The following is a 57,671-nucleotide window of genomic DNA, read 5'->3' as shown; positions in this document are numbered from 1 at the left end:
GCACATTGATTCTAATACAGAAAATCAATTAGAAGACGAAAAAGACCAAAAAAAATGGTTAAAATGTAGTTACTCACATATATCCGATAATGATTTAAAATTGGAAATAGAAAAGTTTTTAATCGATGCAGAGGATAAAAAAGATTTTGATTATTTACGGGCAAAAGTTATCGCAAACACAACTTCCGCTTCAGTTAAATTAAATAATGAAGAAAAAAATAAATTATGGAACTTCACTTTGCTCGATGCATCAACTAATAGGAGCTATGGCAATGATATTTTTCCTATGAAACGCATTGTTATTATTGGCAAGGATCAAGGTAAAAAGATCACTATCAATGATGACGTTGCTGATTTTGAAATACATCAAATACCAGGTGAAATTGCATTTATTCCCCCTTGCACGAAAAATGTTTTTCTAAAATACTACAGTCCAAATACTGATAATTTAAGAGAATGGGACAAATCTGACGCCAATACATATTTAAAGAACATAGAAACAGTCTTAGAAAAATTTTTAAAAGATGAGTAAAGACAATATTACACAACAAACAACATTTTGGACATTTCTTAAATCTCAGAAAATTGAAATTCCAATTATTCAGCGAGATTATGCACAGGGGCGATCTGGAAATGAAAAATTACGCGAAAAATTCCTTAAAGATTTAAAAGAATCATTAGATAAAAATACGGTTTTAAAACTTGATTTTGTTTATGGAAGCCTTGAAAACGGTAGTCTCAATCCTCTTGACGGACAGCAAAGATTAACTACACTCTGGCTACTGCATTGGTATATTGCATTCAGAGCAGGAGAATTATCTAAAAACAAACATGTTTTTGAAAGATTTTCGTACGAAACAAGAGTTTCATCCCGTGAATTTTGCAAGCAACTATCTAGTTTAGAAATAACTGCCGAAAATGGAATTTTGCAGTTGATTCAAAATCAAACTTGGTTTCAGTCTCTCTGGAAGCAAGATCCAACAGTAAGCGCAATGCTTAATATGCTTGGAGGAACATCCGAAAAAGATGAAAAAGGAGAAGAAATATTTGATGGTATAGAAGAGGTCTTTTTCGATAAAACAAAATTTGAAGAGTATTGGATAAAGCTGACTTCGGAAAATTGCCCTATCAAATTTTATTATCTTCCTCTTGCTGAATTGTCGTTGTCTGATGATTTGTACATCAAAATGAATGCCAGAGGGAAGGCGCTAACTTCTTTTGAAAATTTTAAAGCAGACTTAGTAGGATATATTGATAAAAAGGAATGGGATAAAGACAAAACTGAGGCAAATAAAATTTCTCACAAATTAGATACTTCGTGGACCGATATATTTTGGAAGAATAAATCTGAGGAACATAAAATTGATAATATTTATTTTTCATTTATTAATAGTTACTTTCTAAATAGTTTAATAACAGCAAAAAATGATAAAGAAATAGATTTATATACCCAAGAAGCAATTCTAAATAACAAATTATATAAATATTTATCAGATAACTCATCGCTTAAATACAATGGATTTGAAATTTACAAATCTGAAGAAAACGTATTTGATAAACTGTGTTTTGAACGTCTGACTATGATTCTTGATAAGTTTCATTTAACTTTCAAATCTTTTACAAAAGAAGATATAGACAAACTATTCTTCCCATCTTGGGACGATCACTCTGATTTTAGATTTATACCTGTTTATAAAACAGAGGGAGAGGAATACATAACTTCTACACCAACAGATCGACAAAGAGTAGTTTTTTACGCGATATGTTGTTATTTTGAAAATAATGAATATGAAGAGAAAGCATTAAAAGATTGGATGCGTTTCGTGTGGAATATAGTAATCGACCCAAATCTTGCAATGATTGGTGCAATGAGATTTATAAAAGAAATAGCTAAACATTCTGGTGACATAATTACTTTTTTATGCGACAATAACGAAGAAGTTAAGATATCTAAAACCCAATTTGAAGAAGAATCAATAAAGGCAAAGCTAATTAAATCTGTCAAAGATGATAGTTATGAAAAAGCAATCATAAAAGCAGAATCTCATAAATTATTCAAAGGAAATATTCAATTTTTACTTAGTAAAGGTATAAACACTACTATCGAAGATTTTAATACTGAAAGAGATATTGCGTTTCTTATTACTCAAAATACGGGAGATTATTTATGGATTAGATCAATACTAGCCAACGCTGGCAGACTTCCTACTACCATAACTCTATCGAATATAAATGATAATTGGAGGTACTTAATTAATTCATCTCTTATGGAAGCATTTCGTAATCTAATTTCAAATTTCAAAAATATTGATTATCAAGCACAGTCTGCACAGACCATTATGAAAAATATTTGTGCAAATTATAAACGTAAGGAAGAACTGCTTTGGGTTTATCCATTAGTTCATTGGGTAGGTGAAAAAGGAGAAACGTTGCTTGATAACTATTCTGATACTAAACGAATTGTAAATTATTACAATCAAGGAAGTATTTATTTATATAATAAAACTAATTGGACAGAAGGAAATATACTATTATCAAATTATCGTAACGAGATTATTCAAGAGTTACTTAAAGACAAAGAAATAATTTATAATAGTCCTGATTGGTCTAATATCGATAACAAGTACTTTAGAGGTTGGAATATAAAACTTATACGCAAAACACGTCTTCAAAATCAAGATGTAGAAATTGAATATCTTTTTGATAGACAATATCTAAGTATTGGAATTAAAGAAACTACTGAATTGCAACTTTCGTTTTCACTTCATCAGTTTTCTGAACCAGCAAAATTTGGTTTTGATGAAAATGAAGAAGGTTGGTTGTGTCAAAAAAAATATGATTATCTGAAAATCGTCAAAAACGAATATGACATTAATAGCTTTTTAAAGGAGGTTGAAGAGGGATTTCAATTTCTGATCTCAAAGTTAAATCAAGAGATTGAATAACTACTTTATGGCTTAATATATAATACCTGCAACTTATTATTAAAACGACATTCCCACTAGAGTGTCGTTTTTTAGTTATAAATAAATTACTCTGTCGCCCTTTGACCTTCTCCATACCTAATTTCGCATGTAGGGGAAGCAGAAAACCAATTAGAGTAAGCAAAACAAAAAATAAAATATTATGTCTCAAATGATTTTAAAAGGAAAAGAAATGATTAGAATTAATCCAACAATCAAAACAAAAATTGAATATTCAACCAACCAAGGAAGAAGTTGGATTTCACGGTATAATTCTAGCAGCTGCGGCGATTTTACCGATTTAACCGATAGCGGCAGGGAAATCTTAGGAATGACTTCTAAAGGCCTCTATTATTCGACCAATGAAGGTAGAAGCTGGATTAAAAGAGGTTAAAACAAAATTTTAAAATAGTTGGCAAAACTTAAACCGTCACCATATGGCATTGTGGCGGTTTATTTTTGGTCTGTAATAATCAAAACACTAAGAAATCATGGAAGAAAACCACCTTATTTTATCATTAGAAACTATTCACAAAACCTCTAAAAACTCACAACTAAAACTGTCAGCATTCGACAGTATTTCAGTTGAAATAAAGCTAATTAGTAATTATTTTGAAATCAATAGCATAGAAGCTGTACTGCTAGCAAGTTGTTTTATACAATCCTGTTTTGATACGGTAGAACTGCCAGAAATCATTAAACACTTTGGTTTAGAAAAACATAGCTTTCTAAAATATATAGAAAATTTCAATTTACTAATTGCCAAATCTATAGTAGTTAAAACAGAAAATCGCCGCTCAGAAAATAATTATAAACTGTCCCAACATATTTATGATTATATATCAACCCAAAAATCAATTCCAAAAGGACTATTAGCAATTAAAGTAAAAGAAAATACTTTTTGTGAATTTTTATCAGATTTGGATATTTTAAGTAACCTGAAAGATGACGACAAAATCAATTACTTTTATTTCGTCCAAAAGTTCGGTGATCTATTACAAGCCAATAAGCAATTCAAATTGATCGCTTTCGCAATCAAAAATCTTGAATTAGTAGATTCGTTTGTTTTTTTTGATACAATTCTAGACGCTATGAACTTAGGAGAGAATAATTTCAACACGGTATTACAGACCACAGTTGAAGATTTTTATGACCGAAAAAGAGATTCATTCAAATACATTAATGATTTCCTAGATGACAAGACAGCATTAAATCTACACGAATTAATAGAAAAAGACACTACTACATTTTCCAACAGACACCGCATTCAATTGACTCAAAAAGCCATTTCTATGTTGAAAGAATTAGAAGGGATTTCATTAACGGCTGCAGAAAAGAAAGACGAACGATTAATTTATGCTAAGCAAATCCAGAAGAAAAACTTGTTTTATAATAGCGGAGAAAAACTCCAATTAGACCCTATTACAAAAAGTCTTTCAAACACTTCATATGTGAAATTACAAAGCAGATTAAAATCAAAAAACATGAGTACGGGTATCACTGCGCTTCTGTACGGAGCTCCAGGAACTGGAAAGACCGAAACTGTTTATCAATTAGCAAAGAAGCACAATCGTCCTGTTTTCAAAGTAGAAATTTCAGAAACAAAATCCATGTGGTTTGGCGAAAGTCAGAAGTTAGTTAAAAAAATTTTCACCGATTACTATAATTTCAAAAAGACATTAAAAGTATGCCCTATTCTTTTATTTAACGAAGCCGATGCCATTATAGGCAAGAGAAAAAGTGCTGGTTCATCTTCAGTTGCCGACACAGAAAATGCCATACAAAATGTATTACTGGAAGAACTAGAAAATTTCGACGGAATTCTATTTGCTACATCCAACTTGGTAACCAATTTAGATCCCGCATTTGAACGTCGTTTTCTATTCAAAGTAAAATATGAAAACCCAACCATAGAAAACGCTACCAAAATATGGAAAAACAAATTACCTTTTCTTTCTGAAGAGGAAGCTTTAAAACTAGCTTCTCAATTTTCCTGTTCTGGCGGGGCAATGGAAAATATTGCCCGAAAATCTATTATGGAAGAAATTGTTTTTGGTACAAAACCCAACTTCGAAAAAGTCCTTTCTTTTTGCGAAAATGAAAAATGGAGCAATAAAATTAGTAAAATGAAAATAGGGTTTTAATATTAATTAATTTTCATTAATTTAGCTTAAAATATTAATTATTAACGTGCACGAATCCGTACACGATTTCTATAATTTTAAGCACAATAAGAGTATATATTTCAGGGGATTGTTGGAATTTTTGACCGAATTCATAACCCTGAGGTCACGAGTTCAAATCTCGTCCTCGCTACAAACTTAAAGTCATGTAAATCACGGATTAGTGCCAACTAATCCGTTTTTTTATGCCTAAACTTTTAGTACTTTTACAGAACGTGCACGATTTACCTATAAAATCAATCTAATCATTACCAAATACATAAGCTAGAAATATCGATATAAAGACAAGGTGTAAACTTTCCAAATCACAAAAGAATAGTATGTTTTTTATTCTGTCTTGCCCTGAAATAACTTGTCGTTTTTAGATTATAATGCTAGAATTCGTTTATATCAAAACAAATTAGACCAATTTACTAATGGCAAATCCAGCTCTTCAATTGATTGCTTTGATTTTAGTATTTCATCCTGTGCCACTTTTATTTGGCTTATATTTTTGAAATTTGTTAAAACAGAAAAGAAGACATTCTGCTTTGAATTGCAAAAAAAAACATTAAAGAATTTAACAATCCAAATTAATTATGAGAATGCAGCTTAACTGAATGTGTATATTTACATATCCAGTGCTTTGTTACGTACTTATTCAGAAAAACAACCTTACTGCATGAGCCATAAACAAATAATAATATTTTAACTTTGAGCATTGTTCTCAAAATAAAAGATGGAGTTAAAAGATACACAAATCAATCAAAAAGGCTGTACAGTCCAAGAATGCAATACAGATTATATCAATCAGTGTGGGGGTTCTCCTTTGTATTCTATTTATCTTTTTGAAGGTACAGGCAAAATAAGTGTCGATTTAGTAGAATATTCTTTTGAAGGTAAAATTGTATTGTTTACAACTCCATATCAAATTATTCTTTTTAATACGGAACATCCAATTAAAACCAGAAGACTCCAATTTTATGGTGATTTTTATTGCATAGAATATCACAAAAAAGAAGTGGCTTGTAACGGTCTTTTATTTAACAACATATATCAACAAGCCTATATAAATCTTGAATTAGAAGATTATATTGAGATGGATTATATTCTAGAAAAACTAATTATTGAACTAGAAATCATTAACAGTTATTCTATTGCGGTAGTACGAGCTTATTTACAATTGATTCTAGCTTTATCTAGTAAAATTAAATCGAAAAAAGTAGTCATTTCTGAAGAAAAAAACACTTTTCATCCTTTAATGAATTTTAAAGTGCTACTTGAAAATAATTTTCATAAAGAAAGGCAACCTTCTTTTTATGCTGATCAAATGGGCATTTCGCCTAATACATTTTCAAAAATCTGTAAACAGCATTTCTTGAAAACACCCTCTACATTAATTCACCAAAGGGTTATACTTGAATCTAAAAAATGGATTCACCTTAGTTACAAAAGCATGAAAGAAATTGCTGCTGAATTAAACTTTGACGATGAAAATTACTTTAGTCGTTATTTTAAAAAACATACTGGAATTACCCCTACTGCATTTCGAGAGAATGTTGGGATATCCATCGTGGCAGATTTGTCTAGGTAATATCCACATCTGTCCATTGTGACCACAACAAAATCTTATTAACTTTGCCTAATAAATAGTAAATATATGAACATGTTAATAACCTTAGCAAAATTACAAAGTCAATTTTTTAATTTAATGAGAATAGCTATTTTTATAGTAATGGTATGGATTGGAGGACTTAAAGCTTTTCAATATGAAGCAGATGGAATTGTGCCTTTTGTTGCCAATAGCCCTTTGATGAGTTTCTTTTACAGTAATCCAAATGAATATAAAGACCACAAAAATAAAGAGGGAGAAATTGTTGAAAAGAATATTAAATGGAACACTCAAAATGGAACCTATAGCTTTTCATATATGTTGGGCGGCATAATTGTTATTATTGGTTCGCTAACTTTATTTGGTATTTTCAATAATCACTTAGGGCTTATTGGTGGATTACTCACTGCCGGTATGGCATTAGTTACGCTTTCTTTCTTAATTACTACTCCAGAAACCTGGGTGCCTAACTTAGGTGGCGATATGCCAACACCTCAATATGGCTTTCCTTATCTTTCAGCTGCGGGCCGATTGGTTATAAAAGACATTATTATGATGGCAGGAGGTTTAATTGTAGCTTCTGATTGTGCTAAAAAACTTTTGAAGGATTAATTAAAGTATTCTTAAAAATAAATATCAAAGAAAGTCATTCTTGTAAAGTTTAAAAATATAATGGTTGAAAAAGTGAATAAACTCAAATTAATCCGATATTTTTTTGCCCTTATCATGATTGCTGTTATGGTTGGCGCTTCAGAATGGCTCGACCAAAAAGAAATTCTGTTTCCTGAAATGGCCGCATTGGTGCTTGGTTTATGGGTTATTGATAAAAAAATATGGACGGTTAGTAGACCGATACTGGTAGCATTGATGACAGTCTGCGCCTTTTTCGGAATTCTGCTTGTCCTTTATTCCCCATTCCCTCTTTTAATAAATATTGCAATTTCATTTACATTTACATCCCTTTGCCTTATTTTGACGCGCACCACCTTAATTCCAATAACGTCATCTGCAATGTTGCCAGTTTTATTAGGAACTAACTCGTTAGTTTATCCTGTTTCTGTTTTCATCATGAGTCTTTTGGTCGTTTCCGGACAATGGCTTATGGAGAAAAATGTATTGCGCGAGGTTATTACTTTCGATAGAAAAAAAGATCATTACAAACACAGTCCGAAGCATTGGATGAGATTACTGTTTTGGGTAGTACTCATAGCTGTAATTCCGGTATATTTTGGGAAAATATATTTTATAGTTCCACCATTGATGGTCATGTTTATAGAATTCAGTTCATCATCATCAGGCTTTCGCAATCGCCCGCTACAGGTTTATTTAGTAATCATAATTTCTGCTATACTAGGAACACTCTTTCAGCACTATTTGCATACAATATTGGGATTCCCACAAATATATACGGTTTTATTGCTATTTTTATGCCTGTTTCTTCTTTTTGAAATTGTCGGTAAACCATTTGCGCCAGCTTGTGCCATTGCTCTTGTTCCAATGATTATTCCACAAAAAAATGTACTGTCTTATCCCTTTCAGGTTGCCGTTGGGTCAGGTATATTTCTGTTTGTAGCCATGTTCTTTTTCTTAAAATGTTACCGTTGGAAACGTGAGCATCTTCTAGTATGTTTTATACCTAAATTTATCAGATTCAGAATGGAACGCCCAAAGCGAAAAGAGAGATGTTAAGTCTGTTTAATACTACTATTTTAAAACAGAGTGTATTATAGGTTGGATGTTTATGAACGTAACGTTGTCCCTTATTTTTTAAAACTAATCGGATTTACACTGCAAGAAAATATAATGTCTTAATTATTTATATAAAAAAAACTCGGAATCACTTCCGAGTTTTTCTGTATAAATACAAATTAACTGTTATCGCCAACCGCCACCTAAAGCACGGTATAACTCAACATTAGATGATAATTGCTCTTTTTTTATCGAAGCCAATTCTAGCTCTGCTTGCAAAAGATTGCCTTGCGCAATAACTACTTCCAGGTAAGTTACCATACCATTTTTAAAAAGCATGTTTGCATTTATAATTGCTTTTTGAAGTGTTGTTGTTCTTAGTTTTGCAATCTCAAATTGCGCTGCTTGTTTTTCAATTTTAGTCAATGCATTTGAAACTTCACCTACAGCTACTAAAACAGTTTGTTTGAACTGTAATATTGATTGCTCTCTTTCTACTTTAGCTATTTCATATTGTGTTCTTAATTTTTTGCTGTTTAGTAGTGGTGCTGTCAATCCGCCCGCAATAGAACCAAATAATGAAGCTGGAATATTAAACCAATTGTTTATTTCGAATGAATTTACACCAGTTCTAGCCGTAATATTCAAAGAAGGATACAAACTGGCCTTCGTTACACCAACTCTTGCATTGGCCATTTTTACCCCCATTTCAGCACTTTTTACATCTGGTCGTTTACTCAATAACTGAGATGGAATTCCAGCAGAAAGATTGTCTTTTATCACTATAGTTTCCAGCTTGCTCTGTCTATCTTTAGCCTCTGGAAAAGTCCCTGATAATACACTTAATGCATTCTCTTGAATTTGAATATTTTGCTCTAATTGTGGAATCAATTGGGCTGCAACAAGTTGTTGTGCTTCTGTTTGTTGTTTTGCAAATAAATTTACCTGTCCGGCTTCATATTGAAGATTTACAATAAAAAGAGTACTGTCATTCAAAACAAGTGTTTTCTTAGCAATTTCTAATTGTGCATCTAGCATCAACAAATCATAAAACCCTTTTGACACACTTGCAACTATTGCTGTTTGCAATGCTTTTTTGGCTTCTGTTGTTTGCATATAAGCAGCTAATGCACTTTTTTTCTGGTTTTTTATTTTACCCCAAATATCTGCTTCCCATGACAAACTTAGTCCTGCCGAATAGTCTTCTAAATGTTTTTTACCCAGAAATTGATTTGTACTTATTCCATTTAAGCTATTATCTGATAATCTGTTCGAAGAAGCTGTTGCAAAAGCATTGAGCTCAGGAATATTTCCCCATTTAGTTTGCTTGAATTGTAAATTGGCAATAGCCATATTTTTATCTGCAATTTGCAAGTCATTGTTTTTCAATAATGCATCATCAATTAACTTTACTAAATCGGATTCTGCAAAAAAATCTTTCCATTTAATATCAGCCGTATTTGTGGTATCTATCGAAGTGGAATTTCTGAAATTTTCAGGAACTCCAATTTTTGGAGTTTCCTGAGAAAATGATGTGAAGGCTGTAAAAAGAGATCCTATTACAACACTCCTTTTTATATTTTTTATCATAAGATGATTTTTAAAGATTGCTATTGATACAGATTATTTTTTTGAATGGCTTTCGTTGTTTATAACTGCCAAGGGTTTACCAGTAACTTTCTCTTGCAAATGCTGGAAAACAATAAACAATACCGGAATAATAAATATTCCCAAAAGAACTCCAGATATCATTCCACCAGCTGCACCAATACTAATCGAATGGTTTCCTAATGCTGATGGTCCTGTTGCGCGCATCATTGGAATAAGTCCAACTACAAAAGCAAATGAAGTCATGATAATTGGGCGTAAACGCAATTTGGCTGCTTCTAATGCAGAGGCCAAAAGCGATTTCCCAGCCCGTCTCCTTTGAATCGCATATTCAACAATAAGAATGGCATTTTTAGCCAATAATCCGATAAGCATGATTAAGGCAACTTGAACATAAATGTTGTTTTCAATTCCAGTTAAACCAATGGCAAGGAATACTCCAAAAATTCCTGTTGGTATTGATAAAATAACGGCTGCAGGAAGAATATAACTTTCGTACTGTGCTGCTAGTAAAAAGAACACAAATAATAGACTTAATCCAAATATAACAGCCGATTGTCCTGAAGATGTAATTTCCTCTTTGGTAAGCCCTGAAAATTCAATGCTGTATCCTTTAGGTAATTTTGTTTCGGCTACTTCTTGTACAGCTTTTATGGCTGCACCTGTACTAAATCCTGGAGCAGCAATGGCATTAACACTTATGGAATTAAAAAGGTTATAACGAGAAGCTGTTTCTGGTCCATTAACGGGTTTCAATTTTACCAAAGTAGAAACTGGAACCATCTCGCCTTGTCTATTTTTTACAAATATTCCATTCATAGATTCTACATTGTTTCTTGAATCCACATCAGCTTGAACTACAACTCTATAATATTTCCCAAATCTATTAAAATCAGAAGCTTGTGCACTACCAAAGTAGGCTTGCATGGTTTGCAGAATATCTCTAACATTCACCCCTAGTTGTTCTGCTTTTACATCATCTACTTCCATTTCAAGTTGAGGATAATCTGCTTTAAAACTTGTAAAAGCAAATGCAATTTCTGGACGTTGCATTAATTCACCAATAAAAGTAGTACTGACACCACTAAATTTACTTATGCTTTGTCCTGTTTTGTCTTTTAAAACAATATCTAAAGCATCAACATTACTAAAGCCTGGAACTGTCGGGAAAGTAAACACAAAGAAACCTGCTCCCTTTATTCCAGCTAGCTTTTGTCTAACATCGCCCATGATAGCATTAATATCCGTAATATCACCACGCTCTGCTGCTGGTTTCAATAAAATGAATATTACTCCTGCTGATGGACTGCTTGATTGTGTAAGTAAGTTAAACCCTGAAAGAATGTTTAATGTCTTTTTAGACTGCATATCTCCCAGTGTTTTTTCTACATCTAGCATAACCGTTTTGGTTCTCTCTAAAGATGTTCCCGCTGGCATCGACATTGATATAGCTATAAAACCCTGATCTTCTGATGGAATGAAACCTGTCGATGTTGTTTTCACCATGTAAACAGTCGCCAAAATTACAACTGCCAATCCACCAAGGCTCACCCATTTAAACTTAATTAAAAAGCGAAGACTCTTTACATATTTATTTGTCAGTTTATCAAATCCTTGGTTAAACCCAATGAAGAATTTTTCCTTGAAATTTTTAGGTTTCACCTCTTCTCCATCTACATCGTGTTGAATGTCTTTCAAAAATAAAGCTGCCAAAGCTGGGCTAAGTGTTAAAGCATTCACTGCCGAAATCACAATGGCAATAGCTAATGTAAAAGCAAATTGTCTGTAAAAAACACCTGTTGAACCTTCCATAAAACCTACAGGAAGAAATACCGCCGACATTACTAAGGTTATCGAAATAATCGCTCCCGTAATTTCACTCATTGCAGAAGTTGTAGCAGCTTTTGCAGATAATTTTTTACTGTGCATTTTCTCATGAACCGCCTCAACAACTACAATGGCATCATCTACAACAATACCAATAGCAAGAACTAGCGCAAATAACGTTAACAAATTGACAGAGAATCCAAATACCTGCATAAAAAAGAAGGTACCCAAGATAGAAACTGGAACCGCAATTGCTGGAATTAAAGTAGCTCTAAAATCCTGAAGGAATAAAAACACTACTATGAAAACCAAAATAAAAGCTTCTATTAAAGTGTGTTTTACTTGTTCTATTGATAAATCTAATGAGTCTTTAGTATTATACAGAATTAAGTGTTTTACATCTTTTGGAAAATCTTTGGATGCTTTTTCCATCATTGCTTTAATCGCAATTTGAACATCACTGGAGTTCGAACCTGGCAATTGATAAATTGCAATATTAAGTCCTGATTTTCCATCAATACGCGTACTACTTCCATAAGTGTAGGAACCAAACTCAATTCGGGCAACATCTTTTAAACGTAATACAGAGCCATCCGCATTCGAATGAATTACAATATTTTCATATTGTTCCGGTTTATTTAATTTTCCTTTGTATTTAATTACATATTCAAAAGATTCCTTGCTACTTTCCCCAAATCTACCTGGTGCAGCCTCAAGGTTTTTGTCTTGAATAGCTCCCATAACTTCTTGTGGAGTTAGATTATAACTAGCCATTTTTGATGGGCTTAACCATACGCGCATAGAGTAATCTTTACTTCCTCCAAAAATCACTGCCTGCCCTACTCCAGGAATCCTTTTTAAATCAGGAATTATATTTATTTGAGAATAATTAGCTAAAAAAGTTTGGTCGTATTGCGCTTCATTTTCGGTGTATAAATCAACCACCATCAAAAGACTATTTTGCTTTTTGGTTGTTGATATTCCAGCTTGAACTACTTCTGGAGGCAATTGACTCGTAGCTTGAGAAACTCGATTTTGAACATTTACCGCTGCTTGATCAGGATTAGTTCCTAACTCAAAATTAACAGTAATTACTAATGAACCGTCATTACTCGCAGTAGAACTCATGTAACTCATGTTTTCTACACCATTGATAGCTTCTTCAAGAGATGGCGCAACGGAACGTAAAACTGTTTCCGCATTGGCCCCAGGATAAAGTGCCACAACTTGTACAGCTGGAGGAGCAATATCTGGAAATTGTTGTAAAGGGAGCGCCCTTAATCCTATAACTCCTAGGATAACTATAAGAATAGCTATTACCGTTGACAGTACTGGCCTGTCAATAAATTTTTGTAACATATTTTATATTTATTAAATAGTTGAATTAATTTTTAGCTACTACTTTTTGGGAATTCTCAGGGATAATTGTAGCACCATCAGGCAAACTTTCAAAGCCTTTTAATACAATTCGATCACCCGTTTTAAGCCCTTCTTTTATTAAATAATTAGTACCGCTTTTTCCTGAAATAAGTATAGGCTGTCTCGCAACACTATTCTTTTTATCAACAAGAAAAACAAATAATTTATCTTGAATTTCTATTGTAGCTGCTTGCGGAATTACGATCGAGTTCTCGTGCTGCATACTAATTTTTATTTTCCCAGTATTTCCAGAACGCAACAATCCGTTTGGATTAGAAAACTTTGCTCTTAGTGTAATTGCACCTGTAGTTTTGTCAAATTGACCATCGACCATATCGATTTTTCCAGTTTGAGAATAAATGGAATTATCTGATAAAATTAAAGATACCGGTGGCAAATTCTTTAATTTGTCATTTATGGTTTTACCTTCATATTGAGTTTTAAAATTGATAAAATCATTTTCACCTAGAGAAAAGTATGCGTAAATATCTCTAGTATCCGATAATTTCGTCAAAGCTTCAGGATCAGCCGTACTAATTAGACTTCCTTGTTTTCTTGGTATCCTAGCAATGTAGCCGCTCACAGGCGCTTTAATTATAGTGTACCCTAGATTAATTTGTGCATTGGCCACAACAGCTTGTGTTTGAGCAACAGTCGCTTTAGCAATTTCTAAATTTGCTTTCGCAATTTTTAATTGATAGTCCGAAACCACCTTATTTAACACAAGCGGTTTCAATTTTTCTACTTCAATTTGAGCATTGATAACCGTAGCTTTAGCAGCATTTAAACTTGCCGATGCACTATTAAATTGCTGACGGTATGAGTTGTCATTGATTTTAAACAAAGGCTGTCCTTGAGAAACATAGGCCCCTTCATCAACATAGATTTTATCTAAAGTTCCGTTAACTTGAGATCTGATTTCAACATCAGTTTTCCCTTGAATGGCTACTGGGAATTCTGCGTCAGTTGTTGCCGATTCATAGGCAATGTTTAAAACGGGCAATGTTGCTAGTACATTTACTGGTGCACTTTCATTTTTATTACCACAACCTGTTAATATTAAAGCCACTATGCTTAGAGTAATAATTGTTTTCATGTTTGGATTGGATTTGATTTTCATTAAATTATAATTGATTTTCATTACTTATTCTGAAACGTTCGTTCCAGAATTAGACGTGTTTTTAGAGGATTTAAGGTTAGTAATTAATTATACAATTCTGGAACAATCGTTCCAGATATTATTCAGATTTTAAATGAAATAGTAATTATTTCAGATAGTACTTATTGGAACAAACGTTCCAGAATATAAGCAAAAAAAATGCTAATTTGTAATGTGTTTAATAAGGTAGTCTGACATCTTTTTGATCTTTATAGGATCTCGATGTAAAATGTATGCTTGTTTCCAGCCTGTAAAAGTGGTCAAAATGTATTCTGCAATTAATGAAGCATCTTCAGTGGTTTCTAATTCTCCCTCATCTATTGCTTTTTGGATAACTTCTGTTAAAAAGTCAATATAAATATCATTATTCCTACTCAATATTTTTCTTACTTCTGCATCTTCAGGAGCAATTTCAAAAATAGTCTTTACTCCTAAACACCCTTTTTCACAATCTACAACCCAAGCAGCTTTATCATAAATAATATTTTTAAGCGCTTGCAATGGAGATTTTTCCTGAGCAACTTTAATTTTCGATTCTTGAATCGCATTTTCGGTATAGCTAGTAACACACTTTATAAATAAACAATGTTTATCTCCAATGGTATTATATAAACTACTCCTATTGATTTGCATTGCATCAACTAAATCCTGCATAGTAGTACCATGATATCCTTTTTCCCAAAAGACATTCATAGCTTTCTCTATGCTTTCCATTTCGTTAAATTCAACATTGCGAGCCATAAGACATTTAATATGATGCAAATATATAAATATTCTGGAACACACGTTTCAGAATATTTATATATTTTTAAATTTTTATTAAAATACCAATAACTATCACTATTTCAGTAAGTTAAAATTCAAATTATTTCGTGATAAATTATTAATTATAGAAAAATCTTACTTTCTTTCACCAATTTGTTGTCTCCACATAGCGTAATACAATCCCTTTTCATCTAATAAATCTTGATGCTTTCCTTGTTCTATAATTTGCCCTTGTTCTAATACAAATATTTTATCGGCATGCATTATAGTTGATAAACGGTGTGCTATCAAAACGGTAATTTGATCTTGTTTGGATGATATGCTTCTTATTGTTTTAGTAATTTCCTCTTCAGTAATTGAATCTAGTGCAGATGTTGCTTCATCAAATATTAATAATCTTGGATTTCTCAATAATGCTCTAGCAATTGACAATCGTTGTTTTTCTCCTCCTGAAACTTTAATCCCACCTTCACCAATTGTCGTATACAAACCGTTCTCGGCTCTCTCCAATAAGTTTTGACAAGCTGCTTTTTGTAAAACATCATAGATCTCTTCATCTGTAGCAGTTGGCTTAACAAATAGTAAATTATCTTTAATTGTTCCTGAGAATAATTGTGCATCCTGAGTAACGAAACCTAATTGCTGTCTTAATTCAGTCAAATCAATATCTTTAGCATTTCTTTCATTATAAAAAATAGATCCTTCAGCGGGAGAATACAATCCAACCAACATTTTTACTAAAGTAGTTTTACCACTTCCTGATGGTCCAACAAAAGCAATCGTTTCTCCTGCCTTAGCTTCAAAAGAAATATCTTTTACAGCATAAGTACTTGTTGAAATATGTTTGAATGAAATATTCGAAAACTTTAAGTTATTGATAGCGCCAATAGTTTGGGGATGCTGTGGTGTCTTTTCACTTTTTGAACGCATCAAATCTCCAAAATTATCCATAGAAGCTTTAGTTTCATTATAAGTAGCAATCACATTACCTAACTCTTGCAAAGGATTAAATAAAAAGAAAGAAAAAAACATTAACGTAATTAAATCACCTGGCTTGATAATTCCTTGAAAAATGAACATATATAGCGCAAAAACTAAACCTGTTCGCATAAAATGAACGGTTGTACCTTGAATAAAACTCAGTGAACGAATAAAGCGTACTTTCTTTAATTCTAAACCTAAAATCTTATTAGTTGTACTGTTTAATCGATCAACTTCCTGTTCTGTCAGTCCTAAACTTTTAACCAATTCTATATTTCTTAAAGACTCTGTTGTTGCTCCTGCTAATGCAGTAGTTTCTCCCAGTATTTCCTTAGAAATTTTTTTTATTCTTTTACCTAAAAAAGAACTTACTACTGCAATAACTGGTACAGTGGCAAGAAAAATTGGTCCTAAAAGCCAATGAATATTTATTGCATATATTACAACAAATGTAATTCCGATAAGACTTTGAAAAACCATCGAAATAGATAAAGTAATAAACTTTTCACAGTCTATTTTTACTTTTTGGAGTTTGCCTAAAGTTTCTCCACTACTTTGATCTTCAAATTCTTGAAAAGGAAGCTGTAGAGCCTTTTGGATACCGTCGGTATACATATGCGCACCTGTACGTTGAATAATGATGTTGGTGAAATAATCTTGAAAATTTTTGGCTATTCGCGAGAGCATTGCAGCACCTAACGAAAGTCCTAACCAACCCAAAACTACTTTGACAAAAGCAGAATAATTATGATTAAAATTAGTAACCCCTACTCCACATTCATTAAGCAGTTTACCAATTATTATGGAGTCATAAAGTGAAAAACATTGATTGATAGCTGCTAAAAATAAAGCCAAAAACAATAATTGTTTATGCGCTTTAATATAAGTATATAATATTTTCATTGTATATAATCTAAAAAAGGAAATGCAAAATTAGTACGTATTTATTTAATAATTTCATATAATCATGTTAATAAACTGATTCACTTCGCTAAATTATTTTTCAATGGGTATTTTTAACTCACCAGTTCCATTACTTTCATATTTTATATTCCAATCAGTGATTGTCTTTAAAATTGGCACTAATTCTAACCCTTGCTTTGTTAAAGAGTATTCTACCCTTGGTGGGATTTCTTTATAGGCAGTTCGTGTCAAAATACCATCTTCTTCTAATTCTTTTAATTGCTCCGTTAGTACCTTCCTAGTTATTAAAGGAATAATAGTATCCAACTGCCCAAAACGAACCGTTCTTTCTTGAATAACATTTATAATAATTGGTTTCCATTTGTTCCCAATCTTACTAATTGCCCTAGTTAGAGGACAATGAGAACTACAAAATCTTTCATCTCTCACTTTTGTTTTTTTTATGCAGCTCCCCTTAGGGTAAATACAATTTAACTAGATAGTATCTTAAATATACTATTGATAGTATCTTTTCGGTACAAAAGTAAAATTAATAATTTAAAATACTTTAAAATGATTTAACTAATTAATAAAGTAATTATAATAACAGGAGCTTCCAACGGAATTGGAACTGAAATTGCAAAATAAACGGGAGCCGAAAGAGCAAAGAAGGAGCTAATGCAGTTGCTGCTGAAATTGCAAAAAATGGCAGAACAGCGGTAGCCATTCAAGCTAATTTGTCTAATTCAGCAGTTGTAAAGAATCTATTTGAAGCAACTAAAAAAGTATACGGTTCATGGGTTTTTTTATAAATAATCTGGGTGTCTATCAATTTACTCCAATTGAAAGTATTACCGAAGAGGAATTTCACCATCAATTTACTACGTCCTTTTTTAGCTACTCAAGAAGCCGTTAAATTATTTGGAGATATGGAGGAAGTATTATAAACTATGAGTACAGTAGCGAGTAAAAATCCTTTTCTAATGGGTTTCATATATTTAACTACTAAAAGCACATTAGACTCAATCGCTCCAAAAAGAACTAGGACCAAAAAAGATTCGTGTTAATTCAATTTGTCCAGAAATCATAGAAACCGAATAAACTCATACCTTGGGATTCATTGGATCAGACTTTGAAAAACAAGCAGTTGCAAACACCCCTATTGGTCGTGTTGGTCAACCAACTGAAATTGCTAAAGTGGCTATATTCTTAGCTTCAGATGATTCTTCTTGGATTACTGGTGAAAGTATAAGCGTTTCTGGCAGTCTTAAGTAATTACAATAATTCCTTCTAAATCAATTAGTTTAGAAGGAATTATATATTAAAAAAAGAAATAACTTTCCTTATTTTGTTTTAATTACTATAACGCCACTTGAGCCTTGAGAACCATAAATAGAAGCTTCGGCTCCTTTTAAAACACTAACTTTTTTTACATTGTTTGGCGAAATAAAATCAATACTAGATACGATTACACCATCGACAACAAATAATGGATCCGAAATATTTCTAAGAGAACTGACCCCCCTAATAGTTATTTTATTATCTCTCGAAACTGATACTCCTGGCAAACGCCCCCTTATAAGATCATAAATCGTATTATATACACCTGAATTCCTATCTGTTTCAAGACCAGATCCTTTATTATTATTCACTTTATATTCATTAGTTTGCTTAGAATACACCATTTTCAATACTCCTCCTTTTTGAATTCTTTCTCCTGAAGGTAGTGGGGAATTAAGAAACATGAAATTCATAACTTTTTCATTACTGAATTTATTAGACAATAAACCATACTCATTAGAATAAACATTTATTGTAGCTACATTCTGGGGAAAGGATAATTCAAAATTTCCTTTTCGATCCGTTTCAACGTTCGAATAAATAGAATCTAAATAAATTTTAGCATTAGCAACAGGTTTATTATTACTGTTTACTACACTGCCCGATAGTTTATTTTGGGAATACCCAATCCCAATAAAAAAAAACATCATAAATAAAACTACTCTTGAAATTTTCATAATATATAATTTACAAATATTGTTAAATATATAAAAATAACACATAAAAACAACACTCCTTAAAAAAATAACATTAAAAAAAAAGAATAATTAAATATTTAATAATATTAAATAGAAAACTAAAGCATTTATAAACGTTAACTCAACTTCAATAGATGTAACATTATATGTTTTGGTAATATTCCCCATCAAACGGCACTCCTCTTTTAAGAGATTATGAAGGTGGATACGCTGAAATAAATTTAAAAGGAGGAGTCCCTCTTACCTCAATTGGTATTGATTATTTTACTGGCTTAGGTACAACTACAAGAAACATTCTAAATTAATTTATTCCAGTTCGCCACAGTTTTTTTTTGTAAATAACAGTGCTTCTGGTGAAACAATAACATCTAAGAACTCTCAAAGCTCTTTTATTAAAGAAGGTAATGTTGCCTCCAATATTATGTACAAAAATAAGACAGCAAATGACTTTTTTTGGTACAATAATACAGATGACAAAATTAAAAAACTTAAGTATTAGTAAATACGTTTAGGATTTGACTCCAATAATACGATCCACCTTAAAGGCTTACTAGGCTTTATGAATGGAGAAAATTAATTAATAATTCAATTCGAACTCTTTTATAATCCAAATTTAATTTACCCAATTAGAGTAAAAGCAGATTCTAGTTTTAAAAAAGTAATTTTTTTTCGCGCAACAGGTCAATTAATCACTAATTGAAATATTAAAAATCAATGCGAAAAATAATACAGGTACCAATAAAAAAAATAAGTAACAGATTATATATTTCGAAAATTCATAATTCAGTAGACTTAAAGTAAAAATCATAATTCCCTAAATAGATTCCTTAAAACATACTTTATTCTATTCATTTAGAATTATTTTTTATGTAAAACCACAGGTATAGCATATATTTATTTTAAAGAAAATACTTACTAATTATTAATTTTCATGTATTTAGTCGGTAAAATGTGCGTAAAAACGTAAAAACAAAAACAAATAAATTATATTTGATTCAGATTTTTTTAAATTAACCTTGCTATAAAACTATTTAATATTACCTACTTTTTTCAGTTATATTTTTTTTAGGAAGTTAAGATAAATATTCATTGTGTTTAAGACCCAAACTACTATGAGAAAACTTTACTTTAAAAACATAATTTTAAATTTACCAATAGTAATAATTTCATTACTATTGACGGTATCTATTGATATGAAGGCACAATCATTGACATCACCTCAAGTCAATTTTACACAAAGAACTTCATCCGCAACGCCTGGTACTACTGTATATAATCTAAAAGGTGATTTCACCATGTTGGGCAACACAAATTTGACCCTTACAAATTATAACAATACAACAAATAATGAAGGGAATTCGATGAAATACGTCGATATTGATGGTGATTCCAATACTTTAAATTCTTCTATGGCTACCCTCGAACTCTCGAATTCAGGAGAAAATAGCTCTAGCCAAAATTGCTCAAAAATCGTTTACGCGGGACTCTACTGGACAGGAAAATCTAACGATAATAATGAAACATTTTCAGTAACAAAAGGCTCAGTAACAAAAAACTATGATAAAAAAGTTATTTCTATAAAAGGACCAGGTGCAGCTGCATATACCGCTATTACAGCAAAACCTAAAGCTCCAGATTATGATATTCGTTTCCCAGGATCGGCACAGAGTGGTATTTTTATAGGTTATCAAGAAATAACAGACTATGTAAAAACATACGGACCAGGTGCATATACTGTAGCCGATATTGCTTTAATAGAAGGGACAAACAACAATCCTGGTTACTCAGGTGGTTGGGTAATGATTGTTATTTACGAGAATTCGGCAATGAAAAGTAGAGCAGTCACACTTTTTGATGGTTATGCATATGTTAATGGTCAACGCTCTGGAGGTGGTGAATATGGAACAATTCCTATTTCAGGATTTACAACTGTAGGTGCTGGTCCAGTTAATATGAAACTTGGTGTAATGGCAGCTGAAGGTGATGTTGCTACAAATTCTGGAAGTGATTATTTAGCTGTACTAAAACTTAATGCGGACCCTAATGTTTACAACGCGACAAATTATTTGACCTTAAATCATGCCGGTAATACCACTAATAACTTTTTTAATTCGTCGATTTTTCCAGTCCCTGCTGCAGGCAAAAGCAACCCCATTTTACAAAATAATACGGGAGTAGATTTCAGTATGTTTACCGTTCCTAATGCTGGAAACACAGTTATTGGAAACAATCAAACTTCTACCACCTTTAGATTTGGTTCCACGTATGAAGTGTATACCATATTTGGATTCGCCATGTCCGTAGACACCTACATTCCAGAACCAGAAGGATTTATGGCAATCAATTCAATTAACGCTGTTACCACTCCGCCACAACCCTATTCTGTTTTACCAGGACAAGAAATATCTTATACTTTGAATATTAAAAACAAGGGTACTGAAGCTATAAACAATAATTTAGTTACAATTCCAATTTCAAACACAATCAATTTCATTGTAGGAAGTATTATTAGTACAAAAGACGCGAGTGTAACAACTCCAAATCTTCCTTATTATGATACTACTAGCCATTCTATAATTTGGGACATGGGTACGTTACCACTTCCAGCAGACCAAAATACTTTATTGGCAACAATCACTTTTAAAGTAAAAGCCACAGAAGATTGTGCCATAATAGTTAATAATAGTTGTAACTCAGTAATTTCAGTTAGTGGTACAATAAATGGCACCGGAGCAGTATCCGGTGTAGCCGTTAATAAAGCCATTTTTAAAGGATTTGACAATACCTCAGGATGCCAGGTTCCTATTACGGCTCCTACCACTGTAACTTTGGATAATTCAGGAAGCCCTTGTTTTACAGCCTTAGCAGGTCCTGACCAAATTGTTTCTTGTGGTGGAGAACAAGTAAACTTGAACGCTACTTCAGGAACAACTGGTTCTTGGTCCATCGTTAGTGGTCCTGCTGGTGGCGGTGAGATCTTTTCTAATAATACTAGCACCAGCTCAACCTTTTATAGTCCTAATGTAGGAGCTTATTTGCTAAGATGGACCACTGGTTGTGCTAATACAAAAGACGACGTTTTAGTAACATTTGTTGCTTGCGACATTTTGAATTTCGATGGAATTGACGATAATGTAACTTTTAAAAATAATTATGGCTTAAATACAGGTTCATTTAGTATTGAGACTTGGGTCAAATCAAATGCAACAAATGGAAATAAACAAACCATTTTTTCTAAACGACTTGGTACAAGTACAGCTGATGGTTATGATTTAAAATTAGTAAATAACATTATCTCTTTTAACTGGAATAATGGAAATACAATAGCTTCAAACTTTACTATTAATACAGATAGGTGGTATCATGTTGCTGTCACTTTTAATGGTTCAAATTACAAATTATATATAGACGGAATACCTGTGCAAACAGCCGTTGCAGGTGTTAACCCTATAATAAACAATAGTGCTAATTGTATTCTAGGAGCCATGGATCAAAGTAGTGGTATTCCATTTAACTATTTTAATGGATGGATGGATGAACTTCGTATTTGGAAAGTGGAATTGACCGTTGATCAAATTCGGCAAATGATGAATCAAGAGATCCAAAATAATGGAGGAAATGTAAAAGGCGCAATTGTACCACTAGATATTCCTGGTTTAACTTGGACTAATTTAGATGGCTATTATCCAATGAATCCTGTAAATGATGTAGTTAACGGATTTGTAGTAGGTAAATCTACATCAGCTATTAATGGGAAATTAAGAAATATTGGTACGCAACAACCAGATACTGCTCCGTTACCTTATACCTCAAGAATAAGCAATCAAGATTGGTCACAAGATGATACTTGGACTTATTATGATGTTTGGGATGTCCCAAATAGTTTAGCAATAGATGGAACTACAAGAATAGACTGGAATATTGTTAAAACATCACATTATATTACTTCTAAAGGTAACAAAACTGTTTTAGGATTACTAGTGAATAGCAATACCATAAGTGCAGAAAATGATTCAAAAATACAGGTTTCGAAATATTTGAAATTAAATGGAAAAATAGACCTAGTTGGAAAATCACAATTAATACAAACCGAAGGAAGTATTTTGGATGTTGCCAGTAGCGGATCACTTGAAAGAGACCAACAAGGACAATCAAATAAATACAATTATAATTACTGGAGTTCGCCTGTGAGCCCTATAAATACAACCGCTAACAATACCGATTATACTGTTGGAGGTGTTTTAAAAGATGGGACAAATGCAGCTACACCAACAGCAATTAATTGGGTAGGTGGATATGATGGATCCCCAACTTCTCCAATCAGTTTAGCTCGTTATTGGGTATATAAATTTGATAACTATGCAAATGCTTACGCAAATTGGGTTCAAATAGGCGAAACAGGTTCGTTACGTGTAGGACAAGGTTTTACTCTCAAAGGAAGTGGGGCTGCTGGAACAACTCAAAACTATACTTTTATAGGAAAACCAAATAATGGAACTATTGCGACAAATACTGTTAGTTCAGATCAACTATTACTAACTGGAAATCCCTATCCTTCAGCCTTAGATGCAGATGCTTTTATAAATGATAATTCAGCTTCTATTGATGGAACATTATATTTTTGGGAACACTACACAACAAACAATACTCATATTCTTAGAGACTATGAAGGAGGATACGCAGAAAGGAATTTAACGGGGGGTGTTCCTCCTACGTCTGTTGGTGTGGACTACATAAGTGGATTAGGTACTACAACTAGAAGTATCCCAAATCGTTATATCCCTGTTGGACAAAGTTTTTTTGTAAATGGAAAAATTGGATCAACGGCAACAACTGTAACCTACAAGAACAGCCAAAGAGGTTTTATTAAAGAAAACGAAAGCACTTCCAATTTAATGTTCAAAACAAAACCTGTCAAAGACAAATATTGGAACAATAATGAGAGTGATAAAGCAGAAAAAAAGAATTATAAAAAAATTCGTTTAGGATTTGATTCTAATAATACTGCACATCGCCAAACACTATTGGGCTTTATGGATGAAAAAGCAACGATTGAAATGGACTATGGTTATGATGGACTTAATTTTGACGAGTATCCAAATGATATGTATTTTATGTGTGGTGAAAATCAATTAGTTATTCAAGGTGTAAGTTCATTTGATAAAAATAGTTCCTACCCCATTGGTGTTAAAGCAGATACTGAAGGAAAAGTGGTATTCATGATTGATAGCTTAGAGAATTTTGACAAAAATCAAAATATATTTATCTATGACAATTCTAATAACACCTACCATGATATAAAAAATAAAAACTTTGAAGTGATGATCCCAATCGGAGAGTATAACGATAGATTTTCATTAAGATTCACTGATAAAACTTTGAGTACTAATAATAGTAACAACAATATAGACCTAGAAGTAGATAGTATTAATATCATTCATTTTCCAAAAAGGAATAGTATCGAAATTTATAACAATTCGGATCATACAATTATTAAAAAAGTAACTTTATACAATGTATCTGGTCAATCAATTATTAATTGGGATATAGAAAATCAAAATAGGCAAAACATTCAACTTCCAGTTAAAAAAATAAGCTCCGGTATTTACATTGTAAAAATTAAAACTTCAGATGGAGAAATAAATAAAAAAATTATAGTGCCATAATTCCTGAAAATAAATTAAAAAACTGTCTATTATGACAGTTTTTTTTTGCTTCATAAAATCTTAATCTGCAGGAAAAAGCAATATAAATAGTATAAAATAAGTAGTTCATCGGGAGATAAAATACTTTAATCGAAAATATGCTTTTTATGGCAAATACAAGTTTATAATTACTTAATTTTAAGAGATATAACACCTAAAATACATTTTTTTTAGCATTTTAAAACACAATTCTAGTAGAGCAAAACAAACACAAATCAATGTTAAAAATAGCAAATAATTGATTTATTTCTTAAGGAAAACACCACTACATTAAAATTATTTAATTACTAAAATAGCCATATCTCTACTATATGTACATTTTATTAAACTGCTAAATTGTTTAATTCAAAATGTTGATATCATGAAAAAAAAATACTTATTTATAATAATATTCTATTTCATTTCATTTCACAGTTTCGGACAAGATTGTTTAGAAAGAAGCCTCTCAGATGACGTAATATGTATTGGTCAAAATGCTTCGATTATTTTGTCAAATAGTGAAATCACTATGACTTATCAATTAAGAATAGGAGCTTCTGACATTGGAAGCCCTATAACCGGAACTGGTTCAGATATCACATTTACAGTATCGCCATCAATAACTACAATTTATTCCGTTTTTGCTACTTCAAATACTGCTTCAGTTTGCGACATAACATATGCAGATGTTTCTACCGTAACTGTAAATAATCTTTCAGTTGCTCCTACAACTATCTCTGGAATAACTACTATTTGCAACGGGCAATCTACTACACTAACAGTTAGTGGAGGTACGCTAGGTACGGGAGCTATGGCTGAATGGTTTTCGGGTTCTTGTAATGGCATTGCCGTAGGAACTGGAAATAGTATTACAGTTTCTCCTATAAGTAATACCACTTATTACGTCCGTTATAATGGGTCTTGCAACGTTACTAGCTGCGCTTCTACAGCGGTAATCGTTAATTCAGTTCCAGTTCCAACTGTATCAATTGGTGTAAGTCCAGGTAGTAATATATGTGCTGGAACATCTGTGACTTTTACAGCTAATCCTACAAATGGAGGAACATCTCCTTTATATCAATGGAAAATTAATGGAACTAACATCGGTTCCAATAGTTCGACAGCAACTTTCACCTCATCGTCATTAGTTAATACAGATAAAGTAACAGTTGTCTTAACCTCTAATGCTACCTGTGCTGCTCCGGTAAACGCTACTAGCAATCAAATTACAATGACTGTTAATGATCTATTAACTCCTTCTATAAGTATTTCTTCTTCATCAACAACAATCTGCCCAGGAAACAATATCAACTTTTCTGCAGTAGCAATAAACGGAGGAAGTTCACCTTTCTATCAATGGAAAATAAACAACAGTAACGTTGGAATTAATAGTCCTAATTTTTCCTCTACCACCTTAATTGATGGAGATGTTGTTACTGTAGAATTAACTTCAAACGCAATTTGCGTTTCTCCAACAAAAATTACAAGTAATAGCATCCCAATAACAGTTAATCCCGCAATACCAACTACCCCTTTAGCTGTATCGGGAATTAGTACGCAATGTCCAACACTAAATAATCAGGCGTATACAATTGCAGCGGTAACAAATGCTACTATTTACAATTGGACTGTGCCTTCTGGATGGACAATAACTGGAGGACAAGGAACTACTTCAATAAACGTAACAACTGGAAATAGTGGTCAAAATGGTAATATAAGTGTTACAGCGGGCAATAGCTGTGGAACAAGTTCGGCAAGCAATCTGGCTGTAACTATTATACCTAATGCAAGTATTGCTTCAGTTTCTGGAACAAATGCAATATGCATTGGTAGTACTACAACATACTCAGCAAACTCTGTTATATTAGGCGGTGGAACTGGCGCTTGGAGTAGTTCTAATACCGCTGTAGCAACAGTAGATTCAACTACAGGCCTAGTAACTGGAATAGCAGCAGGAAATTCAAACATAATCTACACGATAACTGGTGGTTGCTCAGGTACTAAAACGGCCCAACAATCAATAACGATAAATCCCGATGCCAATATTGCCTCAGTTACTGGGACAAGTCCAATATGTATTTCCGGAACAACAACTTTTACTGCAAATTCAGTTACACTCGGGGGTGGAACAGGAACTTGGAGTAGCAGTAATGCAGCAATTGCTACCGTAAATTCATCAGGTCTTGTAACTGGAATTGGAGCAGGGAATTGCAATATCGTTTATACTATCAGTGGCGGTTGTTCAGGAACTAAAACTGCCCAACAATCAATAACCATAACCCCAAATGCAAGTATTAGTTCCGTAACTGGTACAAGTCCGATATGTATTGCAGGAACAACCACTTATTCTGCAAATTCCATTGTACTCGGTGGAGGAACGGGGGCTTGGAGTAGTAGTAACACCGCTGTAGCTACTGTTGATTCTTCAACAGGTATAGTTACTGGAATTGCTGCTGGGACAACCAACATCATTTATAGCATAACTGGAGGTTGTTCAGGAACTAAATCTGCCCAGCAAACACTAACAATTACACCAAATACAAGTATTGGCTCCGTTACTGGTACAAGTCCAATTTGCATTTCTGGTACAACAACCTACGCCGCAAACTCAGTTGTTTTAGGTGGTGGAACTGGCGCTTGGAGCAGTTCAAATACAGCTGTAGCGACAATTAATTCATCAACTGGAGTTGTCACAGGAGTTTCAGCAGGAACTTCAAACATAATTTACACTATTTCAGGAGGTTGTTCAGGAATTAAAACTGCACAACAATCAATAACCATAACCCCAAATGCAAGTATTAGTTCCGTTAGTGGCGCCAGTCCGATATGTATTTCTGGAACAACAACTTATGCGGCAAACTCAGTTGTCCTAGGTGGTGGTTCTGGAACTTGGACAAGTAGCAATACAGCTGTAGCGACAGTTAATTCATCAACTGGAGTTGTTACTGGAGTTTCCGCAGGAACTTCAAACATAATTTACACCATTTCAGGAGGATGTTCAGGAACTAAAACAGCTCAACAATCGATAACTATAAATCCAAATGCAAGTATTGCTTCCGTTACTGGAATCAGTAATTTATGTATTTCAACCTCAACAAGCTTTACTGCCAATTCCGTAATTTTAGGTGGTGGTACAGGTACTTGGAGCAGTAGCAACAACTCGGTTGCAACTGTTAATGCTACAGGGCTTGTTACCGCTACAGGAGCTGGAACTTGCAACATAACCTATACCATAACAGGAGGTTGCGGTGGCAATGTGTCTGCCTCACAACCTATAAATGTATTTTCAGGTATTCCTGCCACTCCTGGAATACCAATTGTTCCAGTTGGTCAATCTAGTTCTCTATGTCCAATTGCCTATGGTTTAATGTACTCTATTTCAGCTGTTGCAAATGCGACCAGTTACACCTGGAATGTACCTGCTGGATGGACCATTACTTCTGGTCAAGGAACAACGGCTATAGTAGTTGATGCAGGTGTACAATCAACTGGAACTAAAAACATTTCTGTGACTGCTACAAATGCTTGTGGATCAAGTACAAGCCCTAATTATAGTGCAACTGTAGGGACTTTTGGATATGTAGATGCTGGTGTTGATCAAATAGTTTGTGCAGGAACAAGTACAGTTTCACTGTTAGCTACTGGTGGTGGATCTACTAATATTAATAATGATTTAACATGGTCCGCACCCTCTGGAAGTTTTTCGAATACTGGTAAAGCCAATGCGACCTACACCATAAATAATGCCATAGCAACCAGTGGCGGATCAGTAACCCTTACCGCAACTGTAAGGGCAGAAGGTAGTTGCCCCGTTTCAACTGATCAAATGGTAATTACCGTTTTACCTCCAGTTACGGCATCTATAGGTGGTACTACAACAATTTGCTCTGGTTCAACTACTAACATCACATTCAACGCGACACCAAACACTACTGTTACTTACACAGTTACTGGAATTGCTGGAAGTTCGACAATAAATATTGGCGCAAGTGGAACAGCTGTATTAACAACACCTACACTTTCTGCTAGTAAAACTTATTCTTTAACAAGTGTAGCTTATACAGCTACACCAACTTGTAGTTTATCCGCAACAGGGAATGCAATTATAACTGTAAGCCAAACTCCTATTGTTACTGCAGGTGGTCCTGATACCGTTTGTCAATCTAGTACCCCGTCAGCCATTACACTATCTGGAGCAACTCGTTCAGGAGGAGCAACAACAGCAGCTTGGTCGATCACTTCTGGAGGAGGATCATTATCATCAACAACACCTACGTCAAATCCAGCATCTGTGACTTACACCCCAGCAGCAAATTATAGCGGAAATGTAATTTTAACTTTGACTTCAGATGCACCAACAGCCTGCTCTCCAACTAGTGCAACAAGAACGATTACTATTAATGCGTCACCTACTGTAAATGCTGGAGGACCAGATATTGTATGCCAATCTGCAACACCATCTGCCCTAACTTTATCAGGGGCGACTATTGGTGGTGGAGCAACTACTGCTGCTTGGTCAATTACTTCAGGTGGAGGAACATTAAGTAGCACTGCACAAACCGCATCACCAGCAACTGTGACCTATACTCCAGCGGCAAACTCTAGTGGGGTAATTACTTTGACTTTAACTACAAATGCTTTAAGTTCTTGTTCACCAATAAGTACTACAAGAACTATTACCATAAATGCCGCATCTTCTGTAAATGCTGGAACTAATCAAACCATTTGTCAATCTGCGACTCCATCGCCCATTACATTAGCTGGAGCATCAGTTGGTGGCGGAGCGACTACAGGAGCTTGGTCAATTACTTCTGGAGGAGGAACATTAAGCAATACTGCACAAACCGCATCACCAGCAACCGTGACATACACTCCAGCGGCAAATTATAGTGGAGCTGTAATTTTAACCTTAACTACAAATGCTTTAAGCACTTGTTCAACCGTAAGTGCTACAAAAACAATTACGGTTAACGCGCTATCAACTGTGAATCCTGGTTTGGATCAAACCATTTGTCAATCTTCATCCCCTTCAGCAATTACCTTAACAGGAGCTTCAATAGGTGGTGGAGCCACAACTGGAGCTTGGTCAATCACCTCTGGAGGAGGAACATTAAGTAGCACCGCACAAACTGCAACTCCGTCTAGCGTTACCTATACTCCAGCAATAAACTATAGCGGAAACGTAATTTTGACTTTAACTACAAATTCAGCTACATCATGTAATCCAACAACTGCCACAAGAACAATAACTATTAATGTTGCTTCTACTGTAAATCCTGGTTTGAATCAAACGATTTGTCAATCCCCATCCCCATCCCCTATTCAATTAACTGGAGCATCATTTGGTGGAGGCGCTACAACTGCGGCTTGGTCCATTACTTCAGGAGGAGGATCATTAAGTAATACTGCACAAACTACAACTCCTGATCTTGTTACTTATACTCCAGCAACAAATTATAGCGGAAATGTAATTTTGACTTTAACTACAAGTGCCTTGACCTCATGTACTGCTACCAATGCGACAAGAACAATCACAGTTAATACTGCACCTACAGTAAATGCTGGTGGCCCCAACATTGCATGCCAATCTTTATCACCATCATCAATAACCTTAGCCGGAGCTTCAATAGGTGGCGGAGCAACAACTGGAGCTTGGTCAATTACGTCTGGAGGAGGAACATTAAGTAGTACTGCGCAGACCGCAACTCCAGCGACCGTTACTTATACTCCGGCTATAAACTATAGCGGAAATGTAATTTTGACATTAACTACAAATGCCTTAACTTCCTGTTCTCCTATTTCTGACACAAGAACAATTACGGTAAATACGGCATCAACTGTTGATGCAGGATTAGATCAAACCATTTGTCAATCTGCAACTCCCTCAGCAATTATTTTAACTGGTGCTTTTATTGGTGGTGGAGCAACAACAGGTGCTTGGTCAATCACGTCTGGAGGTGGAACGTTAAGCAATACAGCTCAAAATGCATCACCACAAACAGTAACTTATACACCTGCCTCAAATTTTAGTGGAACCGTTATCCTTAAACTAACCACAAATTCAGCAACCTCATGTACTACCGCAAGTGCAACAAAAACTTTCACAGTAAAAAAAGAAGTAATAATTACCACTCAGCCGTCCAACACGAGTATTTGTGCCAGTTTCCCTGCAGATTTAAACGTTGTCGCAATTGGAGATGAATTAACCTATCAATGGTATAAAGGAGCTTTTCCAGGAGTAGCAGTTTCCAATTCGGGAAATATTTCTGGGGCACAATCATCAAACCTTCACTTTAACCAAGCTAGTTTATCAGATGATGGTATTTACTACGTAATTGTTAGCGGTGCTTCAGCTTGTTCTCCGGTAATCTCAGCGCAAAGAACACTAAATGTAGACCAAGCGATAATTGTATCTACCCAACCTATTACACAGTCGATATGTAGTGGATCTAATATTACTTTAACAGTTAGTGCTGATGCAAATGGTGATATGCTCTCCTTTCAATGGAGAAAAAACGGTACAAACATTGGAGCGCCAACGACATCAACAACGAACTCTTCATTAATTTTAAATAATAATACTATAACAGCTACCTATGATGTTTTGATTTCAGGGCCATCGGGTTATACCTGCTCCTCTGTTCAATCAACTACTGCCACAGTAACTATTTATCCAATACCTACAATCAGTGGCACACTTTCAGTTTGTGAAGGCGCTAATACCCAATTGAGCGGTTCTGCATCCCCAAATGTGAGTTCTCCTTGGTTGTCATCAAATACTGCTGTCGCGACCGTAAGTAACACTGGATTAGTAACAGGTATTCTCGCAGGTTCAACTACCATTACGTACACTAATTCAAATGGATGTAAAATTACAGCAACGGTAACTGTTAATCCAACTCCAAATGCAGTCGTAACCAATGGCTCGCAAACTATTTGTTCCAGCACATTAATTACACCTATGGTCGTTTCTGGAAATGTTCCATCAACTATTTTTAATTGGACAAGAGATAATACAGGAACCGTGACAGGAATCGCGGCTAGTGGTAGTGGGAATATCAGTGGGAATTTAGTTAATACAACTTCAGCCCCAGTTACAGTAACCTTTACTATTATTCCATCAACTGCAACTTGCATTGGTATTGCCATAACTTCAACCGTAGTGGTAAATCCAACTGCTCAAGTTAATCAACCACTAGATCAAATACTATGTAACAGCAGTTTCATTACTGCAGTTAATTTTGGAACTACAAATACCGGAGGAACAACTACCTACAGCTGGACAAACAATACCACTTCAATAGGTTTAGCAGCATCCGGATCTGGAAACATAACTTCATTTTCTGCCATAAATAATGGAAATTCTCCTGTGATTGCGACAATAATAGTTACACCAACATTTACAAATGGTGGAGCCAGCTGTATTGGTGCTACAAAAACTTTTACCATTACTGTCAATCCTAAAGCAAATGTAAACAAGCCATCACCAATTGATGTTTGTAATGGGAATACGGTCACAGCAATTACATTTGGATCTTCAAATTCAGGAGGAACTAAAACGTATGCTTGGACAAATAATAATCCTTCAATTGGTTTAGGAGCTTCTGGAACTGGGGATATCCCTTCATTTACAGCAATAAACAATGGTAGTTCTCCAATTACAGCTACCATAAATGTAACTCCTACATTTGACAACGGAGGAATTAAATGTAATGGTCAAGCTGAAACATTTGTAATTACTATTAACCCTACAGCAGAGGTTAATCAACCAAGTAATTTGACTTTTTGTAATGGAAATGCAACTTCTGCTATTACTTTTGGAACTACAAATACTGGTGGAACCACAACCTATAATTGGACAAACAACACCCCTTCAATAGGTATAACATCTGGAAGTGGTAGCATCCTCTCTTTTAGTGCAATAAATAATGGCACGACTCCCGTAATCGCAACTATTACTGTTACTCCATCATTTAATAACAGTAGCATAAATTGTACGGGGCCATCTAAAACATTTACTATAACAGTCAACCCTACCCCTACTGTAACTGTACCTTCAAACCTAACCGTTTGTAATAATGGGGTAGTTCCTGCAACCAATTTCACTTCATCGCCAGCTGGAGGTACTTTCACTTGGACTAATAGTAATCCAAGCATAGGATTAGCAGCTTCTGGAGCTGGAAACATACCTTCATTTAATGCTACAAACTCAGGAACATCAGCTATAAACGCAACAATAACTGTTACTCCAACTGTTAATGGATGTACAGGAACCCCAAAAACATACACTATCAAAATTGATGCCTCCTCAACGGGTGGTATAGTTAGTTATTCGGATGGGACAAAAACGAAAACCGACTGTCACTCCGCATCTGGACAACTTACTTTATCTGGACATACTGGTACAATTCTATATTGGGAAACTTCAATAGACGCCGGAAACACATGGACCAATATTGCTAATGGTGGTAATACAACCTATAACTATTCTACTATAACAACAAATACTATGTTTAGAGTGGCCATACAAAACGCCTCTTGTACAATAGTTAAATCAGATGTTGCGATTTTATTTATTATTCCAAATATCAAACCATCCCCTGTGAGTGCATTACCTTCCACAATATGCGAAGGTGATTCAACAACATTAACCTCAAGTGCTAGTTACTCTACCAGTCAAAATTTACAAAATGGTGGACTTTTCAATAGTGCTCAACCTGTTGGTTGGTATGTAGATGGAGGGAATTTCAATGCTTCCGGCGACAACGGAAACAACCATACCTGGCTGGAAACTAATGGAAATGCGGGGACTGAGTACGACACAGCATCTAATGATAAGTTTGCTATTGTAAGAGGTGCAATCGACTCAAGGTTAGAAACGCCAATTTTTGATTTGGTCGGACTAACAACTGCTAATTTGACTTTTGACTATGCCTATCAATTAGCATCGGGAGCAACTGGAAAAGTAGAACTTTCTTTTGATGGAGGAGCTACATATCCAGTAACCTTAATTACCTATACTGGAAATAAAACGCCTTACAATAAATTTACTAGTGCAATGAGTATTAATTTGGATGCTTATTTAGGATATTCTAATTTGAGAATAAAATTTAATTTTCACGGGACAGTAAATAGTGTTAATGCTTTTGGAGGTAGTTCATGGGCAATTGATAATGTCCAAATTCCCCAAGCACCAGTTCCTACCTTAACATCCCAGTGGCAAAATTTAGGTACAGGGGCAATCATTAGTGTGAGTAATGCTACAAATGTAACTGTAACTCCTGCAATAACTACAACTTATGCAGTAACCTCATTCCTTAATGGATGTACCAGCTATGGAATTGATGGGACAACATATGTAACGGTTACCGTAAATAAAAGACCACTTGTTGCTGCTTCTCCAGCAACAATCTGTTCTGACGACATATCAAACATTCCGTTGTCAAGTGCTGTTGTAGGTACCGAAACATCAACAACATTTACTTGGACTGTAGTACAAACTGGAGTGACAGGAGCAACTGTGGGAAGTGGGAATACAATTGCACAAAAATTGACAACAACTGGTGCTACATCAGGAACAGCCGTCTATACGATTACCCCAACATCCAAAGGATGTTTAGGTACGGCAAAGAATATTACCGTAACTGTAAATCCACGACCAACCGCAAACATAGGACCAAACCAAACGATTTGTTATGGGGGTACTGGTACTTTTAGTATTGCCTTAACAGGTAAAGCGCCTTGGACTTTTACGTATACAAATGGCACAACGCCTACTACAGTAACTACAAGCGCCAACCCCTATGTATTTACCGTCCCAAATATTATTGTGAATACAACCTATATCGTTACGGCGTTAAGCGATGCAAATTGTAACCCTGCAAAACCATCCGATTTAACTGGATCAGCAGCAGTAACAGTTCTAACGGGAACAGCGGGTATCTGGACTGGTTTAGTAAGTACAGACTGGTTTGATTGTAAAAACTGGGAACAAGGCCTTCCTTCTTATACAATTGATGCTCAAATACCTACTACTCCATCTGGTGGATTTGGCATGCCAGTTATTGACAACACTTCTCCATTTGCCCCTTTATATAGTGGTATTGCAACTGCTAGAGATTTAATTGTTAATCCTGGAGCTTCTGTCACTATGGTTAACACTAATAATTCTGAATTACAAATAAGCCGTAATTGGAGAAATAGTGGTGCTTTTATCCCCGGGACAGGAACAGTTACTTTTAATGGTGGAACTGCTAATCAAATTCAAACTATAAATCTAGGAATAAAAACAAACGAAACTTTTTATAACCTAAAAACCAATACAACAGGAACAGCTAAAGGCTTAAGTGTTGTAAATCAATTTGAATTAACTGTACAAAATCAACTCAACTTATTAAAAGGAGATGTCCGTTTAACAGGTGAAGCGCAACTGGTACAAACTATTGCTACATCAAATCCAACCGGTGGACAAGGTGTACTGTTAATAGATCAACAAGGTCAAAAAAATAGTTTCAATTACAATTATTGGTCTTCACCAGTAAGCCTTAATAACATAAATTATTCTATATCAAGTGTATTAAGAGACGGGACTGATGTCACCACTAATCCATTTAACCCAACTGTAATAACGTTCCTTGATGGTGCCTTTAGTGCCGACTTGCCACAAACGAATCCAATAACTGTAAGCAACCGTTGGTTATGGGCTTTTAATTCACCTGCATTATCAGATCCTTTATTAAATTATTATCAATGGAAATATGTTGGTAGTACAGGGACAATAAACATTGGAGAAGGATTTACGATGAAAGGAAATGGAGGAGTTGTTCCTATTTCTTCTTTACAAAACTATGTATTTGTTGGTATTCCAAATACTGGAACAATTCAATTAAAAATAGATCCAGAGCAATCCTATTTGGTAGGTAACCCCTATCCATCTGCCCTTGACGCTAAACAATTTATAAGAGATAATTTAAGAGATTGCACTGGTTGTACAAATAGTAAAAACGTATTTAATGGAGCTCTCTATTATTGGGATCATTTTGGATTATCAAATAACCATTATTTAGCTGAATATGAAGGAGGTTATGCTACCTATACCCTAATGGGAGGTGTAGCTGGAATCAATGATAGTTCGTTAACGGTCAATGATGGTTCAACTGGATCAAAAATTCCAAAACAATACATACCCGTAGCACAAGGATTTTTTGTAGATGCCTTTTTAGATACTGACATTTCTGGTTCAGAAATCCCAATATCTGTTGAAGGAGGTACATTACTTTTCAAAAACAGTCAGCGACAATTTGTTAGAGAGAGTTCCGGAAGCTCCCTATTTATGAAAACAAATAGCACTACTAAAATAAACAGTCCCGAAATAGATGATAGGTCAAAAATACGATTAGGTTTTGACTCTGCAATCGGTGCACACCGACAATTACTTGTAGGTATTGATCCCAATACTACAAATCAATTTGATATTGGTTATGATGCTCCCATGTATGATTTAAGCGATGATGATATGTATTGGGAAATGAATGATACCCAATTCATTATACAAGGAGTTCCTAATTTTAATGACGATCAAATTATACCAGTGGGTATTAATGTGGCAAATGAAGGTGCAATAACAATTAAGATAGATGCAATGGAAAATATTCCTAATTCACTGGAAATTTATTTATTTGACAATGTAACTGGGATTTATAACGATATAAAAAACAATGATCTAACTCTATCACTTACACCAGGAGCGTATACAAATCGGTTCTCTTTGCATTTTGTAAATAAAACACTAAGTGTTGACAAAGCTAAATTGAATGATGGAATACTAGTATATTTTACCAATGACAATAAAATACTAAACATTAAAAATAATTTTGTAGATAATACAATAGAAAAAGTATACCTTTTCAATATTTTAGGTCAAAAAATAGAAAATTGGACTATTGATGATGGTGTGCAAGCTTCTATTAAACTACCAATTAAAAATGTTAGAACCGGAGTGTATATTGTGAAAATTCAAACTTCGAAAGGCAATTTTAGTAAGAATATTATTGTCCATTAATCGACGAAATATTAACTAAATTTTGTAAAGTTGAACTGAGAATTGTTTTTATATTTGAATCGAAAATTCGAATATAAAAACAATATAGAGTATGAAAAAAATAATCACCCTTTTAGCAATAGCTTTATTTACTATAAACGCAAGTGCTCAAGATGCAAAACCGGCTAAAAAAGAAAAAACAAAAAAAGAATCTTGTTGCATGGCAAAAGAATCTGACGCAAAGACTATGAGTGCAGAAGATGTTGCAAAATGTCAAGTAAAATGCAAGGCCGACGGAAAAAAATGCAGTGCCAAAACAAGTAAAAAAGAAGGTAAAAAATGCTAATTTAAAAAAGTATAAAATAATTTTTACAAAAGAAGGCTCTAACTAATTTAGAGCCTTCTTTTTTTACAAACTAGTAAACAACTTATTTTTATTTTATTCTAACACTCCATTCAAAATCCATTTCTGACACTTGAACTCCCTCTTCATTCGTCCCTATGGATTTCATCCAGAAAGTTTGTCCCTCTCCTGTAGCAATTGTTTCTTTGATTGCTTGCGCTATCAAGTGCCCATCCTTACATACAAATGTTATTCTTCCAGTTGCTTTTTTTGTAAAATTTCCTTTATTATTAGCCACTAACATGGATATTTTTTTTCCGCTTTTTTTAATTTGATAGATTACTAATGCTCCTGTTGAAAGCTCAGCAGCCATAGCCTGAACTGCAAAATACATCGAATTGAATGGATTTTGATTGATCCAGCGGTGTTTTACAGACACCACACATTTATTCTCATCTATTTCTTTTACCCTTACTCCGCAAAGAAAAGCAGAAGGCAATTTGAAAAATAGAAATTTATTAAGTTTAGAGGCTGTAAGGTTCATTATTGCTTGTTTTTTTGCTAATATACAAAAAAATACTATGCGTACATATAAAAATAATTTGTTAAAAATATGTTAATATTTACTACTATGCGATACAAGATACTGTCTTTTGGACATATATTTGCATAAGAAATTACTAGGTAAGCTAATCGAAATTAGTTCTGTACTTTCAATCATCAATCAAAAATCAAAAAAAATGGAAACAATTACCGAAAAAAATGCCGCTACTTTTACACACATAAGTACGTTAACACAATACTTTATTCCTTTTGGGAATTATATTTTTCCAATATTAATTTGGTCGACAAAAAAAGATCAGTCCGAATTTGTAGATTATAATGGAAAACAAGTACTTAATTTTCAATTGAGTTTACTATTGTATTCGTTAGTCCTTATTGCTATTGCAGTACCTATTTTCTTAATCACTATTTTTAACAATGTTCCTTTTGATGCTATCATTCATGATGATAATTTTGTTATCAATAATTTTAATTTTGACAACAGTATTGGTCTATTAACAATTGGAATTATGGCAGTTATTATTTTTGGCTGTTTGAAAATAGCAGAGTTCTTTTTAATTATCTATGCAGCAATAAAAACATCAAACGGAGAACGTTTTAAATATCCAATCACAATTCCATTTATAAAATAACGAGCCTATCCCTGATGGAAGTGACATCTCCCGATTTTATTTATCGGGAATACAACGGACAGCAGGAAATAGCTTCTAAAAATAATCATCAATCATCAATCAAAAAATGAACAGTTTAATCCAAAAACAAAAATGAAATTATGAACATTGAAAACACAAAAGCACAGATGCGTAAAGGTGTTCTCGAATTTTGCATCCTATCCGTATTGAAAGAAAAAGATGCATACACATCGGAAATACTAGACACTTTAAAAAACGCAAAATTACTCGTAGTGGAGGGTACTATTTACCCACTACTGACACGACTAAAAAACGACGGATTATTAAGCTACCGTTGGGAAGAATCAACATCAGGACCACCAAGAAAATATTATGGTCTTACTGAAATAGGACAAACCTTTTTAAACGAATTAAATGGTACTTGGACAGAATTGTCTGATGCCGTAAATCTAATCACAAACCAAAAATAAGAGTCATGAACAAAACTGTAAATATAAACTTAGGCGGAATGTTCTTTCATATAGATGAAGATGCATACCAAAAACTAACTCGTTATTTTGATGCTATAAAGCGTTCTCTATCCAATTCATCTGGTCAAGAAGAAATCATCAAAGACATTGAAATGCGCGTTTCGGAATTACTGAACGAGAAACAAAAAAGCGACAAACATGTTGTGGGTTTAAAAGATGTTGACGAAGTGATTACGGTCATGGGACAACCTGAAGACTATATCATTGAAGAAGACAATAAAACAAATCAAACCTTTACAGAAACTTCTAATAGAAGAGTAAAAAAACTATATAGAGATAAAGAAAAAGGAATGATAGGCGGTGTAGCTGCTGGACTTAGTCATTATTTTGGAATTGATACTGTATGGATTCGAATTTTATTAATAATATCAGTTTGGGGATTTGGAACAGGTGTATTAGCCTACATCATTCTTTGGATTGTAACGCCAGAAGCAGTAACCACATCCGAAAAATTGGAAATGACTGGAGAACCAGTTAACATTTCGAATATCGAAAAAAAAGTTCGTGAAGAATTTGAAAACGTTTCTGACAAAATTAAAAATGTTGATTATGACAAATACGGTAATCAAATAAAGTCGGGAGCAAATAAAATAGGAAGTTCATTTGGAGATTTTATCCTATCTGTTTTCAAAGTATTTGCTAAATTTCTCGGTATCCTATTAATCATCACAGGATTAACAACATTAATCTTTTTACTGATAGGCGTATTCACATTAGGCTCTTCCACTTTTATTGATTTCCCTTGGCAAAGCTTTGTTGAAGCAGGGAACTTTACGGACTACCCTATTTGGTCATTTGGCCTTTTAATGTTCTTTGCTGTAGGAATTCCTTTCTTTTTTCTAACGCTATTGGGCTTTAAATTATTGGCTCCGAACATGAAATCGATCGGAAACATTGCTAAATATACATTATTAGCACTTTGGATAATTGCGGTAGCATTAGCAATCTCTATTGGAATAAGACAAGCAACTGCATTTGCAATTGATGGTAGAGTGGTACACAAAGAAAATATAATATTACAACCTAGTGACACTTTGTTTATTAAATTCAAACACAATGACTATTATGCAAAAAATGTGAATGATAGAAATGATTTCAAAATTACCCAAGACTCCACTGACAATGATGTTATTTATTCAAATGAAGTTAGTTTTAAAATCGAAAAAACAGACGAGAAAATACCCTATATTCAAATAGAAAAAGAGGCAAAAGGAAAATCTTTATCTGAAGCTAAAAAAAGAGCAAAAGAAATTAAATACAACTACAAAATAATTGGAAATCAATTAATACTTGATAACTATCTATTGAGTGATTTAAAAAATAAATACAGAGATCAAGAAATTGAAGTCACATTATACTTACCCGAAGGAACTTTATTTAAAGCAGATTCAAGTGTGCAAAACTATGATAGATCTAATGATGAGTTTTTTAACTTACACTACAGTTCAGATAAATATCTTTACCAAGTAATGGACACAAAAGTAAAATGTTTGGATTGTCCAGCTGATGAAGATGAGGATAATGATGTGGATGTTGATAATAATGAAGACGACCACGCTACAGTAACAATTAATAAAAACGGGGTTTCAATTACGAATGATACTATAATTAAAGGGAACAATGATATCAAAGAGTTGAAAATAAACAAAGACGGTATCATCATTAAAACTAAATAATCATGCTAAAAATCATCACAATCATCACAAAGTTCATATTAGTTGCGTTAACTGCATTATTGTTTGCATCTTGCAACTATTCGATAAATTCAAAATCTATTAAAGGTAGTGGAAATGTTACGACCGAAAATAGAAAGGTAGAAGGAGACTTTAAAAGTATAGAAGTAAGCAATGCTATTGATCTTGTTATTGAGCAAGGTGATAATAAGGAAATTAGTGTTGAGGCGGATGATAACTTGCAAAATAGCATTACTACAAAAGTTGAAAATGGAGTACTTATTGTTGCATGTGATTACAATTCATTTATTAATATTGAGTCGAAAAAAGTCACTGTTAAAATGCCAATTATTGAAGAACTACAAGCGTCAAGCGCCTCCTCAATACGAAGCATCAATACGTTGAAAGGAGAAAAAATTAGTCTTAGAGCTTCTAGTGCCGCAACTATTGATGTGAAAATTGAATCCGATAATATAGCTAGCAAATCAAGTAGTGGTAGCACTATTTCAATGAATGGTATGGCTCTTAACTTAGAAGCAATAGCTTCTAGCGGAAGCACAATCAATGCCAAAGAATTATTAGCCAATGAAGTGAGCGCAAAATCATCTAGCGGATCATCAATACATGTTCATCCCATAGTAAGTTTGAAAGCAAAAGCTTCTAGTGGTAGCTCTATTACTTATAATAATACGCCACATTCACTTGAAAAAAATTCAAGCTCTGGAGCAAGTATTGATAGAGATTAGCTTACCTAATATAGAATTATTACCAAAATCATTCATTAAAAATGGATGATTTTTTTATATTTGTAAAAACCATAATTTAATGTCATAATGAAAAATTACATCAATGTACTTCTACTTCTTATATCTACAACTATAACATTGGCGCAAAGTAAAGAAAAAATAAAAGGATCTAAAAAGGTAACGACTGAACAAAGAGAAATAGGTTCTTTTAAAAGTATTGAAGTTGAAGATAATATTGAAGTATACTTAGAAAGAGGAGAGAAAACAGAATTAAAAATTGAAGCAGATGACAATTTACATGATATCATTTCAATTGACTTAAGAGATAATGTATTGCGTGTTTACACTAGTAAAGAAGCAATTCGATACAAGAAGTTAATAGTAAAAATAACTTATACCAAAGACCTTAATTCAATATCTGCAAAAAATGATGTAGCAATAAATGCTATTCAAGAAGTACAGATTGATACTATTGCCTTTAAGACATTTGATAATGCTCAACTATTTTTAAATGTAAATTCAAAAGATTTTCTTTTAGAGTCAAATGATAAATCGAAGGTAGAGTTAAATCTAAAATCAGAAAAATCTAAAATCGTATTAAGTCAAAATGCCTCTTTAAAATCTTTAACCACAACTCAAGATTTCATTTGTGATTTATATCAAAAATCAGAAGCTAAAATAGAAGGTAGCGCAACCAATGGCGTTATCAGAATTGATAGCAACTCCAATCTAACTGCCAATAAATTAACTATAAAAAATATTGATTTAACAGCTGAAGGATATTCAACTGGCTCTGTTTATGCCGAAACTAGTATCAGCATAGCTGCTTCTGATAAATCAGAGATACAACTTTTTGGGGAGCCAAAAATTGAAATGAAAAAATTCACTAATGAGGCTAAGCTACTTAAAAAGGTGAAATAATATCTTCTTGTATTTTTATAAAAAAAGTCCCAATTTATACAAATTGGGACTTTTTTTTATTGCCATTATAGCATTGTATTATTCTTTGGAAGCTAAATATCGCTCTGCATCTAGAGCGGCCATACATCCTGTGCCAGCAGCAGTAATTGCTTGACGATACACATGATCTGCAGCATCACCAGCTACAAAAACACCAGCTACATTCGTTTTAGAAGTACCAGGAGTATTTATAATATATCCTGTTTCATCTAATGAAATATAATGTTTAAAAATATCAGTATTGGGTTTATGCCCAATAGCAACAAAGAAACCTGTAGCTTCAATATCAAACGCTTCATTTGTAGTTTTATTCAATGCCTTAACACCCGTAACGACTTGTTCATCACCTAAAACTTCAACAGTATCATGATTCATTAAAATAGTAATATTCTCTGTTTTACGAACACGTTCTTCCATGATTTTTGAAGCACGGAATTTTTCGCTTCTCACTAACATTGTTACTTTTTTACAAAGTTTAGATAAATAGTGCGCTTCTTCACAAGCTGAATCTCCAGCTCCTACAATTACTACTTCTTGATTTCTATAGAAAAATCCGTCACAAACAGCACAGGCAGAAACTCCTCCACCCATTTTTAAATAGTGTTGTTCAGATGGCAGTCCTAAATATTTAGCCGAAGCACCGGTAGAAATAATCACCGTTTCACAGTGCAATTCTTTAGTATCATTAATCCATACTTTATGTACATCCCCAGAAAAGTCTACTTTAGTAGCCCATCCATCACGTACATCAGTACCAAAACGTTGTGCTTGCGCTTGCAATTGAACCATCATCTCTGGTCCTGTTACTCCATCTACATAACCTGGGAAATTTTCTACTTCATTAGTTGTAGTTAATTGTCCTCCTGGTTGGATTCCTTGGTATAAAACGGGATTCATGTTTGCTCTGGCTGCATATATTGCTGCAGTATAACCTGCTGGTCCAGAACCTATAATAAGACATTTAATTTTTTCGATTGTATCTGACATAATAAGGTTGTATTATAATTTTAAAGGTACAAAATTAAGTTATAATTGCTTGAATATTGAACTTGCGCAATTAGTTTTTGTTATTCTACAATAAAAAAAATCCCTTCTGTGGATACAGAAAGGATCTTTAGTCGGGGTGGCAGGATTCGAACCTGCGGCCTCCTGCTCCCAAAGCAGGCGCGATAACCGAGCTACGCTACACCCCGAAAGCGGGTGCAAATATAGAACTATTTTTTGCTTATGCAAAACTATTTCAGAAATAAGAAATAATTAATTTAGAATAAAAATAATACTTTAAAAATCTCCCTAAATTATATATAATAAACGCCTAGCCCAGATGGTAGTGAAAAGACTCGCAGTACTTCCTGTTATTTTTTCTTGCTATAAAAGAGCGACTAAAAGAAGCTCCTTTTATAGCATTAGAAAAAACACTGAAGTACAAGAACTTGAAACAAACAGCTGGAATAGCTCCTTAAAATTAACGCTCCTTTTTTTTAAAATGAAATAGTTCAATTGACAACTAATCAAGCTTTAACAAATGTTAACAAAATAGATTTTTAGAAACCATAATTAATTGTATTTTTACGGTTCAAAATTTAGAAAAATAAATGGGCAAAATCATTGCGATTGCTAATCAAAAAGGAGGAGTTGGAAAGACAACGACATCAGTAAATCTTGCTGCATCCTTAGGGGTTTTAGAAAAAAAAGTACTACTTATTGACGCTGACCCTCAAGCTAATGCTAGTTCAGGGTTAGGTATTGATGTGGAAAGTGTAGAAATTGGAACCTATCAAATTCTGGAACACAGCAACACTCCCAGAGAAGCTATAGTAAAATGTTCTGCGCCAAATGTGGATGTAATTCCATCTCATATTGACCTTGTTGCCATCGAAATTGAATTGGTAGACAAAGAAAATAGAGAATATATGCTTAAAAAAGCATTGGAAGATATAAAAGACGAATACGACTACATCATTATAGATTGTGCACCATCATTAGGATTGCTTACTTTAAATGCATTAACAGCGGCAGACTCTGTTATTATTCCAATACAATGTGAATATTTTGCACTCGAAGGTTTAGGTAAATTATTAAATACTATAAAAAGTATTCAAAAAATTCACAATCCAGATTTAGACATTGAAGGTTTGTTATTAACAATGTTTGACTCTCGTTTGCGTTTATCGAACCAAGTTGTAGAAGAAGTTCAAAAACATTTCAACGATATGGTTTTTGATACCATTATCCAACGAAATGTAAAACTGAGTGAAGCACCAAGTTTTGGTGAAAGCATTATAAACTATGATGCAACAAGTAAGGGAGCGACTAACTACTTACACTTAGCTCAAGAAGTTATAAAGAAAAACAGTAAATAGTTTTATGGCAAAAGCAATAAAAAAACAAGCCTTAGGAAGAGGATTATCTGCATTATTAAAAGATCCGGAAAATGATATAAAATCCGTAGATGATAAAAATGCTGATAAAGTTGTAGGAAATATTATTGAGCTTGAAATTGATGCGATTGAAATAAATCCATTTCAACCAAGAAGTAATTTCAATGAAGAATCATTGCGAGAACTCGCTACTTCCATCAAGGAATTAGGCGTTATTCAACCTATTACCGTACGAAAATTAGACTTTAATAAATACCAATTAATTTCAGGGGAGCGTCGTTTACGTGCTTCTACTTTAGTTGGACTTACAACAGTTCCAGCATATATTCGTATTGCAAACGACAATGAATCATTGGTGATGGCTTTAGTTGAAAATATTCAACGTCATGATTTAGATCCTATTGAAATCGCACTTTCATACCAACGATTGATTGATGAAATTCAATTGACTCAAGAGCAAATGAGTGAACGTGTTGGGAAAAAACGGTCTACTATCGCTAATTACTTGCGCCTTTTAAAATTAGATCCAATTATTCAAACAGGAATTCGTGATGGCTTTATCAGTATGGGACATGGTCGTGCTATAATAAACATTGAAGATCTTGACATTCAAACTGATATCTATCAAAAAATTGTAAGTCAGAATCTTTCCGTTCGTGATACAGAAGCATTGGTAAAAAACTATCAAGACAGCTTGAAACCAAAACCAGCTACAAAAGCAAAAGCAGCTTCTTTTGAAATTGAAGAGTCACAAAAGAAAGTGTTCTCTACTTATTTTGGAAACAAAGTAGATGTAAAAGTAGCAGGAAATGGTAAAGGAAAAATTACAATTCCTTTTCAATCCGAAGAAGATTTAAAAAGAATCATCGAATTAATAAAGGGATAGTGAATAAACTTATTTCCATAGGAATACTTTTCTTTATTTTAGGAAATGCTACTGTTTTTGCTCAAGCAAAAAAAGAGGCTGTTCTAGTCGCAAAAGACACTTTAAAATCAAATGATATCGATCCTTTAACCCCAGCAAAGGCGGCTTTTTACTCCGCTATTTTACCTGGTTTAGGTCAAGCATACAATAAAAAATATTGGAAAATCCCACTGGTATATGGTGCTATTGGTACTAGTCTTTATTTTTATCTAGATAGTAATAAAAAATACCATCAATATAGAGATGCGTACAAACGAAGATTAGAAGGATATAGTGATGATAATTTTACTTATTTAGATAACGCTAGATTAATTTCTGGTCAAAAATTCTATCAACGCAACCGCGATTTATCCGCTTTATTCGTTGTAGCATTTTATGCTTTAAACATAATAGATGCTAATGTTGATGCAGCCCTAATACAGTTTAATGTTGATGAAAACTTATCAATACGTCCAATTATTTACCCCAATGATGTAACATTCAAAACAAATGTGGGTCTAACTCTTAATTATAATTTTTAGAGCACAACTAAAACTATTGGTTTCTCTATAATTTTTTTAATTTATAAAATACAAAACAAATGAAAATTGCGCTTTTAGGATATGGTAAAATGGGTCAAGTAATTGAAAGAATCGCGCTGATAAGAGGGCATGAAATCGTTTTGAAAAAAGACGAGCATAATACTTATGAAGGGCTATCAAATGCTGATGTTGCCATTGATTTCAGCATCCCAACTGCAGCTGTAAGCAATATTTCAAATTGTTTTGAAAACAATGTACCAGTAATCTCAGGAACAACTGGATGGTTAGAGCATTATGAAGAAATGGTTGCCTTATGTAATGAAAAAAACGGAGCCTTTCTATCTAGTTCAAACTTTAGTCTGGGTGTAAATATTTTCTTTGAACTCAATGAATATCTGGCCAAAATGATGGCGAAATTAGACAGCTACAGCATTGAGATGGAGGAAATTCACCATACTCAAAAACTAGATGCCCCAAGTGGAACTGCAATCTCTTTAGCCAAAGGCGTTATTGAAAACAGTAATTACACCAACTGGACATTAGAAACTCCTGAAGCTAACGAAATTCATATTGAAGCGAAACGAATTGGAACTGTTCCGGGCACACATACCGTGACTTACAATTCCGTTGTTGACAGTGTAGAAATAAAACATACCGCACATAGCCGTGAAGGCTTTGCACTTGGAGCCGTTATCGCTGCCGAATGGATTTTTGGTAAAAAAGGAGTCTTCTCGATGAAAGATGTTCTGGATTTAAAATAAACGTATTATATCTATTTTTAGAGGTTAGCTATTTCGAGAAAAACTACCTTAAAAATTAAACTTTAAATAAAAAATTATGACACTATATCATTGGTTTGTGTTTTTCTTATTCATCCAAATTGTTCACTTTTTAGGAACATGGAAGTTATATGAGGCTGCAGGAAGAAAACGTTGGGAAGCTGGAATACCAGTTTACAATGCTATCGTTTTGATGAAAATCATTGGCCGCCCAACTTGGTGGACTATATTACTTTTCATACCCATTATTAACTTAATCATGTTTCCAATTATTTGGGTTGAAACATTAAGAAGTTTTGGAAAATGCTCTACTCTAGATTCTTTTTTAGGAATAATAACTTTTGGATTATACATTTACTATATTAATTACACCCAAAAATTAAATTATGTATCTGACAAAAGCACAACTTCTGAAAACAAAACAACTGATACATTAAGTTCTTTACTTTTTGCCATTATAGTAGCGACTTTAGTACATACTTATTTTGTTCAACCTTATACGATCCCAACTTCTTCCTTAGAAAAATCGTTATTAGTAGGTGATTTTCTATTTGTAAGTAAAGTAAATTACGGGGCACGGATCCCTATGACTACCGTAGCATTACCAATGGTTCATGATTCCATACCTTTTATTAAAACCAAATCATACCTTAATTGGCCACAATTGCCTTATTTAAGATTACCCGGTATAGAGAAGATCAATCGTACGGATATCGTGGTTTTTAACTGGCCAGTAGATACGGTTCATTATTTCTTTGAAGCTAAAGGAAAACCTGGAGTTATCAAACCAATTGATAAAAAATCAAATTATGTAAAACGATGTGTGGGAGTACCTGGCGATAGTTTATCTATCAAAGATGGAATTGTCTACATCGATGGTAAAATCTTGCAATTACCTGAACGTGCTAAACCTCAATTTTCATATACTGTAGCATTAGATGGAAAAACACCCATTGATTTTGAATATTTACTTAAGGATCTTGATATTACGGATGCTGTTTATTTTAAAAATAACGAAACAAAAGATACACTACTTTTCAGAGCACTTACTGCTGCAGGAGCGGAAAGATTAAAAAATGTTCCTGGAATAACTTCAGTAATCAGGGAAATTTCTAGAACTCCAGAAGCTGCTATATTCCCTCAAAACACCAAATGGAATCAAGATAATTTTGGTCCAATTTATATTCCACAAAAAGGAAAAACAGTTGCACTTACAGTGGAGTCATTGCCTTTTTACAAAAGAATCATTACGGACTATGAATTGAAGAATGATAATGGTGAAAAAAATGACCTTAAGGTAACAGGAAATGAAATTCGATTGAATGGCGAAGTTGTAAAAGACTATACTTTCAAACAAAACTATTACTGGATGATGGGAGACAACCGCCACAACTCTGAAGATAGCCGTTATTGGGGATTTGTTCCAGAAAATCACATTGTAGGTAAACCTATATTCATCTGGATGAGTTGGGATACCAATGGAAAAGGATTGAACAAAGTTCGTTGGGATAGAGTCTTTACAACCGTAAACGGGGAAGGACAACCACAGTCATATTTTAAATATTTCTTAATTGCACTAGCTGCTTTCTTCGCTGGTGAATATTTTTGGAAAAAAAGAAAAGAGAATAAAAATTAGTCAAAAGTTTCAAAGTCGGAAGTCATAAAATACTCTTTTAAGAGCAACTTTATGACTTCCGACTTTATTACTTTATAACTTTAGACAAATATGAACACTTTACTGTACCCAACCTATTTTCCTTCAATTAGCCATTTTGCAGCGATGCTTCAGGCAGAGAAAATCACGTTTGAAATTGAAGATAATTTCCAAAAGCAAACCAATCGCAACCGAACTTATATCTACAGCCCAAACGGAATTCAACTCTTAAACATTCCCGTTAAGCACTCCAAATTAATCCGCCAGAAAACGAAAGACATTCAAATTGAACCTGAGTTTGATTGGCAAAAACAACACTTCAAATCACTAGAAGCAGCTTATAGAAGTTCCCCTTTCTTTGAATTTTTTGAAGATGATATTCGTGTTATTTTCGAAAAAAAATACAAATACTTAATGGATTTAAATTTTGAAACCATAGCTGTTGTTTCGAAATGTTTGCGAATGAAATTAGAATTTGATACTACTACTGAATACTTTCATGAAGTAGATACCAGCATTATAAAAGACTTTAGATTTTTGGTAGAAGGGAAAAAAGACGTTTCTTCTTTTGAAAAGTATCCGCAGGTTTTTGATGACAAATATGACTTTATCAATAACCTAAGTATTCTTGACTTGTTATTCAATGAGGGTAAATTCACTACTGACTATTTAAAAGCCCAAACTATTATACTCCAATAAAAGAACTATTACAAAGATAGTTTGACCATAATAGGATAATGATCTGAATTATCAAAATCAGAGAAGCTTTCAAATTTCTTAACTATCATTTTTTCATCGGCAAAAATATAATCAATTCTCGCAGGATAATACCTGAATTTATACGTTTGCCCAAAACCAGTACCTGCTTCCTCAAAACTATCTTTAAGCGTTCCTTTAATGTTTCTATACACATAAGAAAAAGCACTGTTATTCATATCTCCACAGATAATTATAGGATACTCACATTGTTTCTTATGCTCTTTTAAAATCTCTGCTTGTTGTTGTTGCTGTTTAAACGCCTTACTGATTCTTATCAATAACATTTGTGACTTATCCTGATTTATCACATTTATATTTTCAGAAATTTCGTTAACATCTGGTGTGATTTTTATAGATTGAAGATGCATGTTATAGACTCGAATAATATCCTTACCCTTTTTTATGTCAGCATAAATTACATTATTATTCGAATTAGGAAATACAATATCGCCTTGATTAATAATGGGAAATTTAGAAAAAATCGCCTGCCCCGTTTTAATTTTATTGCCCTCCATAAAAATATATTTATAGCGGTACACTTTCAAGTCAATATTTGCCGAAGAAGAAAATTCTTGAATACACAGAATATCTGGGTTTTTTTCATTGATAAAAGTCAAAATATCACCAGGAACATCTTCTTTATCTATCCACTTGAATAAATTAAATAAACGAACATTATAGCTCATTACTTTAAAGTCTTTGTCATCTTCAGGATACGCTTTAGAAGAAAATTTATAAAATTTATTAATAAACGTGATCCCCATCAAAAGTACTAATCCAGACAAAATCATTCTTTTTTTGAATTGGAGCCCCCAATACATAAAAAATAATCCATTCAATATAAAAAACATTGGCATGAAAAGTGTCAAAACAGACAAAATCGGAAACAGCTTTGGCGCTAAAAAAGGCAAAACATAGGCCACAAAGGTGACTATTGTCAGAACAATATTTAAAAAAAACATTCCTTTATTGAACCATGAAAGGTTTTTCATATTGGTATTTATTCAGTTAATTACTTTGCTAAATTAATAACGCAAAATTGCTTCTTTTATTTACGAAAAATACTATAAAAGTACTACTTCCCTGCTTTGAACAGAAATTCTTTTTCTTCTTTTGTCAAACTATCATATCCAGACTGACTGATTTTATCCAAAATTTCATCAATTTGTTGTTGCGCTTTATCTTTTGTCATAATTCTAGAAGCAGTCGTACCTACAGGCTTAGTATAGTTTTTATGTACTTTTTTGAAAGGTGTTTTGGGTGACACCTTAAATAAATTAGTAAAAAAATCAATGATTCTACTTACAATCGTACTCAAATCAGTTCCGTTTTGAAGTAGTTTTATAAAGACAAAACCGAACAGTGCCCCAGCTAAATGCGAGATATGACCACCGGTATTATCTAAACGAAATTGCATGAGATCAAGTATAAGAATAACAGCAGTAATGTGCCACAATTTTACATTTCCAATCAAAAGCAAACGCACATTCATTAAAGGCTGATAGGTTGTCACAGCAACCAAAATACCCATAATAGCAGCTGATGCACCTACAATTGAGGCACTAATTCCAAGTAAATAATAGCCTAAGACAAAGGAAAACCCTGCAAATATGGCGCTTAAAATATAAACTCCTAAATATTGTTTTTGGGTAAAAAAAGTTAAAAATAAAGTACTTGAAAAATTCAACACCATCATATTAAAAACCAAATGCCAGAAACCATCATGAAAAAAAGCATAGGTTAGGAATGTCCACGGTTTGAATAAAAAGTTAGAAGAGTCTGTAGACAAAGCGATCCAAGTTGGAAAATTAAATACCCCTCCTTTAAATTCATAAAAAAAAAGTAATGAAACTAAAAAACAACCTACATTCCAATAGATTAATCTATTAGCTATACCTCCTAATTTGTATTGAATTTTTAAGTCGTCTAGAATATTCATTTTTTATATTTAGAATTTACAAATAACCCCTATTAATTCCAACGATTGCCATCAAACTGATTTTTTTTCCAATACCATGAAATCAAAAACCCAAATAAAGCACCACCAACATGCGCAAAATGGGCGATTCCTGGCCCACCACTTCCAAAAATAGATTGTCCAGAAACCCCTAAATACAAATCTACTAAAACTAATCCTGGAACAAAATACTTTGCTTTAATTGGTATAGGAATAAACATCAAAGCCAACTCTGCATTAGGAAACATAAATGCAAAAGCGACAATAACACCGTAAATAGCTCCAGAAGCCCCAACTACAGTCCCCATATAGGCACTAGTGAAATTTTGAAATTCCGATGGAGACAACAATTGTTGCCATTGTGTATTAATTTTCCCTTCATTTAAAAGTTGTAATACTTCCACTTTAGAAAAACCATTAGCCATTAATGTATTCATTCCCTCTTGAAAATAATAATAGTTTATTCCCGTATGCAATAGTGCCGCTCCTAAGCCGCAAGAGAAATAAAAGAATAGAAACTTCTTACCTCCCCAATAATGCTCCAAAGCCGAACCAAAAGAATATAATGCAAACATGTTGAAGAAAATATGCATAAATCCTCCATGCATAAACATATGCGTGATAGGTTGCCAAAATTGAAAATTAGTGTTTTCCGGGAAATACATCGCCAACATTTGGTAAGCAGCGTCTCCAACAATTTGTGTTCCTATAAAAAATAGGATATTAATTATAATTAATTGTTTTACCGTTTCGGTTACATTTCTCATAGTGCAAATTTTTTATCTAAATCTTCCACACGCATCGTGATGAAAGTCGGTTTTTGAAAAGGGGAAACATTGGGATCTTTACAGGCAAAAAGACCGTTAACCAAGTTTTCTTGTTCTTTTATTGTTAAAGTAGTCCCTGTTTTCACAGCCAAACTTTTGGCCATTGATTTTGCTATTGTATCATTCTGGCTAAAGCTACTTTCAGGAATTCCATCCTGTAAATCACTTAATAATTGTTCTAACACCATCGAAACCTCACTTTCAGTCACATTGACTGGAATTCCAGAAATAACCACATGATCTGAATTTGTTTCTTCAAAAACAAAACCGGTATTAACCAGAGAAAGTTTTAATTCTTCAATTAGATCCATCTCAGTGGACGAAAAAAACAAATCCAATGGAAATAATAATTGCTGGCTTGATGCTTGATGAACTGTCATATTTGTCAAAAACTGCTCATACAAAACACGTTGATGTGCACGCTGTTGATCTACAATAACCATTCCTGATTTTATAGGCGAAACAATATATTTTTTATGAATTTGGTACGAATTATGAACTGCTTGCTCTACCTCTTCGTCATTAAACAAAGACCCTGTGACTTCATCACTTTCAAATGAAAAATCAGTATTACTTGTAAAAACATCAGAATCTTGTTTTAAACCCACATACAAACTTTCCCAATTGGCCGTAGATTCTGGTTTTTTATAACTAGAATAATGTTTATTTACTTTGTCATCCGAAAATGGATTAAAAGTGCTATCAACCTGAATTGTAGGAGTTTCTCCTTTAGCATCTTTATAACTGTAAGGCGTATCCAAGTTCGCATCACGATCAAAATCCAAAACTGGCGCCACATTAAACTGCCCTAAACTGTGTTTAATAGACGCTCGTAAAATGGCATATAAAGCATGTTCATCGTCAAACTTAATCTCGGTTTTTGTAGGATGAATATTGATATCTATCGTATTAGGCGGAACCGTTAAGTATAAAAAATAACTCGGTTGTGCTCCATCTTTTAAAATACCATCGTAGGCAGCCATAACGGCATGATGCAGATAGCCACTTTTTATAAATCGGTCATTAACAAAGAAAAACTGTTCTCCCCTATTCTTTTTAGCAAATTCAGGTTTACTTACAAACCCTTGAATAGTTACGATTTCAGTTTCTTCTTGAACAGGAACTAATTTTTCATTGGTTTTACCCGAAAAAATAGTGACAATTCTTTGTCTTAAACTAGCGGAAGGTAAATTGAACATCTCACTACCATTATGATAAAAAGTAAAATAAATATTGGGATGTGCCAATGCGACACGTTGAAACTCATCAATAATGTGACGGTATTCTACGGTATCTGATTTTAAAAAATTACGACGAGCCGGAATATTAAAAAATAAATTTTTAACCGCAAATGAAGTTCCTTTAGGTAGAACAGCCACTTCTTGTGACATAAATTTACTGCCTTCCACCACAATTTGAGTTCCTAATTCCTGTTGATCTTGCTTGGTTTTCATTTCAACATGCGCAATAGCAGCAATAGAAGCTAATGCTTCACCGCGAAAACCCTTTGTGTGTAATGAAAATAAATCTTCGGCTTGACGGATTTTTGATGTAGCATGACGCTCAAAACACAATCGAGCATCAGTTACATTCATCCCTAAACCGTTGTCAATAACTTGAACCAAAGCTTTACCAGCATCTTTTATGATTAACTTAATATCTGTAGCTCTAGCATCAACCGCGTTTTCGAGTAATTCTTTGACTACTGAAGCCGGTCTTTGCACCACTTCTCCAGCAGCAATTTGGTTCGCAACGTGATCAGGAAGTAATTGGATTATACTCGACATTAATAAATATAAGTTTTAAAGTTTAAGGTTTCCATTATTTAAAACCGTAAGCACAAATTTAATGAATTTCTACTCGGTTTAATAGTCCGTTCCATCATAAATAAAACAAAAAAAACCTATACTATTTTTAGAACAGTATAGGTTTCATAATTAAATATTTACTTTTTTATTCTTCTAGTTTCAACGGCAAATCTTCGATTTGTAATTGACCAGAAGACAGTAATGTTTGTTTCTTATACTCATGCGCCAAAGAGGCTTGTTGACGAATGTAGGCCATTTTAATAGCCGCAATTGCCGCTTCAGTACCTTTGTTTCCGTGAATACCACCACTTCTATCTATTGACTGTTGCATCGTATTATCAGTAAGGACACAAAAAATAACTGGAATATCCGTTTGAACATTCAAATCTTTAATTCCTTGAGTTACGCCCTCACAAACAAAATCAAAATGTTTGGTTTGTCCCTGAATTACACATCCAATAGCGATTACAGCATCTACATTTTGGGTTTGCAACATCTTCTTGCATCCATAAATAAGTTCAAAGCTGCCTGGAACATTCCACCTGATGATATGATTCGCAGGAACTTCATTGTCTAAAAAAGCTTCATGTGCTCCATTATAAAGCCCTTCAGTTATTACTTCATTCCATTCAGCAACAACAACTCCAAAACGAAAATCTTTCGCATTAGGAACTGCATTTTTGTCATAAACGGATAAATTTTTATTTACTGTTGCCATTTGATTGTCAATTTTAATATTATTTTTTTGATTTCAGATGTTAAAGATAGCTTGTTGAATCAACAATCTAAAATCTACAACAAGTAATCTTAAAACTTTTACTATTGAGCCAATCCAATTAAACCATCAACAGAAGCCGCTTCAGGAGATGAATCAAAATTATCTTTAATATCAGTAAAATATTTCAATGCATCTTCTTTTTTTCCTAGAGCCAAAGCTGTTTTTCCAGCTTTCAATAAGAAACGTGGAGTAGTAAAATCATTTTTATTTGCTTCTATTGCTTTAATATAGTTTTCCAAAGCTTCTTTTGGCTGGTTCTTTTGAGAATAAGCATCACCAATTGCTCCTTTTGCCAAAGCTCCCAATACAATATCTTCTGATTTGAATTTACTCAAATAATCAATCGCTTCTGTATATTTACCTGTATTTAAGTACGCCATACCCGCATAGTAATTAGCTAAATTTCCCGCATCAGTTCCTGAATATTCATCAGCAATTTTTAAAAATCCAAATTTACCTTCAGATCCATTCAATGACAACTTATAAAGTGAATCACTTGCAACACCATCTGTAGCTTGTTGGAAATTTTGTTGTGCAACAAACATTTCCTCAGCAGCTTCCGTTTGTTTTGGTTCAGCAATAAATTTTTGATAAACTAAATAACCAATGGTTACCAAAGCGACAGCTCCTACAATTCCAATGATGAATTTTTGGTTTTTGGCAACAAAATCTTCTGTTTTTGAAGCAGTTTCATCTAATGTAGAAAATACACCTGCTGTAACACTGTCTTTTTCATCAACAATTACTTCTTCAACTCCATCTTTTACTTCTTTCTCTTTTGGTGCTTTATATCCTCTTTTACTGTAAGTAGCCATTTAAATTTAATTTAGTGAACCGCAAAAATAAAATTTTTATTCAAACCGACGCAAAAAAAAAGGAATTTTATATTTATAATAAAAAAAATAAGCTTTTATACAAGTACTGCTTCGGTAAAAAGCAAAAACATTTAAAACAGAAAAGCCCTAAATACCCTTTATATCGATATTTTTCAATAATTTGCGCCCACTTTAAAAGTCATTTTAAAAAACAACAAACTCTTCCATACCAGCAAGCTTTAAAAGATGTATTTAAAAAAAATATCCTTATTCAATTACAAAAATTTTTCAGAAGCCAACTTCGAGTTTGACGGTAAAATAATTTGTTTTGTAGGTAAAAACGGTATTGGTAAAACCAATGTATTGGATGCTATCTATCATTTATCGTACGGAAAGAGTTATTTCAATCCTTTGGCTGTCCAAAACATCAAACATGGCGAAGAATTTTTCGTGATTGATGCTGAGTTTATAAAAAATGAACGGTCAGAGCAGGTAGTATGTAGTTTAAAGAAAGGACAGAAAAAAGTATTAAAACGCAATGGCAAGGCTTACGATAAATTTTCAGATCATATTGGATTCATTCCTCTTGTTATAATATCACCCGCCGACAGAGATTTGATTGTAGAAGGAAGTGAAACCAGAAGAAAATTCATGGACAGTGTCATCTCACAATTGGATCCACATTACTTACAGCAGTTAATCCAGTATCAAAAAGTAATGAGTCAACGCAATGCACTATTAAAATATTTCGCACTAAATCATGTTTTTGAAAATGACACTCTCTCTATATATAATGAACAACTCAATGGATATGGTGATTATATTTTTAAAAAGAGAAAAGAGTTTATAGCTGAATTCATCCCTATTTTCAATGCACACCATCATGCGATAACAGGTTCTCAAGAAACAGTACAACTTGTATATGAAAGTCATTTATTCGAAAAAAACTTATTGACTCTTTTACAAGAAAACATTAATAAAGACAGAGCTTTACATTACACAAGTGTTGGGACACATAAAGATGATTTATCCTTTGAAATAGATGGTCATCCCATCAAGAAATTTGGATCTCAAGGCCAACAAAAGTCTTTTCTTATTGCTTTAAAACTAGCTCAATTTGAATTTTTAAAAAAACAAAGTGGGGTAAAACCTATTTTACTATTTGATGATATCTTTGACAAATTAGACGAAAGTCGAGTTGCTAAAATTATTGAAATGGTCAACAGTGAAACCTTCGGACAATTATTTATTTCCGACACCCATCCTGAACGCACCGAAGCTATTGTAAAATCAACGCATCAGTCCTATAAAATATTTAACTTATGATTTGCATTTTATGACCTTCGAATACTTATAATTTACTTAATTTAGCATTTCAATTTTTTAAATACTATTTGTAATGAAATTTTTTCAAATTTTTACTGTACTCGTCTCTTCTATCATTTTATCTTGTAATGGACAAACATCAAAAAATATTAAAAAAATTGATGCTCCAGCTTTTGCAGAAAAAATAAAAACAACAGAAAACCCCCAAATTTTGGATGTACGTACCCCAGAGGAATTTGCATCAGAACATATAGAAAATGCTAAAAACATCAATTGGCTTGGAAATAGTTTCGTCAAAGATGCAGAAAATCTTGACAAAACAAAACCCGTTTTTGTGTATTGTAAAAGTGGTGGAAGAAGTGCAAAAGCAACTGAAAAACTTCAAGAATTAGGCTTTACCAATATATACGAACTCGAAGGAGGTTTTTTAAAATGGGATGCTGCAGGGCTATCGAAACCAACAGATAAAATCGTAGGAATGAGCAGTCAAGAATACAATAAATTATTAAATACGGATAAAAAAGTCTTGATCGATTTCTATGCAGAATGGTGTGCTCCTTGTAAAAAGATGGCTCCTTACCTTTCTAAAATGCAAACCGAAATGAGTGATAAAGTAGTTATCATTCGATTGAATGCGGACGAAAACAAAACGTTAATGCATGAAATGAAAATTGAGGAACTTCCTACCTTACTGCTTTATGAAAATAAAGAACTAAAATGGAAACATGCCGGTTTCATAAGCGAAGATGATTTAAAAAAACAATTATAATAGCCCCAAAATGCTATCAAAAGATACCTTACAATTCCTAGAAGACTTGAAAGCCAATAACAATAGAGATTGG

At 33.5% G+C, this 57,671-nt stretch carries 40 protein-coding genes and 1 tRNA gene (2 of these 41 cut by a window edge); 25 read left to right on the top strand and 16 right to left on the bottom strand.

What is annotated here, in order from left to right; translation table 11 throughout:
* The 7 genes from AB3G34_RS01720 to AB3G34_RS01690 form a co-directional block, all read left to right on the top strand.
* Positions 1-532, top strand: partial view of a DUF262 domain-containing protein gene (locus AB3G34_RS01720; RefSeq protein ID WP_369753272.1) — the end only. It extends 1,322 nt beyond the left edge of the window; the window shows 532 of its 1,854 coding nt (coding positions 1,323-1,854); its start codon lies off the left edge, out of view; the stop codon is at positions 530-532.
* Positions 525-2,945 (top strand): DUF262 domain-containing protein, encoded by a 2,421-nt coding sequence (locus AB3G34_RS01715; RefSeq protein WP_369753271.1) that lies wholly within the window; start codon positions 525-527, stop codon positions 2,943-2,945. Before AB3G34_RS01720 ends, AB3G34_RS01715 begins: the two co-directional genes overlap by 8 nt.
* A 181-nt stretch (positions 2,946-3,126) precedes the next feature.
* Positions 3,127-3,357 carry a hypothetical protein gene (locus AB3G34_RS01710; RefSeq protein ID WP_369753270.1) on the top strand — a complete coding sequence of 77 codons (231 nt, stop codon included), beginning with the start codon at positions 3,127-3,129 and terminating at the stop codon, positions 3,355-3,357.
* 97 nt (positions 3,358-3,454) lie between these two features.
* Positions 3,455-5,107 carry an ATP-binding protein gene (locus AB3G34_RS01705; protein WP_369753269.1) on the top strand — a complete coding sequence of 551 codons (1,653 nt, stop codon included), beginning with the start codon at positions 3,455-3,457 and terminating at the stop codon, positions 5,105-5,107.
* A gap of 757 nt (positions 5,108-5,864) precedes the next feature.
* Positions 5,865-6,719: a helix-turn-helix domain-containing protein gene (locus AB3G34_RS01700; protein WP_369753267.1), complete on the top strand. Its 855-nt coding sequence runs from the start codon at positions 5,865-5,867 to the stop codon at positions 6,717-6,719.
* Between the two features lie 66 nt (positions 6,720-6,785).
* Positions 6,786-7,349: a DUF417 family protein gene (locus tag AB3G34_RS01695; protein ID WP_369753266.1), complete on the top strand. Its 564-nt coding sequence runs from the start codon at positions 6,786-6,788 to the stop codon at positions 7,347-7,349.
* Between the two features lie 60 nt (positions 7,350-7,409).
* On the top strand, positions 7,410-8,426 hold the full coding sequence (locus AB3G34_RS01690) for a hypothetical protein (RefSeq protein ID WP_367773892.1): 1,017 nt from the start codon (positions 7,410-7,412) through the stop codon (positions 8,424-8,426).
* 186 nt (positions 8,427-8,612) lie between these two features.
* Here the strand turns inward: AB3G34_RS01690 and AB3G34_RS01685 are convergent, their stop codons facing one another.
* The 6 genes from AB3G34_RS01685 to AB3G34_RS01660 form a co-directional block, all read right to left on the bottom strand.
* On the bottom strand, positions 8,613-10,016 hold the full coding sequence (locus tag AB3G34_RS01685; protein WP_367773889.1) for a TolC family protein: 1,404 nt from the start codon (positions 10,014-10,016) through the stop codon (positions 8,613-8,615).
* 33 nt (positions 10,017-10,049) lie between these two features.
* Positions 10,050-13,220 carry an efflux RND transporter permease subunit gene (locus tag AB3G34_RS01680; protein ID WP_367773888.1) on the bottom strand — a complete coding sequence of 1,057 codons (3,171 nt, stop codon included), beginning with the start codon at positions 13,218-13,220 and terminating at the stop codon, positions 10,050-10,052.
* 25 nt (positions 13,221-13,245) lie between these two features.
* Complete coding sequence (locus tag AB3G34_RS01675; RefSeq protein WP_369753264.1) at positions 13,246-14,400, bottom strand: efflux RND transporter periplasmic adaptor subunit; 1,155 nt, start codon at positions 14,398-14,400, stop codon at positions 13,246-13,248.
* Positions 14,401-14,601: 201 nt separating this feature from the next.
* Positions 14,602-15,180, bottom strand: a complete 579-nt coding sequence (locus tag AB3G34_RS01670; protein ID WP_369753262.1) for a TetR/AcrR family transcriptional regulator — start codon at positions 15,178-15,180, stop codon at positions 14,602-14,604.
* Positions 15,181-15,339: 159 nt separating this feature from the next.
* Positions 15,340-17,088 carry an ABC transporter ATP-binding protein gene (locus tag AB3G34_RS01665; protein ID WP_367773885.1) on the bottom strand — a complete coding sequence of 583 codons (1,749 nt, stop codon included), beginning with the start codon at positions 17,086-17,088 and terminating at the stop codon, positions 15,340-15,342.
* Positions 17,089-17,181: 93 nt separating this feature from the next.
* Complete coding sequence (locus AB3G34_RS01660; protein WP_367773883.1) at positions 17,182-17,538, bottom strand: winged helix-turn-helix transcriptional regulator; 357 nt, start codon at positions 17,536-17,538, stop codon at positions 17,182-17,184.
* 660 nt (positions 17,539-18,198) lie between these two features.
* On the opposite strand from AB3G34_RS01660, the gene AB3G34_RS01655 reads away from it, so the two are divergent.
* Positions 18,199-18,363 carry an SDR family oxidoreductase gene (locus AB3G34_RS01655; RefSeq protein WP_369753260.1) on the top strand — a complete coding sequence of 55 codons (165 nt, stop codon included), beginning with the start codon at positions 18,199-18,201 and terminating at the stop codon, positions 18,361-18,363.
* 68 nt (positions 18,364-18,431) lie between these two features.
* Here AB3G34_RS01655 and AB3G34_RS01650 read toward each other — a convergent pair whose 3' ends face one another.
* Positions 18,432-19,106: a TonB-dependent receptor plug domain-containing protein gene (locus tag AB3G34_RS01650; RefSeq protein ID WP_367773878.1), complete on the bottom strand. Its 675-nt coding sequence runs from the start codon at positions 19,104-19,106 to the stop codon at positions 18,432-18,434.
* 1,133 nt (positions 19,107-20,239) lie between these two features.
* Here AB3G34_RS01650 and AB3G34_RS01645 point away from each other — a divergent pair.
* The 3 genes from AB3G34_RS01645 to AB3G34_RS01635 all read left to right on the top strand — a co-directional run bounded on the left by AB3G34_RS01645 (position 20,240) and on the right by AB3G34_RS01635 (position 37,197).
* Positions 20,240-24,793 (top strand): LamG-like jellyroll fold domain-containing protein, encoded by a 4,554-nt coding sequence (locus AB3G34_RS01645; RefSeq protein ID WP_369753257.1) that lies wholly within the window; start codon positions 20,240-20,242, stop codon positions 24,791-24,793.
* Between the two features lie 400 nt (positions 24,794-25,193).
* Positions 25,194-36,872 (top strand): Ig-like domain-containing protein, encoded by an 11,679-nt coding sequence (locus AB3G34_RS01640; RefSeq protein ID WP_369753256.1) that lies wholly within the window; start codon positions 25,194-25,196, stop codon positions 36,870-36,872.
* A gap of 91 nt (positions 36,873-36,963) precedes the next feature.
* A complete protein-coding gene (locus AB3G34_RS01635; protein ID WP_367773871.1) occupies positions 36,964-37,197 on the top strand; it encodes a hypothetical protein in 234 nt (77 codons plus the stop codon).
* 88 nt (positions 37,198-37,285) lie between these two features.
* Here the strand turns inward: AB3G34_RS01635 and AB3G34_RS01630 are convergent, their stop codons facing one another.
* On the bottom strand, positions 37,286-37,738 hold the full coding sequence (locus AB3G34_RS01630) for a DUF4442 domain-containing protein (RefSeq protein ID WP_367757568.1): 453 nt from the start codon (positions 37,736-37,738) through the stop codon (positions 37,286-37,288).
* A 196-nt stretch (positions 37,739-37,934) separates the two neighbouring features.
* Between AB3G34_RS01630 and AB3G34_RS01625 the strand changes: the two genes are divergently transcribed.
* From AB3G34_RS01625 to AB3G34_RS01605, 5 genes are all read left to right on the top strand, one after another.
* Entirely contained in the window at positions 37,935-38,390 is a 456-nt protein-coding gene (locus AB3G34_RS01625) for a DUF4870 domain-containing protein (protein ID WP_367773870.1), read from the top strand.
* 140 nt (positions 38,391-38,530) lie between these two features.
* Positions 38,531-38,860, top strand: coding sequence for a PadR family transcriptional regulator (locus tag AB3G34_RS01620; RefSeq protein WP_007136354.1), 330 nt, complete (start codon positions 38,531-38,533; stop codon positions 38,858-38,860).
* Positions 38,861-38,865: 5 nt separating this feature from the next.
* Positions 38,866-40,596 carry a PspC domain-containing protein gene (locus AB3G34_RS01615; RefSeq protein ID WP_369753255.1) on the top strand — a complete coding sequence of 577 codons (1,731 nt, stop codon included), beginning with the start codon at positions 38,866-38,868 and terminating at the stop codon, positions 40,594-40,596.
* A gap of 2 nt (positions 40,597-40,598) precedes the next feature.
* A complete protein-coding gene (locus AB3G34_RS01610; RefSeq protein WP_369753254.1) occupies positions 40,599-41,339 on the top strand; it encodes a head GIN domain-containing protein in 741 nt (246 codons plus the stop codon).
* Between the two features lie 87 nt (positions 41,340-41,426).
* The gene (locus tag AB3G34_RS01605) at positions 41,427-42,260 is read left to right on the top strand and encodes a GIN domain-containing protein (RefSeq protein ID WP_369753253.1); all 834 of its coding nucleotides are present in this window, start codon (positions 41,427-41,429) and stop codon (positions 42,258-42,260) included.
* A 78-nt stretch (positions 42,261-42,338) separates the two neighbouring features.
* Here the strand turns inward: AB3G34_RS01605 and trxB are convergent, their stop codons facing one another.
* Both trxB and AB3G34_RS01595 read right to left on the bottom strand, forming a co-directional pair.
* Positions 42,339-43,286, bottom strand: a complete 948-nt coding sequence (gene trxB, locus AB3G34_RS01600) for a thioredoxin-disulfide reductase (RefSeq protein ID WP_369753252.1) — start codon at positions 43,284-43,286, stop codon at positions 42,339-42,341.
* A gap of 131 nt (positions 43,287-43,417) precedes the next feature.
* Positions 43,418-43,492: transfer RNA gene (locus tag AB3G34_RS01595), tRNA-Pro, on the bottom strand.
* A gap of 402 nt (positions 43,493-43,894) precedes the next feature.
* Here AB3G34_RS01595 and AB3G34_RS01590 point away from each other — a divergent pair.
* The 6 genes from AB3G34_RS01590 to AB3G34_RS01565 all read left to right on the top strand — a co-directional run bounded on the left by AB3G34_RS01590 (position 43,895) and on the right by AB3G34_RS01565 (position 49,258).
* The gene (locus AB3G34_RS01590; protein WP_367757556.1) at positions 43,895-44,662 is read left to right on the top strand and encodes a ParA family protein; all 768 of its coding nucleotides are present in this window, start codon (positions 43,895-43,897) and stop codon (positions 44,660-44,662) included.
* Positions 44,663-44,666: 4 nt separating this feature from the next.
* Positions 44,667-45,566: a ParB/RepB/Spo0J family partition protein gene (locus tag AB3G34_RS01585; RefSeq protein WP_367757554.1), complete on the top strand. Its 900-nt coding sequence runs from the start codon at positions 44,667-44,669 to the stop codon at positions 45,564-45,566.
* Complete coding sequence (locus AB3G34_RS01580; RefSeq protein ID WP_369753251.1) at positions 45,566-46,126, top strand: DUF5683 domain-containing protein; 561 nt, start codon at positions 45,566-45,568, stop codon at positions 46,124-46,126. The genes AB3G34_RS01585 and AB3G34_RS01580 overlap by 1 nt, the downstream gene beginning before the upstream one ends.
* A 59-nt stretch (positions 46,127-46,185) precedes the next feature.
* On the top strand, positions 46,186-46,887 hold the full coding sequence (gene dapB / locus AB3G34_RS01575; protein ID WP_369753250.1) for a 4-hydroxy-tetrahydrodipicolinate reductase: 702 nt from the start codon (positions 46,186-46,188) through the stop codon (positions 46,885-46,887).
* 76 nt (positions 46,888-46,963) lie between these two features.
* Entirely contained in the window at positions 46,964-48,541 is a 1,578-nt protein-coding gene (gene lepB, locus AB3G34_RS01570) for a signal peptidase I (protein ID WP_369753249.1), read from the top strand.
* 90 nt (positions 48,542-48,631) lie between these two features.
* Complete coding sequence (locus AB3G34_RS01565; RefSeq protein ID WP_369753248.1) at positions 48,632-49,258, top strand: WbqC family protein; 627 nt, start codon at positions 48,632-48,634, stop codon at positions 49,256-49,258.
* An 8-nt stretch (positions 49,259-49,266) separates the two neighbouring features.
* Here AB3G34_RS01565 and AB3G34_RS01560 read toward each other — a convergent pair whose 3' ends face one another.
* The 6 genes from AB3G34_RS01560 to AB3G34_RS01535 all read right to left on the bottom strand — a co-directional run bounded on the left by AB3G34_RS01560 (position 49,267) and on the right by AB3G34_RS01535 (position 55,503).
* Complete coding sequence (locus AB3G34_RS01560; protein ID WP_369753247.1) at positions 49,267-50,310, bottom strand: endonuclease/exonuclease/phosphatase family protein; 1,044 nt, start codon at positions 50,308-50,310, stop codon at positions 49,267-49,269.
* 83 nt (positions 50,311-50,393) lie between these two features.
* Positions 50,394-51,257 (bottom strand): rhomboid family intramembrane serine protease, encoded by an 864-nt coding sequence (locus AB3G34_RS01555; RefSeq protein ID WP_369753246.1) that lies wholly within the window; start codon positions 51,255-51,257, stop codon positions 50,394-50,396.
* Between the two features lie 32 nt (positions 51,258-51,289).
* Positions 51,290-52,042: a rhomboid family intramembrane serine protease gene (locus AB3G34_RS01550; RefSeq protein ID WP_369753245.1), complete on the bottom strand. Its 753-nt coding sequence runs from the start codon at positions 52,040-52,042 to the stop codon at positions 51,290-51,292.
* A complete protein-coding gene (mutL, locus tag AB3G34_RS01545; protein ID WP_367757538.1) occupies positions 52,039-53,889 on the bottom strand; it encodes a DNA mismatch repair endonuclease MutL in 1,851 nt (616 codons plus the stop codon). Before mutL ends, AB3G34_RS01550 begins: the two co-directional genes overlap by 4 nt.
* A 166-nt stretch (positions 53,890-54,055) precedes the next feature.
* Positions 54,056-54,628: a 6,7-dimethyl-8-ribityllumazine synthase gene (ribH, locus tag AB3G34_RS01540; protein ID WP_367757536.1), complete on the bottom strand. Its 573-nt coding sequence runs from the start codon at positions 54,626-54,628 to the stop codon at positions 54,056-54,058.
* Between the two features lie 101 nt (positions 54,629-54,729).
* Positions 54,730-55,503 carry a tol-pal system YbgF family protein gene (locus AB3G34_RS01535; RefSeq protein WP_367773844.1) on the bottom strand — a complete coding sequence of 258 codons (774 nt, stop codon included), beginning with the start codon at positions 55,501-55,503 and terminating at the stop codon, positions 54,730-54,732.
* A gap of 246 nt (positions 55,504-55,749) precedes the next feature.
* Between AB3G34_RS01535 and AB3G34_RS01530 the strand changes: the two genes are divergently transcribed.
* From AB3G34_RS01530 to AB3G34_RS01520, 3 genes are all read left to right on the top strand, one after another.
* Positions 55,750-56,829 (top strand): DNA replication/repair protein RecF, encoded by a 1,080-nt coding sequence (locus AB3G34_RS01530; RefSeq protein WP_367773842.1) that lies wholly within the window; start codon positions 55,750-55,752, stop codon positions 56,827-56,829.
* Between the two features lie 73 nt (positions 56,830-56,902).
* A complete protein-coding gene (locus tag AB3G34_RS01525; RefSeq protein WP_369753244.1) occupies positions 56,903-57,598 on the top strand; it encodes a thioredoxin domain-containing protein in 696 nt (231 codons plus the stop codon).
* A 10-nt stretch (positions 57,599-57,608) separates the two neighbouring features.
* Positions 57,609-57,671, top strand: partial view of a DUF2461 domain-containing protein gene (locus AB3G34_RS01520; protein ID WP_369753243.1) — the beginning only. It continues 618 nt past the right edge of the window; 63 of the gene's 681 nt are visible here — the first part of the coding sequence; its start codon is at positions 57,609-57,611; its stop codon lies off the right edge, out of view.

Source organism: Flavobacterium sp. WC2409 (assembly GCF_041200085.1).
GTDB lineage: Bacteria > Bacteroidota > Bacteroidia > Flavobacteriales > Flavobacteriaceae > Flavobacterium.
The sequence above is the reverse complement of the archived record's forward strand: the minus strand, read 5'-3'. Positions and strand labels throughout refer to the sequence as shown.

Excerpts from the sequence above, each read along its gene's own strand:
- AB3G34_RS01715 (WP_369753271.1), top strand. The coding sequence starts at position 525 with ATGAGTAAAGACAATATTACACAACAAACAACATTTTGGACATTTCTT.
- AB3G34_RS01710 (WP_369753270.1), top strand. The coding sequence starts at position 3,127 with ATGTCTCAAATGATTTTAAAAGGAAAAGAAATGATTAGAATTAATCCA.
- AB3G34_RS01705 (WP_369753269.1), top strand. The coding sequence starts at position 3,455 with ATGGAAGAAAACCACCTTATTTTATCATTAGAAACTATTCACAAAACC.
- AB3G34_RS01700 (WP_369753267.1), top strand. The coding sequence starts at position 5,865 with ATGGAGTTAAAAGATACACAAATCAATCAAAAAGGCTGTACAGTCCAA.
- AB3G34_RS01695 (WP_369753266.1), top strand. The coding sequence starts at position 6,786 with ATGAACATGTTAATAACCTTAGCAAAATTACAAAGTCAATTTTTTAAT.
- AB3G34_RS01690 (WP_367773892.1), top strand. The coding sequence starts at position 7,410 with ATGGTTGAAAAAGTGAATAAACTCAAATTAATCCGATATTTTTTTGCC.
- AB3G34_RS01685 (WP_367773889.1), bottom strand. The coding sequence starts at position 10,016 with ATGATAAAAAATATAAAAAGGAGTGTTGTAATAGGATCTCTTTTTACA.
- AB3G34_RS01680 (WP_367773888.1), bottom strand. The coding sequence starts at position 13,220 with ATGTTACAAAAATTTATTGACAGGCCAGTACTGTCAACGGTAATAGCT.
- AB3G34_RS01675 (WP_369753264.1), bottom strand. The coding sequence starts at position 14,400 with ATGAAAATCAAATCCAATCCAAACATGAAAACAATTATTACTCTAAGC.
- AB3G34_RS01670 (WP_369753262.1), bottom strand. The coding sequence starts at position 15,180 with ATGGCTCGCAATGTTGAATTTAACGAAATGGAAAGCATAGAGAAAGCT.
- AB3G34_RS01665 (WP_367773885.1), bottom strand. The coding sequence starts at position 17,088 with ATGAAAATATTATATACTTATATTAAAGCGCATAAACAATTATTGTTT.
- AB3G34_RS01650 (WP_367773878.1), bottom strand. The coding sequence starts at position 19,106 with ATGAAAATTTCAAGAGTAGTTTTATTTATGATGTTTTTTTTTATTGGG.
- AB3G34_RS01645 (WP_369753257.1), top strand. The coding sequence starts at position 20,240 with ATGAGAAAACTTTACTTTAAAAACATAATTTTAAATTTACCAATAGTA.
- AB3G34_RS01640 (WP_369753256.1), top strand. The coding sequence starts at position 25,194 with ATGAAAAAAAAATACTTATTTATAATAATATTCTATTTCATTTCATTT.
- AB3G34_RS01635 (WP_367773871.1), top strand. The coding sequence starts at position 36,964 with ATGAAAAAAATAATCACCCTTTTAGCAATAGCTTTATTTACTATAAAC.
- AB3G34_RS01630 (WP_367757568.1), bottom strand. The coding sequence starts at position 37,738 with ATGAACCTTACAGCCTCTAAACTTAATAAATTTCTATTTTTCAAATTG.
- AB3G34_RS01625 (WP_367773870.1), top strand. The coding sequence starts at position 37,935 with ATGGAAACAATTACCGAAAAAAATGCCGCTACTTTTACACACATAAGT.
- AB3G34_RS01620 (WP_007136354.1), top strand. The coding sequence starts at position 38,531 with ATGAACATTGAAAACACAAAAGCACAGATGCGTAAAGGTGTTCTCGAA.
- AB3G34_RS01615 (WP_369753255.1), top strand. The coding sequence starts at position 38,866 with ATGAACAAAACTGTAAATATAAACTTAGGCGGAATGTTCTTTCATATA.
- AB3G34_RS01610 (WP_369753254.1), top strand. The coding sequence starts at position 40,599 with ATGCTAAAAATCATCACAATCATCACAAAGTTCATATTAGTTGCGTTA.
- AB3G34_RS01605 (WP_369753253.1), top strand. The coding sequence starts at position 41,427 with ATGAAAAATTACATCAATGTACTTCTACTTCTTATATCTACAACTATA.
- trxB (WP_369753252.1), bottom strand. The coding sequence starts at position 43,286 with ATGTCAGATACAATCGAAAAAATTAAATGTCTTATTATAGGTTCTGGA.
- AB3G34_RS01590 (WP_367757556.1), top strand. The coding sequence starts at position 43,895 with ATGGGCAAAATCATTGCGATTGCTAATCAAAAAGGAGGAGTTGGAAAG.
- AB3G34_RS01585 (WP_367757554.1), top strand. The coding sequence starts at position 44,667 with ATGGCAAAAGCAATAAAAAAACAAGCCTTAGGAAGAGGATTATCTGCA.
- dapB (WP_369753250.1), top strand. The coding sequence starts at position 46,186 with ATGAAAATTGCGCTTTTAGGATATGGTAAAATGGGTCAAGTAATTGAA.
- lepB (WP_369753249.1), top strand. The coding sequence starts at position 46,964 with ATGACACTATATCATTGGTTTGTGTTTTTCTTATTCATCCAAATTGTT.
- AB3G34_RS01565 (WP_369753248.1), top strand. The coding sequence starts at position 48,632 with ATGAACACTTTACTGTACCCAACCTATTTTCCTTCAATTAGCCATTTT.
- AB3G34_RS01560 (WP_369753247.1), bottom strand. The coding sequence starts at position 50,310 with ATGAAAAACCTTTCATGGTTCAATAAAGGAATGTTTTTTTTAAATATT.
- AB3G34_RS01555 (WP_369753246.1), bottom strand. The coding sequence starts at position 51,257 with ATGAATATTCTAGACGACTTAAAAATTCAATACAAATTAGGAGGTATA.
- AB3G34_RS01550 (WP_369753245.1), bottom strand. The coding sequence starts at position 52,042 with ATGAGAAATGTAACCGAAACGGTAAAACAATTAATTATAATTAATATC.
- mutL (WP_367757538.1), bottom strand. The coding sequence starts at position 53,889 with ATGTCGAGTATAATCCAATTACTTCCTGATCACGTTGCGAACCAAATT.
- ribH (WP_367757536.1), bottom strand. The coding sequence starts at position 54,628 with ATGGCAACAGTAAATAAAAATTTATCCGTTTATGACAAAAATGCAGTT.
- AB3G34_RS01535 (WP_367773844.1), bottom strand. The coding sequence starts at position 55,503 with ATGGCTACTTACAGTAAAAGAGGATATAAAGCACCAAAAGAGAAAGAA.
- AB3G34_RS01530 (WP_367773842.1), top strand. The coding sequence starts at position 55,750 with ATGTATTTAAAAAAAATATCCTTATTCAATTACAAAAATTTTTCAGAA.
- AB3G34_RS01525 (WP_369753244.1), top strand. The coding sequence starts at position 56,903 with ATGAAATTTTTTCAAATTTTTACTGTACTCGTCTCTTCTATCATTTTA.